General features: G+C 71.6%; 49 protein-coding genes, 3 tRNA genes and 2 pseudogenes (2 of these 54 cut by a window edge). 31 read left to right on the top strand and 23 right to left on the bottom strand.

Annotated features, from left to right (window positions below; genetic code table 11):
* A protein-coding gene (locus V5O49_RS03005) for a SpoIIE family protein phosphatase (protein WP_332900927.1) crosses the window boundary here: on the top strand, positions 1-2,169 show its 3' portion. 45 nt of this gene lie to the left of the window's left edge; 2,169 of the gene's 2,214 nt are visible here — the last part of the coding sequence; the start codon falls outside the window, past its left edge; its stop codon occupies positions 2,167-2,169.
* On the opposite strand, the gene V5O49_RS03000 is transcribed toward V5O49_RS03005, so the two are convergent.
* The gene (locus V5O49_RS03000) at positions 2,139-3,566 is read right to left on the bottom strand and encodes a CCA tRNA nucleotidyltransferase (protein ID WP_332900988.1); all 1,428 of its coding nucleotides are present in this window, start codon (positions 3,564-3,566) and stop codon (positions 2,139-2,141) included. The genes V5O49_RS03005 and V5O49_RS03000 overlap by 31 nt on opposite strands.
* A gap of 194 nt (positions 3,567-3,760) precedes the next feature.
* Between V5O49_RS03000 and V5O49_RS02995 the strand changes: the two genes are divergently transcribed.
* From V5O49_RS02995 to V5O49_RS02960, 8 genes are all read left to right on the top strand, one after another.
* Positions 3,761-4,363: an NUDIX hydrolase gene (locus tag V5O49_RS02995; protein ID WP_278235887.1), complete on the top strand. Its 603-nt coding sequence runs from the start codon at positions 3,761-3,763 to the stop codon at positions 4,361-4,363.
* Positions 4,364-4,373: 10 nt separating this feature from the next.
* Positions 4,374-6,494: a DUF6049 family protein gene (locus tag V5O49_RS02990; protein ID WP_332900926.1), complete on the top strand. Its 2,121-nt coding sequence runs from the start codon at positions 4,374-4,376 to the stop codon at positions 6,492-6,494.
* Positions 6,491-8,227 carry a murein biosynthesis integral membrane protein MurJ gene (murJ, locus tag V5O49_RS02985; protein WP_332900925.1) on the top strand — a complete coding sequence of 579 codons (1,737 nt, stop codon included), beginning with the start codon at positions 6,491-6,493 and terminating at the stop codon, positions 8,225-8,227. Before V5O49_RS02990 ends, murJ begins: the two co-directional genes overlap by 4 nt.
* Positions 8,228-8,285: 58 nt before the next feature.
* The gene (locus V5O49_RS02980) at positions 8,286-10,160 is read left to right on the top strand and encodes a protein kinase family protein (RefSeq protein ID WP_332900924.1); all 1,875 of its coding nucleotides are present in this window, start codon (positions 8,286-8,288) and stop codon (positions 10,158-10,160) included.
* A gap of 82 nt (positions 10,161-10,242) precedes the next feature.
* The gene (gene trxB / locus V5O49_RS02975; RefSeq protein WP_332900923.1) at positions 10,243-11,256 is read left to right on the top strand and encodes a thioredoxin-disulfide reductase; all 1,014 of its coding nucleotides are present in this window, start codon (positions 10,243-10,245) and stop codon (positions 11,254-11,256) included.
* Positions 11,257-11,278: 22 nt separating this feature from the next.
* Complete coding sequence (trxA, locus tag V5O49_RS02970) at positions 11,279-11,605, top strand: thioredoxin (protein ID WP_278235892.1); 327 nt, start codon at positions 11,279-11,281, stop codon at positions 11,603-11,605.
* A 238-nt stretch (positions 11,606-11,843) separates the two neighbouring features.
* Entirely contained in the window at positions 11,844-13,079 is a 1,236-nt protein-coding gene (locus V5O49_RS02965) for an aminotransferase-like domain-containing protein (RefSeq protein ID WP_332900987.1), read from the top strand.
* 29 nt (positions 13,080-13,108) lie between these two features.
* Complete coding sequence (locus V5O49_RS02960; protein WP_332900922.1) at positions 13,109-14,101, top strand: D-alanine--D-alanine ligase family protein; 993 nt, start codon at positions 13,109-13,111, stop codon at positions 14,099-14,101.
* Between the two features lie 851 nt (positions 14,102-14,952).
* Here the strand turns inward: V5O49_RS02960 and V5O49_RS02955 are convergent.
* The 8 genes from V5O49_RS02955 to rpmH form a co-directional block, all read right to left on the bottom strand.
* Positions 14,953-16,245: a ParB/RepB/Spo0J family partition protein gene (locus tag V5O49_RS02955; RefSeq protein ID WP_332900921.1), complete on the bottom strand. Its 1,293-nt coding sequence runs from the start codon at positions 16,243-16,245 to the stop codon at positions 14,953-14,955.
* Positions 16,246-16,356: 111 nt separating this feature from the next.
* Entirely contained in the window at positions 16,357-17,274 is a 918-nt protein-coding gene (locus V5O49_RS02950; RefSeq protein ID WP_332900986.1) for a ParA family protein, read from the bottom strand.
* Between the two features lie 343 nt (positions 17,275-17,617).
* Positions 17,618-18,265, bottom strand: coding sequence for a 16S rRNA (guanine(527)-N(7))-methyltransferase RsmG (gene rsmG, locus V5O49_RS02945; RefSeq protein ID WP_332900920.1), 648 nt, complete (start codon positions 18,263-18,265; stop codon positions 17,618-17,620).
* Between the two features lie 159 nt (positions 18,266-18,424).
* Positions 18,425-18,949 (bottom strand): Jag family protein, encoded by a 525-nt coding sequence (locus tag V5O49_RS02940; RefSeq protein WP_332900919.1) that lies wholly within the window; start codon positions 18,947-18,949, stop codon positions 18,425-18,427.
* A gap of 10 nt (positions 18,950-18,959) precedes the next feature.
* Complete coding sequence (gene yidC / locus V5O49_RS02935) at positions 18,960-19,907, bottom strand: membrane protein insertase YidC (RefSeq protein WP_278235897.1); 948 nt, start codon at positions 19,905-19,907, stop codon at positions 18,960-18,962.
* 49 nt (positions 19,908-19,956) lie between these two features.
* Positions 19,957-20,250 carry a membrane protein insertion efficiency factor YidD gene (yidD, locus tag V5O49_RS02930; protein ID WP_278235898.1) on the bottom strand — a complete coding sequence of 98 codons (294 nt, stop codon included), beginning with the start codon at positions 20,248-20,250 and terminating at the stop codon, positions 19,957-19,959.
* On the bottom strand, positions 20,247-20,606 hold the full coding sequence (gene rnpA / locus V5O49_RS02925; protein WP_278235899.1) for a ribonuclease P protein component: 360 nt from the start codon (positions 20,604-20,606) through the stop codon (positions 20,247-20,249). The genes yidD and rnpA overlap by 4 nt, the downstream gene beginning before the upstream one ends.
* 3 nt (positions 20,607-20,609) lie before the next feature.
* On the bottom strand, positions 20,610-20,747 hold the full coding sequence (gene rpmH / locus V5O49_RS02920; protein ID WP_278235900.1) for a 50S ribosomal protein L34: 138 nt from the start codon (positions 20,745-20,747) through the stop codon (positions 20,610-20,612).
* A 314-nt stretch (positions 20,748-21,061) separates the two neighbouring features.
* On the opposite strand from rpmH, the gene dnaA reads away from it, so the two are divergent.
* The 11 genes from dnaA to V5O49_RS02865 all read left to right on the top strand — a co-directional run bounded on the left by dnaA (position 21,062) and on the right by V5O49_RS02865 (position 33,683).
* The gene (gene dnaA, locus V5O49_RS02915) at positions 21,062-22,492 is read left to right on the top strand and encodes a chromosomal replication initiator protein DnaA (protein ID WP_332900918.1); all 1,431 of its coding nucleotides are present in this window, start codon (positions 21,062-21,064) and stop codon (positions 22,490-22,492) included.
* 548 nt (positions 22,493-23,040) lie between these two features.
* On the top strand, positions 23,041-24,174 hold the full coding sequence (gene dnaN, locus V5O49_RS02910; RefSeq protein ID WP_278235902.1) for a DNA polymerase III subunit beta: 1,134 nt from the start codon (positions 23,041-23,043) through the stop codon (positions 24,172-24,174).
* 114 nt (positions 24,175-24,288) lie between these two features.
* Positions 24,289-25,185: a phosphogluconate dehydrogenase (NAD(+)-dependent, decarboxylating) gene (gene gnd / locus V5O49_RS02905; protein WP_332900917.1), complete on the top strand. Its 897-nt coding sequence runs from the start codon at positions 24,289-24,291 to the stop codon at positions 25,183-25,185.
* Positions 25,186-25,203: 18 nt separating this feature from the next.
* Positions 25,204-26,469 (top strand): DNA replication/repair protein RecF, encoded by a 1,266-nt coding sequence (gene recF, locus V5O49_RS02900; protein WP_332900916.1) that lies wholly within the window; start codon positions 25,204-25,206, stop codon positions 26,467-26,469.
* Positions 26,470-26,569: 100 nt separating this feature from the next.
* Positions 26,570-27,067 carry a DciA family protein gene (locus V5O49_RS02895; protein WP_405001132.1) on the top strand — a complete coding sequence of 166 codons (498 nt, stop codon included), beginning with the start codon at positions 26,570-26,572 and terminating at the stop codon, positions 27,065-27,067.
* A 336-nt stretch (positions 27,068-27,403) separates the two neighbouring features.
* Positions 27,404-29,497, top strand: a complete 2,094-nt coding sequence (gene gyrB, locus V5O49_RS02890; protein WP_332900914.1) for a DNA topoisomerase (ATP-hydrolyzing) subunit B — start codon at positions 27,404-27,406, stop codon at positions 29,495-29,497.
* A 124-nt stretch (positions 29,498-29,621) separates the two neighbouring features.
* Complete coding sequence (gene gyrA / locus V5O49_RS02885) at positions 29,622-32,228, top strand: DNA gyrase subunit A (RefSeq protein ID WP_332900985.1); 2,607 nt, start codon at positions 29,622-29,624, stop codon at positions 32,226-32,228.
* Positions 32,228-33,262 (top strand): DUF3566 domain-containing protein, encoded by a 1,035-nt coding sequence (locus V5O49_RS02880; RefSeq protein ID WP_332900913.1) that lies wholly within the window; start codon positions 32,228-32,230, stop codon positions 33,260-33,262. Before gyrA ends, V5O49_RS02880 begins: the two co-directional genes overlap by 1 nt.
* A 119-nt stretch (positions 33,263-33,381) precedes the next feature.
* Positions 33,382-33,455, top strand: a tRNA-Ile gene (locus V5O49_RS02875).
* Between the two features lie 23 nt (positions 33,456-33,478).
* The gene (locus V5O49_RS02870) at positions 33,479-33,601 is read left to right on the top strand and encodes a DLW-39 family protein (RefSeq protein WP_405001130.1); all 123 of its coding nucleotides are present in this window, start codon (positions 33,479-33,481) and stop codon (positions 33,599-33,601) included.
* Between the two features lie 9 nt (positions 33,602-33,610).
* Positions 33,611-33,683, top strand: a tRNA-Ala gene (locus tag V5O49_RS02865).
* Positions 33,684-33,838: 155 nt separating this feature from the next.
* Here V5O49_RS02865 and V5O49_RS02860 read toward each other — a convergent pair.
* Complete coding sequence (locus V5O49_RS02860) at positions 33,839-34,672, bottom strand: hypothetical protein (protein ID WP_332900912.1); 834 nt, start codon at positions 34,670-34,672, stop codon at positions 33,839-33,841.
* A gap of 88 nt (positions 34,673-34,760) precedes the next feature.
* On the opposite strand from V5O49_RS02860, the gene V5O49_RS02855 reads away from it, so the two are divergent.
* Positions 34,761-35,300 carry a peptidylprolyl isomerase gene (locus V5O49_RS02855; protein ID WP_332900911.1) on the top strand — a complete coding sequence of 180 codons (540 nt, stop codon included), beginning with the start codon at positions 34,761-34,763 and terminating at the stop codon, positions 35,298-35,300.
* Positions 35,301-35,391: 91 nt separating this feature from the next.
* Here the strand turns inward: V5O49_RS02855 and V5O49_RS02850 are convergent, their stop codons facing one another.
* A complete protein-coding gene (locus tag V5O49_RS02850) occupies positions 35,392-35,556 on the bottom strand; it encodes a hypothetical protein (protein WP_332900910.1) in 165 nt (54 codons plus the stop codon).
* Between the two features lie 25 nt (positions 35,557-35,581).
* Here V5O49_RS02850 and V5O49_RS02845 point away from each other — a divergent pair, with 25 nt between their 5' ends.
* Positions 35,582-36,202 (top strand): rhomboid family intramembrane serine protease, encoded by a 621-nt coding sequence (locus V5O49_RS02845; RefSeq protein ID WP_332900909.1) that lies wholly within the window; start codon positions 35,582-35,584, stop codon positions 36,200-36,202.
* A gap of 85 nt (positions 36,203-36,287) precedes the next feature.
* Here the strand turns inward: V5O49_RS02845 and V5O49_RS02840 are convergent, their stop codons facing one another.
* Positions 36,288-36,545 carry a cell division protein CrgA gene (locus V5O49_RS02840; RefSeq protein ID WP_278235912.1) on the bottom strand — a complete coding sequence of 86 codons (258 nt, stop codon included), beginning with the start codon at positions 36,543-36,545 and terminating at the stop codon, positions 36,288-36,290.
* Positions 36,546-36,675: 130 nt separating this feature from the next.
* Between V5O49_RS02840 and V5O49_RS02835 the strand changes: the two genes are divergently transcribed.
* Genes V5O49_RS02835 through V5O49_RS02820 form a run of 4 tightly spaced genes read left to right on the top strand, consistent with a single transcriptional unit; the run spans position 36,676 to position 39,036 of the window.
* Entirely contained in the window at positions 36,676-37,407 is a 732-nt protein-coding gene (locus V5O49_RS02835; protein WP_332900908.1) for a DUF881 domain-containing protein, read from the top strand.
* The gene (locus tag V5O49_RS02830; RefSeq protein WP_332900907.1) at positions 37,404-38,219 is read left to right on the top strand and encodes a class E sortase; all 816 of its coding nucleotides are present in this window, start codon (positions 37,404-37,406) and stop codon (positions 38,217-38,219) included. The genes V5O49_RS02835 and V5O49_RS02830 overlap by 4 nt, the downstream gene beginning before the upstream one ends.
* The gene (locus V5O49_RS02825; protein ID WP_278237581.1) at positions 38,216-38,386 is read left to right on the top strand and encodes a hypothetical protein; all 171 of its coding nucleotides are present in this window, start codon (positions 38,216-38,218) and stop codon (positions 38,384-38,386) included. The genes V5O49_RS02830 and V5O49_RS02825 overlap by 4 nt, the downstream gene beginning before the upstream one ends.
* On the top strand, positions 38,383-39,036 hold the full coding sequence (locus V5O49_RS02820; protein ID WP_332900906.1) for an aminodeoxychorismate/anthranilate synthase component II: 654 nt from the start codon (positions 38,383-38,385) through the stop codon (positions 39,034-39,036). Before V5O49_RS02825 ends, V5O49_RS02820 begins: the two co-directional genes overlap by 4 nt.
* 92 nt (positions 39,037-39,128) lie before the next feature.
* Here the strand turns inward: V5O49_RS02820 and pknB are convergent, their stop codons facing one another.
* From pknB to V5O49_RS02785, 7 genes are read right to left on the bottom strand one after another with little or no spacing between them, the layout of a single operon-like run.
* The gene (gene pknB, locus V5O49_RS02815) at positions 39,129-41,207 is read right to left on the bottom strand and encodes a Stk1 family PASTA domain-containing Ser/Thr kinase (RefSeq protein WP_405001129.1); all 2,079 of its coding nucleotides are present in this window, start codon (positions 41,205-41,207) and stop codon (positions 39,129-39,131) included.
* Positions 41,208-42,623, bottom strand: a complete 1,416-nt coding sequence (locus tag V5O49_RS02810) for a serine/threonine-protein kinase (protein WP_332900904.1) — start codon at positions 42,621-42,623, stop codon at positions 41,208-41,210.
* Positions 42,620-44,077, bottom strand: coding sequence for a peptidoglycan D,D-transpeptidase FtsI family protein (locus V5O49_RS02805; protein ID WP_332900903.1), 1,458 nt, complete (start codon positions 44,075-44,077; stop codon positions 42,620-42,622). Before V5O49_RS02805 ends, V5O49_RS02810 begins: the two co-directional genes overlap by 4 nt.
* Positions 44,074-45,696, bottom strand: coding sequence for an FtsW/RodA/SpoVE family cell cycle protein (locus tag V5O49_RS02800; protein ID WP_332900902.1), 1,623 nt, complete (start codon positions 45,694-45,696; stop codon positions 44,074-44,076). The genes V5O49_RS02805 and V5O49_RS02800 overlap by 4 nt, the downstream gene beginning before the upstream one ends.
* Positions 45,693-47,042 carry a PP2C family protein-serine/threonine phosphatase gene (locus tag V5O49_RS02795; protein WP_332900901.1) on the bottom strand — a complete coding sequence of 450 codons (1,350 nt, stop codon included), beginning with the start codon at positions 47,040-47,042 and terminating at the stop codon, positions 45,693-45,695. Before V5O49_RS02795 ends, V5O49_RS02800 begins: the two co-directional genes overlap by 4 nt.
* Positions 47,043-47,049: 7 nt before the next feature.
* Positions 47,050-47,529 (bottom strand): FHA domain-containing protein FhaB/FipA, encoded by a 480-nt coding sequence (locus tag V5O49_RS02790; RefSeq protein ID WP_332900900.1) that lies wholly within the window; start codon positions 47,527-47,529, stop codon positions 47,050-47,052.
* Positions 47,530-47,539: 10 nt separating this feature from the next.
* Positions 47,540-48,259: an FhaA domain-containing protein gene (locus V5O49_RS02785; RefSeq protein ID WP_278235922.1), complete on the bottom strand. Its 720-nt coding sequence runs from the start codon at positions 48,257-48,259 to the stop codon at positions 47,540-47,542.
* 380 nt (positions 48,260-48,639) lie between these two features.
* On the opposite strand from V5O49_RS02785, the gene V5O49_RS02780 reads away from it, so the two are divergent.
* Both V5O49_RS02780 and V5O49_RS02775 read left to right on the top strand, forming a co-directional pair.
* Positions 48,640-48,723 (top strand) — tRNA-Leu (locus V5O49_RS02780).
* 679 nt (positions 48,724-49,402) lie between these two features.
* Entirely contained in the window at positions 49,403-50,653 is a 1,251-nt protein-coding gene (locus V5O49_RS02775; RefSeq protein ID WP_332900899.1) for an ATP-binding protein, read from the top strand.
* Positions 50,654-50,978: 325 nt separating this feature from the next.
* On the opposite strand, the pseudogene V5O49_RS02770 reads toward V5O49_RS02775, so the two are convergent.
* Positions 50,979-51,287: pseudogene (locus tag V5O49_RS02770) on the bottom strand (integrase core domain-containing protein); the annotation flags it as partial.
* A 94-nt stretch (positions 51,288-51,381) separates the two neighbouring features.
* On the opposite strand from V5O49_RS02770, the gene V5O49_RS02765 reads away from it, so the two are divergent.
* Complete coding sequence (locus V5O49_RS02765) at positions 51,382-52,731, top strand: IS30 family transposase (RefSeq protein ID WP_332900984.1); 1,350 nt, start codon at positions 51,382-51,384, stop codon at positions 52,729-52,731.
* A 7-nt stretch (positions 52,732-52,738) separates the two neighbouring features.
* Here V5O49_RS02765 and V5O49_RS02760 read toward each other — a convergent pair.
* A pseudogene (locus V5O49_RS02760) lies at positions 52,739-53,691 on the bottom strand (IS3 family transposase); the annotation flags it as partial.
* Between the two features lie 136 nt (positions 53,692-53,827).
* Between V5O49_RS02760 and V5O49_RS02755 the strand changes: the two are divergent.
* On the top strand, positions 53,828-54,412 hold the full coding sequence (locus V5O49_RS02755) for a DUF4143 domain-containing protein (RefSeq protein ID WP_332900898.1): 585 nt from the start codon (positions 53,828-53,830) through the stop codon (positions 54,410-54,412).
* 109 nt (positions 54,413-54,521) lie between these two features.
* On the opposite strand, the gene V5O49_RS02750 is transcribed toward V5O49_RS02755, so the two are convergent.
* Complete coding sequence (locus V5O49_RS02750) at positions 54,522-55,820, bottom strand: carboxypeptidase-like regulatory domain-containing protein (protein ID WP_332900897.1); 1,299 nt, start codon at positions 55,818-55,820, stop codon at positions 54,522-54,524.
* Positions 55,821-56,360: 540 nt separating this feature from the next.
* Between V5O49_RS02750 and V5O49_RS02745 the strand changes: the two genes are divergently transcribed.
* A complete protein-coding gene (locus V5O49_RS02745) occupies positions 56,361-57,143 on the top strand; it encodes an IclR family transcriptional regulator (protein WP_332900896.1) in 783 nt (260 codons plus the stop codon).
* A 42-nt stretch (positions 57,144-57,185) separates the two neighbouring features.
* Here the strand turns inward: V5O49_RS02745 and V5O49_RS02740 are convergent, their stop codons facing one another.
* Positions 57,186-57,218, bottom strand: partial view of an Ig-like domain repeat protein gene (locus V5O49_RS02740; RefSeq protein WP_332900895.1) — the 3' portion only. Its footprint extends 2,490 nt past the window's final position; 33 of the gene's 2,523 nt are visible here — the last part of the coding sequence; the start codon falls outside the window, past its right edge — the gene reads right to left on this strand; it ends in the stop codon at positions 57,186-57,188.

The following is a 57,218-nucleotide window of genomic DNA, read 5'->3' as shown; positions in this document are numbered from 1 at the left end:
CGCGACCTGCTTCCCGCGGTCCACGACCCCGAGAAGGTCGTGACCGGCGGTGCCGTGCTCCTGGTCGACACCAGGACCCACGACATCGTCGACACCAACCCCGTCGGGGCCCGCATGGTCGGCGGCCTGGAGCTGCCGACCTCGTTGAGCGCCTGGTGCGCAGCGGCGGGCCTGTCGGTGCAGGGCGGGGAGACCACGGCCAGCGAGGCCCTCGCCGGCGCCGTCGACGGCAGCTCCGGCGTCGCGGTCCTCTCGGCGCGGCACAACACCCCGGACGACCTGTGGGCCGTCGGCGTCCCGCTCGCCGGTGCCCCCGGCACGCTGGCGAACCGGGCGATGCTGGTGCTGCTGCCCGGCACCGGCCTGACGGAGGCGGTCCCGGCCAGCGAGTTCGACGGTCTGCAGCGGCGCGCGGCCGTGGCCAGCCACCTCAGCTTCACCATCTCCGACCCGTCGCTGCCCGACGACCCGCTGATCTGGGTCAACCCGGCGTTCTGCCGCGTCACCGGCTACACGACCGACGACGTGCTGGGCCACAACTGCCGGTTCCTGCAGGGCGAGGGCACCGACCGCGACACGGTGGACCGGATCCGCGCCGCGCTGGAGGCGGGCGAGGCGGTCGGCGAGACCCTGCTGAACTACCGCAAGGACGGCACGCCGTTCTGGAACCAGGTGGTCGTCTCCCCCATCCACGACGACGAGGGCAACGTCACCCACCACGTGGGCATCCAGACCGACGTGACCGACCGGGTGCACTCCGACCGGCTCCAGGCCCTCGAGCTCGACGCCGCGAACCGGCAGACCGACCGCCTGCGGCTGCTCGCCTCGATCACCCAGGAGCTCGTCGACCTGTTCGACGAGGAGTCGGGCGCTGCCGTGCTGCCGGCGCTCGTGGCCCCGCACTTCGGGAGCTGGTGCGCCGTGCTCCTCGTCGACGAGTCCGGAGCGCCGCGGATCGTCCACGCCGCGGCCCGGGACCCGCAGCGGGCCGACGACATCAGCGCCCTCGAGCGGTCTCACCGCTGGATCGTGGAGTCACCGACGGTCCTGAAGGTGCTGCAGACCGGGACCGACGAGATCTCCGAGCCGTTCCCCGTCGACGTCGACTCGCTCCCGGCGCGCACGGACCCCGCGGAGCTCGCCGCGCTGCGCCGGCTCGGCCTCGGGTCGGCGATGGTCGTCCCGCTGCGCGGCCGCGCCGGCGACATCGGCGTGCTCATCGTGGTCAGCGACAACACCGACGTCGCCACCGCCTTCCCGCCCGCCGACGCCCGCGACATCGTGGCCCTGGGCGCCCGGTCGGGCCTGGCGCTGGACAACGCCCGGCTGTACCGCCGCGAGCAGCAGACCGCACTCACCCTGCAGCACAGCATGCTCCCCGAGATCGTCGAGGCCCCCGGACTGGACTGCGCCGCGCTGTACGAACCGGCCTCCGTCGGTGCCGACGTCGGCGGCGACTGGTACGACGTCGTGCCGCTGCCGGACGGGCGGGTCGCGATGTCCGTCGGCGACGTCGTCGGGCACGACATCCGGGCCGCCGCGTCGATGGGTCAGCTGCGGTCCGTCCTGCGCTCCGAGGCCTGGTCAGGACTGTCGGCCCACGAGGTCGTCGGCGGGATCGACGACCTCGTGCGCGGCCTGCAGATGGCCGACATGGCCACGTGCGTCTTCGCGATCCTCGATCCGCCGGACGACGCCGGGAACCGCCGGATCACCTACACCCGTGCCGGGCACCACGCCCCGCTGCTGCTGCACTCGCGCGGCGAGGTCGAGAAGCTCGAGGGGGCGCTCACCACCCCCGTCGGGGCACCGCTGCTGACCGAGACGGTGCCGGAGGCCTCGACGGTGCTGCACCCGGGCGACTCCCTGGTGCTGTTCACCGACGGGCTGATCGAACGACGCGACCGGTCCCTGCGCACCCAGCTCGCCGAGCTCCTGTGGTGCGCGGGCGAGGTCGACCCGGACCTGGACGCGGCCGGGATCCGCGACGCGATCGTCGAGGCCTGCGCCGACGGCACCCAGGAGGACGACACGTGCATCCTCGTGGTGCGCAACATCCCGACGCGGTCGTCGGGCGAGGCCGACGTGGAGCTCGTCGACCCGGGCGAGGACCGCACCGGCTCCCGCCGGGCGCCTGGTCAGTCCTGCCGGCCGGCCCACCAGGACTGAAGCTCCGCGGTGGCGCGCTCCGCGCCCAGCGGCCCGTGCTCCATGCGCAGGCCCAGCAGGTGGCGGTAGGCCTGACCGACGACCGGTCCCGGTCCGACCCCCAGGATCTCCATGATCTGCGTGCCGTCGAGGTCGGGCCGGATCGAGTCGATCTCCTCCTGCTCGCGCAGCCGGGCGATCCGCTCCTCGAGGTCGGTGTAGGCGTCCGCGAGCCGCTTGGCCTTGCGCCGGTTCCGGGTGGTGCAGTCGGCCCGGGTGAGCCGGTGCAGCCGTTCCAGCAGCGGGCCGGCGTCGGTGACGTAGCGGCGGACGGCGGAGTCGGTCCACGCACCGTCGCCGTACCCGTGGAACCGCAGGTGCAGCTCGACGAGCCGGGAGACGTCCTTGACGACCTGCTTCTCGTACTTCAGGGCACGCAGCCGCTTGGCCGTCATCTTCGCGCCGACGACCTCGTGGTGGTGGAAGCTGACGCCGCCGCCCGGCTCGAACCGGCGCGTGGCGGGCTTGCCGATGTCGTGCAGCAGCGCCGCGAGCCGCAGCACCAGGTCGGGGCCGGGCACGGCGCCGTCCGGGCCGGTCTCCTGGGCGATCGCCTGGTCGAGCACGATGAGGGAGTGCTCGTAGACGTCCTTGTGCCGGTGGTGCTCGTCGATCTCCAGACGCAGGGCCGGCAGCTCGGGCAGGACGTGGTCGGCCATGCCGGTGTCGACCAGCACCTGGAGCCCGGCGCGCGGGCGGTCGGCGCAGAGCAGCTTGGACAGCTCGGCCTGGACCCGCTCGGCGGACACGATCTCGAGCCGGCCCGCCATCGCGTCGATGGCGGCGCGCGTGGCGGGCTCGACGGTGAAGCCGAGCTGGGCGGCGAAGCGCGCGGCGCGCAGCATGCGCAGCGGGTCGTCGTCGAACGAGCGCTCGGGCTCGATCGGTGTGCGCAGCACCTGCTCGGCGAGGTCGGTCAGCCCGCCGAACGGGTCGACGAACGTCAGGTCCGGCAGCCGCACCGCCATCGCGTTGACGGTGAAGTCCCGTCGGGACAGGTCACCGTCGAGCGTGTCGCCGAAGGCGACGACCGGCTTGCGCGAGTCGGGGTCGTAGGAGTCCGAGCGGTAGGTGGTCACCTCGACCACGACGTCGCCGGCGGGCTCGCCGTCGCCGTCACCGGCCCCCCGGGCGAACCGGCGGGCGCCGATGGTGCCGAACTCCTTGCCGATGTCCCAGTGCGCGTCGCCCCAGCGGGCCAGCAGGCGCTGGGTCTCGTCGGGCGTCGCGGACGTCGCGAAGTCCAGGTCGGCGCTGGTCCGGCCGAGGAAGGCGTCACGGACGGGGCCGCCGACCAGGGACAGCTCGTGACCGGCGGCGGAGAAGATCTCGCCGAGCTCGACGGCGGCCGGCGCCATCTGCGCGAGCACGCCGAGGGCCCGGCGCAGCAGCGCCGCGGGAGCGGGAGAGGCAGGGTTCGACACGACGGTCCATCATCCCAGATCCCGCCGCCGGGCGCGTACCCGTCCCGGGCCGACGCCGTCCGCCGCCGCGCGGGCGGGCCCCGACCGGCGGCGTCGGGACCGGCGGGTGAACTCGGTAGGGTAGGCCCATGTCATCTGCGGTACCGGCACCCGGCGCTCCCGAGGAGCGCCGATCCGTGCCGGTGCCGGTCCCTCCGGGCGGGCATCCGCTCAAGGTCGACCCGGCCCGCCTGCGTCGTCGGACGGCGCCGAGCACCGTGGGGAGCACCGGCCACCTGCCCGTGGTCGACGAGACCTCGGCCGGGGGCCTCGTGGTCGAGCGGCACGTCTCGGGCCACCGGGCGGCGGTGATCCTGCGGCGCAACCGTGCCGGTCGCCTCGAGATGTGCCTGCCCAAGGGGCACCTGGAAGGAGCCGAGACGCCGGAGGAAGCCGCGGTGCGCGAGATCCGCGAGGAGACGGGGATCCAGGGGACGGTCCGCCGCACCCTCGGCGTCATCGACTACTGGTTCAGCGGCGAGGACCGCCGCGTCCACAAGGTCGTGCACCACTTCCTGCTGCGGGCCGACGGCGGGCTCATCACGGCCGCCGGGGACCCCGACGGCGAGGCGGAGGACGCCCGCTGGATCCCGCTGACGGAGCTGCCCGACCGGCTGGCCTACCCGAACGAGCAGCGCCTGGCGACGACCGCCCTGCAGGTCCTGACCCGCACCCCGGACCTGGTCGAGTGAGGGCCAGCGCGTGACCGACACCCGCACGACGGGCGCCCGCAGCCGCGTCCTGCTCCTGCTGCTGTCCGCCCTGCTGCTGGCGGCGCCCCTGGTGCTCGTCTCGCCCGTGCCGGCGTCCGCGCACGAGGACGTCCACGCCGAGATCGTCCGGATCGCCCCCGTCGTGGTCGGACCCGACGACACCCAGCAGGTCGCCCTCCGCGTCACGAACGACACGGACGCCGAGCTCACGGGGCTGACGGCGGAGCTGGGGGTGGGGTGGCGCCCCGTGACGACCCGTGCGGGCGTGGCCTCGTGGGCCGCCGGGGAGTCCGGGCTGGCCGCCACGCAGCTGCGCGAGCCGCTGGACCCCGTACCACCGGGTGAGTCGGTGCAGACCACGCTCTCGCTCGACGTCCGGGCCCTCCGCCTCGGCGAGGCCGCACCCTGGGGGCCGCGGCAGATGTCCGTGCGGGTCGCGGACGGCTCGACCACCCTCGAGCTGCTGCACTCGTTCCTCCTCTACGACCCGGGCACCGGCGCGGCGTCGTCGGACCAGGCACCGCCGCCGCCGGTCTCCCTGACGGTGGCCGCACCCGTGACCGGCCCCGTCTTCGACCCGGCGGCGCCCGAGGACTACGCGGACACCGTGGTCGACCGGTCCGCGCCCGGCGCCCGGTACGACCGGCTCCTCGCGGCGGCCACGTCCCCCGTCGGGGCGCTCTCGCTCGCGGTGGACCCCGCCGTCGTCGCCGCCGCGGAGCAGTCGTCCGACGACGACGCGACCGCGTGGGCGGACCGGCTGCGGCGGACCGGGGGGCCCGGCGTCGTGACGCTGCCCGTCGGCGACCCCGATCTCGCCGCGCTGGCGCACGCCGGCACCGGCGCCTCCACCGTCGCCGAGATCGCCGAGGGCGGCGGCGCGCTGCCCGCGTCGTGGTCACCGGCGGACGACTGGGGGCCACGTGTCGCCTGGCCCGCCGGCGCGGTGGACGCACCGACGCTCGCGACGGCCGCGCGGGCCGGTGCCGGCGCGGTCGTGGCCGCCGAGGGGGCGACGCTCCCGGACGACGCCGTCGGCGGGGTCGGTGCGGCGACGGCTGCCGGAGGGCAGGTACCCCTCGCGGCGGCGGACCCCGTCCTCGGCGCGGTGCTCGGGTCCGCGACCGGCAGCGGGCGGTCGGTCGACGAGCCGGCCGCCACGGTGCAGCAGCTGCTCGCCGACACCGCCGTGCTCGCCGCGGACGCGGCCGCGACCGGGGACGCGACAGCCGTCGTGGCCGCCCTCCCCCGCGGCTGGTCCCCGGACGTGGCGACCTTCGACGCCGTGCTCGGCCCCCTCGCCGAGCAGAGCTGGGTGGAGGTCGTCGACCTCACCGCCGCCCTGGCCGATCCCGCGGCCGAGGACGTGCCGGCCGAGGTCGCCGACGAGGCGGTCGCCGAGTCCGAGCTCGCCCCCGGCGTGGTCCGCGACCTCGTCGCGGCCTCCGACGACGTCGCTGCCTTCGCCACGGTCGCGGCCGACCCGGACGCGCTGACCGCGGGGGTGGACCGTGACCTGTTCGCCCCGATGTCGGTGGCCTACCGCGACGACGTCGAGGCCCGGACGGTCGCCGTCGGTCTCGCCGAGGACCGGGCCCGGCAGGTGCAGTCCGGCATCAGCGTGCTGGACCGTGCGGACGTGCTGCTCATCAGCGACGCCGGCGACCTCCCCGTGCGGGTGCGGAACGAGCTGCCGGTGGACGCCCGGGTCACCGTCCGGCTGCGGCCCGACGACCCGCGGCTCGTCGTCGAGACGGTCCCGGAGATCGTCGTCCCCGCCGGCGAGTCGCGCGACGCGCAGGTGCGGGTGCGGGCCATCGGCTCCGGTGACGTCACCCTCGACGTGGAGGTCACCGCGCCCAGCGGCGTGGAGGTCACCGCACCGACCGAGTTCGCGCTGAGCGTGCGGGCCGGGTGGGAGACCGTCGGGACGGCGGTGATCGCGGCGGGGGTCGGCCTGCTGTTCCTCACCGGCATCTGGCGCACGGTGCGCCGCGGACGCTCCGACCGGCGCACCACCGGCGAGCAGGTGGCGGAGTCCGCCGTGCCGACCGACCGGCCCCGCACCGTGCCATCCCAGGACGCTTCTCCGGAGGACACCGAGTCATGACCACCGATCCCCCCGAGCCGGGGACCCCCGGGGCCGGTCCGGCCGGGCCGGACGAGACCGCGTCCGGGTCGACGGCGGACCCGCAGGGTGTGCGCAAGGCCAGCCTGGGCAGGGGGTCGCTCGCGATGTCGCTGGGCACCGCGGCCTCGCGGGCCTCCGGTCTGGTGCGCACGATGCTGCTGGTCGGTGCCGTGGGCGCCGTCGGCACCGTGGCCAACGCGTTCGACATCGCGAACAAGCTGCCCAACATGCTGTTCGCGCTGATCTCGGCGGGCTTCCTGCAGTCGGTGCTGGTGCCCCAGATCATGAAGGCGATGTCGGCGCGCAACGCGCGCGAACGGCTCGACAAGCTGCTCACGATCTCCGGGCTGGGACTGCTGTCCGGGACGATCGTCCTGGTGGCCGCCGCGCCGCTGGTCGTGCACCTGATGACGCTGAGCGACGCGTGGACCCCGGAGGCCCGTCAGCTCGCCGTGGTGTTCGCCTACTGGTGCCTGCCGCAGCTGTTCTTCTACGGCCTGTACACGCTGCTGGGCCAGGTGCTCAGCGCGCACGGCCGGTTCGCGGCCTACGGCTGGGCGCCGGTGGCCAACAACGTCGTGTCGATCCTGGGGTTCGGGGCGTTCATCCTGCTGTTCGGGCAGGCACCCGCCGCCGGCCTGGGCGACGTCGAGGCGTGGACGACCCAGCAGACGCTCCTGCTGGCGGGCACCGCGACCCTCGGCATCGCCGCGCAGTCGGCGATCCTCGTGCCGGCCCTGCGCAAGGCGGGGTTCCGGTGGGGGTTCCGGCTCGGCCTGCGCGGCATCGGGCTGCGGTCCGCCGGCAAGGTCGTCGGGTGGACGATCGGCGCCGTCGTGCTCGAGCAGCTCGGCGTCATCTACCTCACCAACGTCACGGGCGCGGCCAGCCAGCTCGCCGAGGACCTCGGCGAGGTCGCCGGCGGTCCGGCGGCCTACACCCAGGCGATGTCGATCTACCTGCTGCCGCACTCGCTCGTCGTCGTCTCCATCGTCACCGTGCTGTTCCCCCGGATGAGCGCCGCGGTCAACGCCGGCGACCTGGCGGCCGTGCGCCGGGACATGTCGCTGGGCCTGCGCTCGGCCGGCATCTTCTCCGTGTTCTCCGCCACGGCGCTCGTCGTGCTCGCGTTCCCGTTGACGAAGGCGCTGCTGCCGTCGGCCTCCGAGATCGAGGTCGAGGCGATCGCGCCGATCCTGCGGGCGATGGCCGTCGGCACGATCGCTCTCGGCGGCACGGTGCTCGTGCGCCGCATGTACTTCGCCTTCGAGGACGGGCGCAGCATCTTCGTCATCCAGGTGATCGCCACCGTCGCGCTCGTGGCCGGGCTGTTCGTCGCGACCCAGACGCTGCCGTTCTCGGCCTGGGCCATCGCGGCGGGCGGCTCCTTCGCGCTGGCGACGTGGATCTCGCTGCTGCTGCGGATCCGCGGCATGAACCGCAAGCTGCACGGCATGGACGGCCCGCGGGTGCTCCGGCTCTACGTCCGGGCGTCGCTCGCCGCTCTCGTGGCCGGCGGCCTGGGATGGCTGACGATCCACCTGATGGGCGCCTCGGCCTCCTCCTCCTGGCCGTTCGCGCTGCTCGCGACGGCGGTCGCGGGACTGGTCATGGGCGTCGTCTACCTCGGGCTGCTGAAGCTGATGCGGGTGCGCGAGCTCGACGACGCCCTGGCGCCGATCACCCGCCGACTCCGCCGAGGCGCCGCATGACGGGCCGCTCCCTCTACCATGGTCCGCAGGAACCCCACACCCCCACGGAGGCCGACAGGTGACCACCGCCCAGCCCGGGACCGTCATGGTCGACCGTTACCGGCTGAACCAGCCCGCCGCCACCGACCTGGCGGCGGCGGAGGCCTGGGACGCCCACGACCAGATCCTGGACCGTCCGGTCCGCGTCACGTTCGTCGGGGGGCCGCAGGCACCGGCCGCGCTGGACGCCGCCCGGCGCGCCGCCCTGGTGGCCGACCCGCGGCTGTGCCGCGTGCTCGACGTCGGCACCACCGACCTCGGGACCGGTGAGCAGTCCTACGTCATCACCGAGCCGTACGCCGGTGAGTCCCTGACGCACATCGTCTCGCGCGGGCTGGTCGACGCCCAGCAGGCACGCGCCCTGATGGGCGAGGCCGCCACCGCCCTCGAGGCCGCTCGGCAGCGGGGAGTGCACCACCTCGCCCTGCGCCCGGAGGCCGTGCGGGTGGACGGCCACCGCGTCGTGGTCACCGGCCTCGGGATCGACGCCGGTCTGGCCGGGGTCGAGGCCACGGAGAGCGACGCCGCCGCCCGGGACGCGCGCGGGGTCGTTGCCCTGGGCTACTATGCGCTGACGGCGCGGTGGCCCGGCGAACCCCTCGACGTGGACTGGATCGCCCCGGACGCCGTCCGCCCTCTGCCCGCCCAGACCGGGCCCGACGGCGTGCTGGCCGTGTCCGAGCTCGTGCCGCACGTCGACGAACAGATCGACGACCTCGTGCGCCGCACCTTCGGGACCGGTGGCGGGGCGCCGGAGGGGCCCGGCGACGTCGTCGCCGCCCTCGAGCCGTGGGGCCAGGTCTCCGTGCTGGGATCGCTGCCGCAGTTCGTCCAGCCGACGCCGGAACGCCCGGTCCGGTCCTCCGTGCTCGGCGCGGGCAGCCCGGCCGGTGCCGAGAGCCTGCCCGGCACACCGCCGCCGGCGCCTCCGGTCCGTCGGCCGTCCACCGGGCGCATCGCCCGGGGCGCCGCCGTCGGGACGGCCGGCGCCGCAGCCGGCGCCGCCTACGCCGCCAACGGCGGCTACCCGAGCGCGCCCGCGCCCGGGTACGGGCAGCAGGCCCCCTACGGTCAGCAGGCTGCCTACGGACAGCAGGCCCCCCCGGCCGCACCGGGACAGGCTCCCGGTCAGGTGCCTCCGCCGCCTCCGGGCCCCGGGTACGCACCGGCCGCCGCGACCGGGGCGCCGCCGTCCGGTGCGAGCCCGGCCACGGGTTCGTTCGGCTCGACGGCGGCACCGAAGCGACGCGGCGTGAACCCCACCCCGATCGTGCTGGCACTCATCCTCGTCGGCGTGGTGATCGCCGCCGTGTGGGCCGTCGGCCAGGCGCTCAGCCCGTTCGACACGAGCCCGCCGCCGGCCGCCGAGGCCTCGCAGACCCCGACCGCTGACCCGAGCGAGGGCAGCGGCGAGCAGTCCGGCGAGGAGTCCGGCGAGCCGGAGCCGACCGAGGAGGAGAGCCCCGAGGTCCGCCCGATCATCGAGGCGGGCAGCGAGATCGACCCGCTCGGCAACGGCGAGAAGCCCGAGAAGGTCGAGTTCGCCTACGACTCCGACCCCTCGACGTTCTGGCACACGTACACGTACCAGAACGACCCGGTCTTCGGCGGCTTCAAGGAGGGCCTCGGCTACGAGGTCGAGCTGCGCGAGCCCGCCCCCGTCACCGAGGTCGAGCTGAACACGAACAGCGAGGGCGGGTCCTGGGAGCTGCGTCGCGTCACCGCCGACGACCCCGAGGGCGGTGAGGTGCTCGCCTCGGGCTCCTACTCGCCCGACACCGTCATCGAGCTCGACGAGCCCGTCGTCATGGACGGCTTCGTGCTGTGGACGACGGAGCTGCCGACGTCGGCGGGCGAGTTCCGTCTCGAGCTCAACGAGATCACCGTGTCCTGACCCCTCGGAATGCCGGGGCCGGTCCACGACGTTGCCACCAGGTGCCGGCCTCCGACCGGTTCCCAGACTTCCAGGAGAGATTGTGACCGACCAGTCGAACAGCCAGGACGCCCCGGTGCGCGACATCGTCATCGTCGGGTCCGGCCCCGCCGGGTACACCGCAGCGATCTACGCCGCCCGCGCCGGCCTCGCGCCCGTCGTGGTCGCCGGCTCCGTGACCGCCGGTGGTGCGCTGATGAACACCACCGAGGTGGAGAACTACCCGGGCTTCCCGCCCGGCATCCAGGGGCCCGACCTCATGGACGCGATGCGCGAGCAGGCCGAGCGTTTCGGTGCCGAGGTGCTGTGGGACGACGCCGAGACGCTCGAGCTCGACGGCGACGTGAAGACCGTGGTCACCGGCGGCGGCAAGACCTTCCGGGCCCGCGCCGTCGTCCTCGCCACGGGCTCGGCCTACCGCGAGCTCGGCCTGCCGGAGGAGAAGCAGCTGTCCGGCCGCGGGGTCTCCTGGTGCGCCACCTGCGACGGCTTCTTCTTCCGCGACCAGCACATCGCCGTCGTCGGCGGGGGCGACTCCGCCATGGAGGAGGCGACCTTCCTCACCCGGTTCGCCGCCAAGGTGACGGTCGTGCACCGCCGCGACGCCCTGCGCGCCTCCAAGATCATGGCCGACCGCGCCATGGCCGACCCGAAGATCGAGTTCGCCTGGAACAGCGAGGTCGCCGGCATCGAGGGCGGGGACAAGGTCTCCGGCGTCCGGCTCCGGGACACCGTCACCGGCGAGGAGCGCGACCTCGACGTCACCGGTCTGTTCGTCGCGATCGGGCACGACCCGCGCAGCGAGCTGCTGGCCGGACAGGTCGACCTGGACGAGGACGGCTACGTCCTCGCCGAGGGGCGCTCCACCCGCACCAACCTGCCGGGCGTCTTCGCCTGCGGCGACCTCGTCGACCACACCTACCGCCAGGCCATCACCGCCGCCGGGTCCGGTTGCGCCGCGGCGCTCGACGCCCAGGCGTACCTCGCCGAGCTCGCCGACATGTCCGAGACGGACCCGGAGGACCTCCCGGCCGCGCTCGACGCCGTCGCCGGCTGACCCACCCCACCGAAGGAGACACATGCCTACCGTCGCCGTCACCGACGACACCTTCCAGACCGAGGTCCTCGAGTCCGACGTCCCCGTGCTGGTCGACTTCTGGGCCACCTGGTGCGGCCCGTGCCGCATGGTCGCGCCGATCCTCGAGGAGCTGTCCGACGAGTACGCCGGCAAGGTGAAGATCGCCAAGCTGGACACGGACGCGAACCAGGCCACCGCCATGGCGTACGGGATCACGTCGATCCCCACGCTGAACGTCTACGCCGGCGGCGAGGTCGTGAAGTCGATCATCGGCGCCCGCCCGAAGCGCGCGCTCACCGACGAGATCGAGAGCGTGCTCGCTTCCTGACTCACCGTGTCGCACGCCGTCCCGGCGTCGTCGTGCACAGCGGCCGCCCCCGTGGTCCACGGGGGCGGCCGTCGTCGTTCCACCCGCGCGACCACGACCGCACCGTGACCTGCTCACGAGACCTTCACGGGTGGCGTGGGACACTGGCGGGGTGACTGAGCAGAATCGCCTCACCGAGCAGACCTCCGGCACGCGCCTCGACCCCTGGTTCGGCGCGTACGCAGAGCGCACGCGCGGGATGCGAGCGTCGGAGATCCGCGCACTGTTCTCGGTCGCCAACCGCCCGGAGGTCGTCTCGCTGGCCGGCGGGATGCCCTTCATCGAGGGGCTCCCCCTCGACGTCATCGGCGAGGCGATGGACCGGCTGGTCCGGACAAAGGGCACCCGGGCGCTGCAGTACGGCTCGGGCCAGGGCGAGGAGTCCCTGCGCGAGCGCATCACCGAGGTCGTGGCCCTGGAGGGTGTCGAGGCGCACCCCGACGACATCACCGTGACCACCGGGTCCCAGCAGGGTCTGGACCTGGTCACCCGCATCTTCATCGACCCCGGTGACGTGGTCGTCGCCGAGGCCCCCTCCTACGTCGGTGCGCTCGGCGTGTTCCGGTCGTACCAGGCCGACGTCGTCCACGTGGAGCTCGACGCCGACGGCCTCGTGCCCGCCGCTCTCGAGTCGACGCTGACGGAGCTGGAGGCCGCGGGCCGCCGGGTCAAGATGCTCTACACGATCCCCAACTTCCACAACCCGGCCGGCGTGACGATGTCGGTGGAGCGTCGCCCCCAGATCCTCGAGATCTGCCGACGCCACGGGGTCCTCGTCGTCGAGGACAACCCCTACGGCCTGCTCGGTTTCGAGGCCGACCCCTACCCCGCGCTGCGGTCGTACGACGACGACGGCGTGATCTACCTCGGCTCGTTCTCCAAGACGTTCGCCCCCGGGTACCGCGTGGGCTTCGTCATCGCCCCGCACGCGGTCCGCGAGAAGCTCGTGCTCGCCTCGGAGTCGGCGATCCTGTCGCCGTCGAACGCGTCGCAGCTCGCCGTCGAGACCTACCTCGACACCTGCGACTGGCGCGCCCAGATCAAGGACTACCGGGAGATGTACCGCGAGCGACGCGACGCTCTCGTCGGCGCGCTGGCCGAGCACATCCCGTCGGCCAGCTGGAACGTGCCGGTCGGCGGCTTTTTCGTCTGGGTCAAGCTTCCCGAGGGACTGGACGCGAAGTCGATGCTGCCCCGTGCCGTCACCGAACGCGTCGCCTACGTGCCGGGCACCGCCTTCTACTTCGACGGCCAGGGCGCGGACCACATGCGCCTGTCGTTCTGCTTCCCGACGCCGGACCGCATCCGGGAGGGTGTGCGCCGACTGGCCACCGTCGTCAACGCCGAGGCCGAGCTGGTCCAGCTCTTCGGCACGACGGCGCAGCCCGACGACGACCCGACGGACGTCGAGAACCCCTCGCCCAACCTCGCGTGACCCTTCCAGCCTCTGAGGTGACCACTCGCATGACTGCCCCCGCGTCCGACGCCTCCCCCGTGACGCCCTCGTCCGGAACTGTCGGACCTGTCGTGATTCTTGCCGGCGGACTGTCTCACGAACGCGACGTCTCCGTCCGGTCGGGACGTCGCGTCGCCGAGGCTCTGCGCGAGGCCGGCGTCGAGGTCCTGGTGCACGACGTGGACGCGGACCTCCTCCGCTTCCTCCGAGACACCGACCCGGCCCTCGTGTGGCCCGTGCTGCACGGGGCCAGCGGCGAGGACGGTTCCCTGCAGGACGTCCTCGCCCTCGCCGGCGTCCCCACCGTCGGGACCGGTCCGCGCCAGAGTCGGCAGGCCTGGAGCAAGCCCGTCGCCAAGGCGGAGCTGCTGCAGGGCGGGCTCAGCACGCCCGACTACGTGACGCTCCCCCAGGCACTCTTCCGGGACCTCGGTGCGCAGACCGTGCTCGACATGATCGTCGAGCGCCTGGGCCTCCCCCTCGTGGTCAAGCCCGTGCAGGGTGGTTCCGCGCTCGGAGTGACCCGCGTGGACGACGCCGGCCGCTTCCCTCGCGCGATGGTCGACTGCTTCTCCTACGGAGACACGGCCCTCATCGAGCGCGCCGTCGACGGGATCGAGGTGGCCGTGTCGGTCGTGGACGGGCCCGACGGGCTCGAGGCGCTTCCGGCTGTCGAGATCGTCACCAGCGGCTCCTACGACTATGACGCGCGCTACAACCCCGGTCCGGTCGAGTACTTCACGCCGGCGCGCCTCGACGCCGAGGCCGGACGAAAGGTCGCCGAGGTCGCGCGGCGAGCGCACGAGATCCTCGGGCTCAAGCACCTCTCGCGGACCGACATCATCCTCGACGCCGACGGCACGCCGCACGTGCTCGAGGTCAACGTCTCCCCCGGTCTCACCGAGACCTCCCTGCTCCCCCAGGCCGCCGAGGCCGCCGGGTACCCGTTGTCCGTGCTCTACCGCCGGATCGTGGAGCACGCGCTCGTCGCCGCCCGCTGACCCCGCGGACAGCGCGTCTCCGTCACCGCGCCACACCGCCCGCTGTTTCACGTGAAACGACGGGCGGTACTGCGTGCGGAGAGAGATCGCCCGGCGCCGCGCGGTTTCACGTGGAACGCGTGGTCCAGTGGTCGCCCGATCGTCTCGGTGCCGTGCGCCCTTCACCTGCCCACCGACCGCGCAGCAACCTCCGGACGGATCCGGGTAACCGCGGGATCGATGGCTCGCCTCCGCCCATGGTCGGGATGCGTCACCGGGCTCCGGGCTCCGCGTCGAGTCCGGGTCCCGACGGATCCACGAGAGAGACGAGCCGCCTGCTCCGGCCGTGAACGGCGTCGACGGGATCGCGGCCACCCTCGTCCGTTCTCCACAGGCCCGGCGGTCGGCGCCGGCTGACGTCGTCCCTCAGCCCACGAGGCGTGGGTAGGCATCGCGCCGGCGGGCGTCGGAACCTCGTCGGCTCCCCGCACGCTGCCGGCACGGACATCTCGCCGCGCCGCACGATCTGCGCACCGGACTTTCAGGAGTGCTGGACCACGGCTCCGGCCGTCACCGCCGGGACGGACCTGCCGCCGGTCGAGCACGACCCCGGTGCCTCACGGCTCGGCGCGCGGAGAGGTGGCGACGTGTGCGGGCACGCGACACGACTCCCTCCGCGGGACCACCTACTGATCCGCTCCGGTGGAGGGACCCCACTCAGCTCAGGACGACGGGCGTCGACTGCTCACCCATCCCCCACGGCGCGAGGCCACGCTGCTCGTCGTCGCGCAGCGACGGCCCGCACACCGACCGGAACGACACGGGCCGCTGTTTCACGTGAAACAGCGGCCCGTGCGGTGAGGCAGTCTCCTCTACTCCGAGGTCTTGAGGACCCCCGGGTCCTCCGGCGCCATCACCTCGAGGATGCGGTTGAGGTCCTCGACCGAGGCGAACTCGACCGTCATCCGTCCCTTCGTCTTTCCGAGGTTGACCTTCACCCGCGTCTCGAAGCGGTCCGACAGCCGCGACGACAGCTCGTCCATCGCCTCGACCCGCTGTCCCGCCCGCGGCTTCTTCCGACGCGGGGCCTCCTCGTCCGCGGCCTGCATGAGGGTGACGATCTCCTCCGTCGCCCGGACGGACAGACCTTCCGACACGATGCGCTGCGCGAGCCGTTCGATCTCCGCGCCATCGGTGAGTCCGAGCAACGCGCGAGCGTGCCCGGCCGACAGCACGCCGGACGCCACACGTCGCTGCACGAGCGGAGGCAGACGCAGCAGGCGCAACGTGTTCGAGATCTGCGGACGAGAGCGAGCGATCTTCGCAGCGAGCTCGTCGTGCGTGCATCCGAAATCGTCCAGCAGCTGGCGGTACGCCGCAGCCTCCTCGAGCGGGTTGAGCGCCGCACGGTGCAGGTTCTCGAGCAGAGCGTCTCGCAGCATCTGCTGGTTGTCGGTCCGTCGCACGATCGCCGGGATCGTCTCCAAGCCGGCCTGCTCGGCAGCACGCCACCGACGCTCACCCATGATGAGCTCGAAGCCGCCGTCGGTGTCCGGATCGGGGCGCACGACGATCGGCTGGAGGATCCCGATCTCCGTGATCGAGTCGACCAGCTCGTCGAGCTCTCCCTCGTCGAAGACCGTCCGCGGCTGCCGTGCGTTCGGTCGGATCGCCCGCAGCGGCACCTCGGCGAACTGTGCGCCGGGCACCGGCACCAGCCCGTCGTCCAGACCGGGTGCGTCGACCGCCCCGCTGTCGCCGGCGCTGGATGCCGCACGATCCTCCGACCGGTCCGACTCCCCCGCGTCGAAGGCCGAGGCGGGGTCCTCGGGCGCATCGTGCTCGGACACCTCGTACCGGGGGACCGTCCGGTCCGCCTCGGCGGGGAGCTCCTCACCCGTCGTTCCTCCGGGGCGCGTCGGGGTCGAGCTGATCGACAGCCGTCCGCCGGCGATGGCCGAGTCCCATGACGCCGAACGACGACCAGTGCGTCCCGCGCCGGACTCCTCGGAGTCCGCCGCGCTCCCGGCCGAGGCAGTCAGCACGTCGCTCGTGCGGCCGTCCTCCCCACCCGAGAAGAAGACGTCGGTCGGGTTCTCCTGGGCCGGCCCCTGGGGGATCAGCGCACCCAGCCCCCGGCCCAGCCCGCGCTTCTTCTGGCTCATGCTCCACCAGCCTCCTGGTCTCGAACGGGATGAGGATTCGTGTCCGTGCCGCGGCGACGCGGCGTCGGCCGCACGCTGTCCATCACCCTGGTGTCCCCGATCCTACGCGCGTCACCGCAGGTCAGCGCGTTGAACGGCATGCTCCGCCATCTCCCGAGCGGCCTCGAGGTAGGCCAACGCACCGGTCGAACCCGGGTCGTACGTCATCACGGTCTGCCCGTGCGACGGTGCCTCAGAGATGCGGACGGACCGCGGCACCGTGGTGCGCAGCGTCTGATCCGGGAAGTGCGTCCGCACCTCGGCGGCGACCTGCTGCGCCAAGTTCGTCCGACCGTCGTACATCGTCAGCAGGATCGTCGACACGATCAGATCCCGGTTGAGGTGGGACTTGATGAGCTCGATCGTCTTCAGCAGCTGGCTCAGACCCTCGAGCGCGTAGTACTCGCACTGGATCGGAATCAGCACTTCGCGACCTGTGACGAAGGCGTTCACCGTGAGCAGTCCGAGGCTCGGCGGGCAGTCGACGAAGACGTAGTCGATCGGGTCCTCGCCCCGGGACGCGCGCTCGTCGAGATACGTGTCGAGAGCCTTGCGCAGCCGGGTCTCGCGGGAGACGAGCGAGACCAGCTCGATCTCGGCACCCGACAGGTCGATCGTGGCCGGCACTCCCCAGAGGCCCTCGACGTCGGGGCACGCCTGCACCGCACCGGACAGCGGAGCCTCCTCGACGAGCACCTCGTAGATCGACGGCGTCCCCGCCCGGTGCTCCAGTCCCAGCGCGGTGGACGCGTTGCCCTGGGGGTCGTTGTCGATGACGAGGACCTTCAGTCCGGCTCGTGCCAGACCGGCGGCGAGGTTCACCGTCGTCGTCGTCTTGCCGACGCCGCCCTTCTGGTTCGCGACCGTGAGGATGCGGGTCCGCTCCGGTCGAGGGAACCGACGCCCGTCCAGCTCGATGCGTCGCCGTGCGTCGAGAGCCAGCTGTGCAGCGAGCGGCGTGCTGTCGTCCATCTCGGGCACGGAGTCCATCAGCGCCTCGCGGTGGGACTCCGGCGACGGGGCCGGGATGTCGTCGATCGCCCACGCCCCGTCCCCTGTTTCACGTGAAACGAAGGCCTGCCCGTCACCGGACGCGGATCCTTCTCGACCGTCGTCGGACGCGTAGGGCGGCCGATCGGAGCTCATGTTCACGGGGTCGATCCTCCAGGTCGCATCAGGCGTTGACCAGTGCCGCGAACACTCTACGGCCTCGGTCGACGCCACGCGGCGCTGACACCCCCCGTCGGCCCGACGAGATCCGACAGATCTGACGACGTCGCCAGCAGCGCATGCGCGTCACCGTCGGCCGGTTCCACGTGAAACGAGGTCGCCGTCAGCGGCGACGGATCCGCACCACCGTGGTCGACTCCGCGCCCTCGACCGTCCGTCCCTCGAGGATCTCCGGCTCGGCCGCCTTGTACTTGCGCAGCACCTTCCGCGCCGGCTCGATCTCGCGCTCCACGCTGCGCCCCTTGAGGACCACCATCTCGCCGCCGGGGCGCACCAGGGGCAGAGACATCCGCGCCAGCTTCGACAGCGCGGCCACCGCACGGGAGGTCACGGCCTGCACCTCGAAGGCTCCGTCGTACTCCTCGGCCCGCCCGTGCTTGACGACGACGTTGGTCAGCCCGAGGTCCTCGGCGATCTCCGACAACCACGTGGTCCGCCGCTCCATCGGTTCGACGAGGAACACCTCGGCGTCGGGACGCATGATCGCCACGACGATGCCCGGCAGGCCCGCGCCCGAGCCGATGTCCGCCACCGACGAGGCGGACGACAGGAAGGGCACCACGGCGGCCGAGTTGAGGATGTGTCGCTCCCACAACCGGTCGACCTCGCGCGGGCCGATCAGTCCGCGCAGCTCGCCCTCCTCCAGCAGCCGCCGGTGGTAGCCGGCCACAAGGTCGTACCGGTCACCGAAGAAGTCACGCACCGCCGTGCTGGTCCCCAGCACCTCGTCCGCATCCGTCATGTCGCCCATCCTGGCACCTTCCGATCCGTTCGCCATCGTCGTCCCACTCGCCGCACGCGGCGCACTCCCCCGCACCGGCGCCGCACCGCCGTGCTGCACATGATCCGCCGTGCTCGCACACGACGAGGGCCCGCCGTTTCACGTGAAACGGCGGGCCCTCGTCCCAGGTCAGTCCTTGTCCGCAGCCCGGGGCGGGTGCACCACCACGTGCCGGTGCGGCTCGACGCCGGCCGAGTCGCTGACCAGACCCGCCGCCGCGACCGCGTCGTGCACGACCTTGCGCTCGAAGGCGTTCATCGGCTCCAGCGAGAGCGGCTCGCCCGAGCTGCGCACCTGGTCGATCGCCTCGACGGCCCGCTGCTGCAGGGCGTCACGACGCTTCGCCCGGAAGCCGGCGATGTCGAGCATGAGGCGACTACGGTCCCCCGTCCGGGCCTGCACCGCGAGGCGCGTGAGGTCCTGCAGGGCGTCCAGCACCTCGCCGTCCCGGCCGACCAGCACGTCCAGCGCCTCGGGGCCGTCCTCGGAGACGACCTCGACGACCGCGCGGTCGTGCTTGATGTCCAGGTCGATGTCGCCGTCCAGGTCGACGATGTCGAGGAACTCCTCGAGGTAGTCGGCCGCGATCTCGCCCTCCTCCTCGAGGCGCGGGACGAGATCGGAGGTGCCCTCCGGCGTCGTGTCCGTGGTCATCGCGCGGACCTCATTTCTTCTTCTTCTGGCGGTTCTTCCGCACGGGCTGCTGCCGCTGGCCCTGCGGCTTCGGGGGCTCGGGAGCCTTCTCCTCCTCGACGACGATGCCCTTCTTCGCCGCCTTGGCCGCGCGCTTCTCCTTGAGCAGACGCTCCGCCTCGGAACCCGGGGCCGGCATGCGCTTGATCGTGTAGAACTGCTGACCCATCGACCAGAGGTTGGTCGTGGTCCAGTAGATCAGCACACCGACCGGGAAGTTCACGCCCGAGATCAGGAAGATCAGCGGCAGGACGTACAGCAGCATCTTCTGAGTGTTCGCCATCGGGCCCTCGAGCGCGGCCTTCGGCATGTTCTTCATCGTCAGCTGACGCTGGGTGAAGAACGTCGTGGCGCTCATGGCCACGATGAGGAACAGGATGACGATCCGGACGCTCCAGTCGTCCGTCTGCAGGAAGACGTCGGAGAGCTGAGCACCGAACAGGTCGGAATTCTCGATGTCCGCAGCGACCGGCTGGTCGATGGGACCGATCGGGTCCTGCGTGCCGGACGCGATGTTGCCCAGGTTGTAGAGCAGGCGGAACAGGGCGAAGAAGATCGGCGACTGCAGCAGGATCGGCAGGCAGGACGCCATCGGGTTGGTGCCGTGCTTGCGGTACAGCTCCATCGTCTCCCGGCCCATGGCCTCACGGGACGACGGGTCGGTCTTGCCCTTGTACTTCTTCTGGATCGCCTGCAGCTCCGGCTGCATCATCTGCATCCCGCGGGACGCCTTGATCTGCTTGAAGAACAGCGGGATGAGCAGGATCCGGATGACGATCACGAGCGCGACGATGGACAGGACCCAGGCGAAACCCGGACCGTCCTGGAATCCCAGCGCCATGAACAGCTGGTGCGACCCGTACATGATCCAGGCCACGACCCACTGGATGGGGTACAGGATGGTGTCGAAAAACCCCATGTGTCTCCTCTGTCGTAAAAGCGTGTCCGGGTGGCGCGTTCCCGGGAGGTCAGTGCGTGTGGGCGCCGCGGTGCTCGTGCCGAGCGGGCGGCACGTCGTCGACGCCGCCCAGGCTCCAGGGGTTGCACCGCAGGATCCGCCACAGGGCCATCCCGGTTCCGCGCAGCGGACCGTGACGCCGGATCGCGATCACCGCGTACTGCGAGCAGGAGGGGAAGTACTTGCACGTCGGCCCCGTCCACGGGGACACGACCGCCTGGTAGACGCGGATCGCCCCGACGAGCACGGCCACCGGCAGCGCACGGGCGATCTCGCGGCCGCGGGAGAGCACGGCGCTACTCATCGGACACGCTCGTCGGCGCGCCGCAGCACCGTGGCGGTCGCCCGCTCCACGTCCCGCGAGAGGTGGGCGTAGTCAGCCGTCGCGGCGCGCGGCAGAGCCCGCAGGACGACGAGGGCGTCCTGCGGGAGATGCTCGAGCTGCCCGGACGCTGCGCTGCGCAGCCGGCGCTTGACGAGGTTTCGACGAACGGCATTGCCCACGGCCTTGGACACGACAAGACCGACCAGCGGCCCTCCGTCCTCCCCGGGGACCCGGGTGAGGTGGACGACCACGGTCGATCGGCCCGCGCGCGCGCCGCGGCGCACCGCCCGTTCGAAATCGACGGAACGGCGCATGCGGTGCGCCGCGGGAAGCATGGCTCAGGCAGAGAGCTGCGCGCGGCCCTTGCGGCGGCGGTTGCCCAGGATGCTGCGGCCGGCGCGGGTGCGCATGCGCAGACGGAAGCCGTGGGTCTTCGCACGACGGCGGGTGTTCGGCTGGAAGGTCCGCTTGCTCACGAGGTACTCCAAGAAACGTCGGGGAGGCACACCGTCAGTTCCTCGACGATGTCGGTCAGGTTGCAGGGCGACCACTGCCGGGGCAATGTGTCGACCGGGCCGACCCGGGGTCCGCGCCGGACGAGGGCGCGCGAAAGTACCTGGAACGGCTGTCCGACGTTACGCCGTCGGACAGCGTCAGGTCAACTGGGGCCGACGTGACGACGACGACACGAGGGCCCTCCGGTCCGCCGTCGTCCACACCGATGTCCACAGGCTCCACAGGGTGTGGAAAACTATGTGGACACCGCACACGTACCAGTCCGGAGGAAGCCGTGCCCCAGCCTGACGAGAACATCACCGACGTCTGGAACCAGACGTTGGCGACCCTCGAGGCGCGGCCCGACATGACCGCACGCCAGCTCGCCTTCATCAAGCTGGCCAAGCCGATGGCCATCCTCGACGACACCGTGTTCATCGCGGTGCCCCACGAGCAGACCCGCGCGTACCTCGAGACGAGCGTGCGCGACCAGCTCATGTCCGCCATGTCGGCGACGCTCGGCCGCGACACCCGGTTCGGCATCACCGTCGACCCGGAGCTGAGCCACGAGGCCCTCACCGGACCCGCCCAGGACTACACGCCGCCGCCCAGCGCCCACGAGCCCGAGCCGACGCCGCCCGGCCCTCCCCCGGGTCGGCTGCCCGACGAGCGTCCCGCCGACAGCGAGCCGACGCGCCTGAACCCGAAGTACATCTTCGAGTCGTTCGTCATCGGCTCCTCCAACCGGTTCGCCCACGCGGCCGCGGTGGCCGTCGCCGAGGCCCCGGCCAAGGCCTACAACCCCCTGTTCATCTACGGCGACTCCGGTCTCGGCAAGACCCACCTGCTGCACGCCATCGGCCACTACGCCAACAACCTCTACCCGCACGTGCGGGTGCGGTACGTGAACTCCGAGGAGTTCACCAACGACTTCATCAACTCCATCGGTGAGGGCCGCACGGGAGCGTTCCAGCGCCGCTACCGGGACGTGGACGTCCTGCTGATCGACGACATCCAGTTCCTGCAGGGCAAGGAACAGACGATGGAGGAGTTCTTCCACACCTTCAACGCGCTGCACAACGCGGACAAGCAGGTGGTCATCACCTCCGACGTGCCGCCCAAGCAGCTCGACGGGTTCGAGGACCGCCTCCGCTCGCGGTTCGAGTGGGGACTCATCACCGACGTCCAGCCGCCCGACCTCGAGACGCGGATCGCGATCCTGCGCAAGAAGGCCGCCAGCGAACGCCTGGACGTGCCGGCCGACGTCCTCAGCTACATCGGCTCGCGCATCTCGACCAACATCCGCGAGCTCGAGGGCGCCCTGATCCGGGTCACCGCCTTCGCGAACCTCAACAAGCAGCACGTCGACCTCGCCCTGGCCGAGATCGTCCTCAAGGACCTCATCACCGACGACGACCAGGCCACCGAGATCACCCCGGCCGTCGTCATCGCCCAGACGGCGGCGTACTTCGGCCTGACGATCGACGACCTGTGCGGTTCGTCCCGGTCCCGGGTGCTGGTGACGGCCCGGCAGATCGCCATGTACCTGTGCCGCGAGCTGACCGACCTGTCGCTGCCGAAGATCGGGCAGCAGTTCGGCGGTCGTGACCACACCACGGTCATGCACGCGAACAAGAAGATCGCCGGCCAGATGGCCGAACGACGCTCGACCTACAACCAGGTCACCGAGCTCACCAGCCGGATCAAGCAGCAGCACCGCGGCTGAATCCACATGTCCACAAGCCTGTGGACACCTGTGGACAACTCCGGTGCACAGGCTTTCCCACAGGTTCGTGCCCGGTATGGCGCCGTATCGCCCGCTCCGTCCCCATCCTGTGGACCCCTGCGGTGGACAACTGCGCCTGCGCGTCCCGGTGGCCGACACACACGTGTGGACGAACCTGTGGACGCCTGTGGAACACGCCGTGCGGCTGGTGGATGAACGAGCGGCGAACGGTGGACGCCTGTGGGGACGCAGATCGCCGTCCCCAGGACGCCGGAGTTGCCCACAGGTTCGCCCCCAACCGCCTCCACACCCATCTGAGCGCTCTGACCTGCGAAGACGTCGTCCGTCAACAGAATCCACAACCCCGATGACGACGATGAACGTGTTCTTCCCTCCAGATGACCCACCCGCCTTCATGGCCTGCGAGGCCGTTCCGGGACCAGCGGCCCGACAGGCCGGGGCACGGTAGTGTTCGGTCACGGACGGTTCGGCCCGTACCAGCCGAGACACCCCCGTCCGCGCACCGCACGAGAGCTCCGAGGAGTGGGATGAAGTTCCGCGTCGAGCGCGACGTCCTGGCCGAGGCCGTGACCTGGACGGCCCGCACCCTGCCCACGCGCCCGCCCGCCCCGGTCCTGGCCGGTGTGCGCATCGAGGCCGACGCGTCCGGCTCCATCGTGCTCGCGAGCTTCGACTACGAGGTCTCGGCACGGTCCGAGATCGCCGCCGAGGTCTCCGAGGCCGGCACGGTGCTCGTCTCGGGTCGCCTGCTCGCCGAGATCTCCCGCGCCCTGCCCAACAAGCCGGTCGACGTGACCGTCGAGGGCAACAAGGTCGTGCTGACCTGCGGAGCGTCCCGCTTCACGCTGCTGACCATGCCGGTCGAGGACTACCCCGCGCTGCCCGCCATGCCGGAGCTGTCCGGTACGGTGGCCGGGGACGCCCTGACCCACGCGGTCGCGCAGGTCAGCGTCGCCGCCAGCCGCGACGACACGCTGCCCCTGCTGACCGGCGTCCGCATGGAGATCGAGGGCGAGCGCATCACGCTGCTGGCCACGGACCGCTACCGGCTCGCTCTGCGCGAGCTGACCTGGACGCCCGCCACGCCGGGGTTCAGCTCGGTGGCGCTGGTCCGTGCCCGGACCCTCAACGACGTCGCGAAATCGCTCGGCTCGGGCGGCGGCCTGGTGAACATCGGGTTGTCCACCGGGGAGGGCGTTGACCTCATCGGGTTCGAGGCCGGCGGCCGACACACGACCTCCCAGCTCGTCGACGGGGACTACCCGGCGGTCCGGCGTCTGTTCCCGGACGCCACGCCGATCCACGCCGTCGTGCCGACCCAGGCGCTCATCGACGCGGCCAAGCGCGTCTCCCTGGTCGCCGAGCGCAACACCCCGATCCGGCTGGCGTTCTCCGAGGGCCAGGTCGTCCTCGACGCGGGCCAGGGCGACGACGCGCAGGCGTCCGAGGCCCTCGAGGCCGTGCTGGTCGGCGAGGACATCCAGGTGGCGTTCAACCCGCAGTTCCTGCTCGACGGGCTCGGTGCCCTGGGGACGGACTTCGTGCGGATGTCGTTCACGCACCCGAACAAGCCGGTGGAGTTCACCGGGCAGGAGTCGCTGGACGGCGAGGACTCCTCGGAGTACCGCTACCTGCTGGTGCCGATCCGCTTCTCCTCCTGACCTGCTGACGGGACCGCCCCCGGTCGCCCGCGGCAGGGCCCGGGGCGACTCCTCGCGCGCCGCGGGCACCCAGCCCGTACGCTCGCACCGACCGCACTTCCGGAGGTTATCCACATGGTCACCCACATGGGTCTCGTCGGTCTGGGCAAGATGGGCGACAACATGCGCGAGCGCCTGCGCCGCGCCGGGATCGGGGTGACGGGGTACGACCCGCGCCCGGAGGTCTCCGACGTCGGCTCGCTGGCCGAGCTCGTCGAGGCCCTGCCCGGGCCGCGTCGCGTCGTGTGGGTCATGGTGCCCGCCGGGGAGCCGACGCGGGAGGTCGTCAGCGCGCTCGCGGGTCTCCTCGACGAGGGCGACGTCGTCATCGAGGGCGGCAACTCCCACTACCCCGACGACCAGGAGCGGGCCGCCGAGCTCGCCGAGCGTGGCGTCGGGTACGTCGACGTCGGGGTCTCCGGCGGCGTGTGGGGCCTGGAGAACGGCTACGGCCTGATGTGCGGCGGTTCCGACGCCGACGTCGCGTTCCTCATGCCCGTCTTCGACGCGCTGCGCCCCGAGGGCCCGCGCGAGGAGGGCTTCGTGCACGCCGGCCCCGTGGGCGCCGGCCACTTCGCCAAGATGGTCCACAACGGCATCGAGTACGGCCTCATGCAGGCCTATGCCGAGGGCTACGAGATGCTCGCCGCCAAGGACATCGTCACCGACGTGCACGGCACGATGCGGGCCTGGCAGCGCGGCACCGTCGTGCGGTCCTGGCTGCTCGAGCTCATGGTCCGCGCCCTCGAGGACGACCCGCGCTTCGACGCGATCGACGACTGGGTCGCGGACTCCGGCGAGGGCCGCTGGACCGTGGACGAGGCGATCGACAACGCCGTGCCGCTGCCGGTCATCTCCGCCGCCCTGTTCGCCCGGTTCTCCTCGCGGCAGGAGGAGTCGCCGGCGATGAAGGCCGTGGCGGCGCTGCGCCAGCAGTTCGGCGGTCACGCCACCAAGCCGTCCGCCGAGTAGGCCCGCCACACTGGAGTCATGTACGTCTCGCACCTGTCCCTGCTCGACTTCCGGTCCTACGAGTCCGTCGACGTCGAGCTCGAGCCCGGACCGAACGCGTTCGTGGGTCGCAACGGGCGGGGCAAGACGAACCTCGTCGAGGCCGTCGGCTACGTGGCGACCCTCGGGAGCCACCGGGTCGCGAACGACACCCCGCTGATCCGTGCGGGGGCCCAGCGGGCCGTCGTGCGCACGCGGGTCGTCCGGGGGGACCGTGCCTCGACCGTGGAGCTCGAGATCACCGCCGGCAAGGCGAACCGGGCCCGCATCAACCGTGGTCAGCTGGGCCGCGCGCGCGACGTCCTGGGGATCCTGCGCACGGTGCTGTTCGCCCCGGAGGACCTGGCCCTGGTCAAGGGCGACCCCGACGGCCGGCGCCGCTTCCTGGACCAGCTCGTGGTGCAGCTCCTCCCCCGCGCCGCCGGCGTGCTGGCCGACTACGAGCGGGTCCTGCGGCAGCGGTCGGCCCTGCTGAAGTCGCTGCGCGGTCACCGTGCGGCGGGCCGCGACGTGGACACCTCCACCCTGGAGGTGTGGGACGGGCGTCTGGCGCAGCTCGGCGGGCAGGTCCTCGCCTGGCGTACCGCACTCGTGCGCGCGCTGCAGCCCGTCGTCGCCACCGCGTACGAGCAGGTCAGCGACGCCGACAGCGCCGCCGAGCTCGTCTACCGCTCCACGGTGGTGCCCGACGGCGGCACGGCGGTGGCGCCGTCGGCCCCCGACGGCGAGGCCTCGCCCGCTGAGCCCGCTGAGCCGGCTGAGCCCGACGGGCCCGCCGGCGGACCGCCCACGGCGGCGGAGGACCTGGAGAAGCTGATGCTGGCGGTGATCGAGGAACGGCGCCCGGCCGAGATCGAGCGCGGCCAGAGCCTCGTGGGTCCGCACCGGGACGACCTGGAGCTCGTGCTCGGCGGGCTCCCGGCGAAGGGGTACGCGAGCCACGGCGAGTCGTGGTCGTTCGCGCTGGCGCTGCGGCTGGCGGCCTTCCGTCTGCTCGGCGGCGGGGCCGAGCCGTCCGCGCCGGACGACGTGTTCTGGGACCCCGACCACGGCTCGGACGCGGACCCGGTGCTGGTCCTCGACGACGTCTTCGCCGAGCTGGACGTGCGGCGTCGGGAGCGCCTGGCCGAGCTGGTGGCCGAGGCCCGGCAGGTGCTCGTCACGGCGGCGGTCCCGCAGGACGTGCCGGACCGACTGCTGGGCGCCCGGTTCGAGGTCGGCGACGGGCGGGTCGTCCGTGTCTGAGCACGGGCCCGACGACCCGGGTGCACCCGGCGGCGAGGGTCCGGACGAGGCCGACGGGCCGCGCCGCCGCGACCCCCGTCCGGTCGTCGACCGCACGGAGCTGACGCCGCCGTCCGAGGTCGCCCGCGAGGCCCTGAACCGTGCCAAGGCGGCCGCGCGGGCGAAGGGCCTGCGTCCGGGCTCCCCGTCGCGCCGCTCACCGTTGGCGGAGCCGCGCAAGGACCCGGGCCGGGGACCCAACGCCCGGGACCCGCGGCTGATGTCCGACGTCGTGGCCAGGCTGCTGCGGGACAAGGGCTGGACGGCCGAGGTCTCGGTGGGCGGCGTCGTCGGACGCTGGCGCGAGATCGTCGGCGACCAGGTGGCGGACCACTGCACGCCGGAGACCTTCGAGGACAAGGTGCTCGTGGTCCGCACGGACTCGACCGCATGGGCCACCCAGGTGCGCCTGCTGGTCCCCACGCTCCTGCGCCGGCTGGCCGAGGAGGTCGGCGAGGGCGTCGTGGAGCAGGTCACGGTGCTCGGGCCGTCGGGTCCGAGCTTCCGTCGCGGACGCCGGACGGTGCGCGGGCCGGGTCCCGGCGACACCTTCGGCTGACGGCGAGACGCGACAGATCGCCCGGGCAACCACCGATGTGGACAGGGCCTGTGGACAACGTGGGAGAACCCACACGCTCCGGTGGGCAGAACCCGCGATTTCTTGCGCTTTCACGGTAGACTGACCAGATGTTCCCGGGCCGCCTCCCGGGCTCGTGTCAACGGCGTGCGACCGGCCCTCGGGCCGGTCGTCGGCTGCTCGGGTCGTGAGGTGTCCCGGGATGGACGAGCACCGACCCGCAGCCGGCGCCCCCGCGCGTCACTCCTGTGTGCTGCAGCCCGGGCACCACCCGGGTCGACCTGTCGCGTGCATGGACGACGAGGAGTGCTCCAGCCTGTGGCTCAGCGATCCGACGGCGGTTACGACGCCGGGAACATCACCGTCCTCGAGGGACTCGAGGCCGTCCGCAAGCGACCCGGCATGTACATCGGGTCGACGGGTGAACGCGGTCTGCACCACCTGGTCTACGAGGTCGTGGACAACTCGGTGGACGAGGCCCTGGCCGGGCACGCCGACCGGATCGACGTGACCCTGCTGGCCGACGGCGGTGTGCGGGTGACGGACAACGGCCGCGGCATCCCGGTGGCCATGCACCCCACCGAGGGTCGTCCCACCGTCGAGGTCGTCATGACGATCCTGCACGCCGGCGGCAAGTTCGGCGGTGGCGGCTACGCCGTCTCCGGTGGCCTGCACGGGGTGGGCATCTCGGTGGTGAACGCGCTGTCCAGCCGCGTGATCACCGAGGTCGAGCGCGACGGCTTCGCGTGGCGCCAGGAGTTCGCCGACGGCGGCGCCCCGGTGGGCGAGCTGCAGCGCCTCGGCGAGACCGACCGCACCGGCACCACGCAGACGTTCTGGGCCGACCCGGCGATCTTCGAGACCACGGACTACGACTTCGAGACGCTCCGCGCCCGGTTCCAGCAGATGGCGTTCCTCAACAAGGGCCTGCGCATCACGCTGACCGACGAGCGCACCGAGCACGTGTCGGGCCCCGACGAGGTGACCGGCGCGCTCAACTCGCGGGCCGTCGTCGCCGCCCTGGAGAGCGCCGACGCCACGGACGGCCAGGACGCCGCCGCCTCGCCGGACGACGAGGTGCACGACTCCGAGTCCGCCTCGGGCGCGGTGCGCACCGTGACGTACAAGTACGACGGCGGGCTGCGGGACTACGTCGCGCACATCAACACGGCCAAGAAGGCCGAGATCATCCACCCCGAGATCATCGACCTGGAGGCCGAGGACACCGACCTCAAGGTCTCGGTCGAGATCGCGATGCAGTGGACGACGGCGTTCAGCGAGTCCGTCCACACGTTCGCCAACACGATCTCCACCACCGAGGGCGGCACCCACGAGGAGGGCTTCCGCGCGGCGCTGACGAGCCTCGTGAACTCCTACGCCCGGGACAAGGCGATCCTCAAGGACAAGGACGAGAACCTCACGGGCGACGACATCCGCGAGGGTCTCACCGCGGTGCTCAGCGTGAAGCTGTCCGAGCCGCAGTTCGAGGGCCAGACGAAGACGAAGCTCGGCAACACCGAGGCCAAGACCTTCGTGCAGCGCATCGTGCGCGAGCGGCTGACGGACTGGTTCGACGCGCACCCCAACGAGGGTCGCGACATCATCCGCAAGGCGATCTCGGCGTCGCAGGCGCGTATCGCCGCCCGCAAGGCGCGCGAGGCGACCCGGCGCAAGGGGATCCTCAGCTCGGGCGGCATGCCCGGCAAGCTCAAGGACTGCCAGTCGAACCGCCCGGACGAGTGCGAGATCTACATCGTCGAGGGCGACTCCGCCGGCGGTTCGGCCGTGCGCGGCCGCGACCCGCACCACCAGGCGATCCTGCCGATCCGCGGCAAGATCCTCAACGTCGAGCGGGCGCGGCTGGACAAGGCGCTGTCCAACAACGAGGTCCAGGCGCTCATCACGGCCTTCGGCACCGGCATCGGTGAGGACTTCGACATCACCAAGCTGCGGTACCACAAGATCGTGCTCATGGCCGACGCCGACGTCGACGGTCAGCACATCTGCACCCTGCTGCTGACGCTGCTGTTCCGGTACATGCGCCCGCTCATCGAGCACGGGCATGTCTACCTGGCCCAGCCCCCGCTGTACCGGCTGAAGTGGTCCAACGCCCCGCACGACTACGTGTACTCCGACCGGGAGCGCGACGCCTTCCTCGAGCAGGGCATCGCGGCCGGCAAGCGGATCCCGAAGGACAACGGGATCCAGCGCTACAAGGGTCTGGGCGAGATGGACTACTCCGAGCTCTGGGACACCACCATGGACCCGGAGCACCGGACGTTGCTGCAGGTCACCATGGACGACGCGGCCGCAGCGGACGAGATCTTCTCGGTACTCATGGGTGAGGACGTCGAGTCCCGCCGCAGCTTCATCCAGCGCAACGCCAAGGACGTCCGGTTCCTCGACATCTGAGCCGGAGACGGCGCGTACAGAACGAATCTGGGTTCTGTACATCGGATGATCGAGGCAGGACCAGCGCCCCGGCGGCGCAGGAAGGAACGGATTCACGGTGACGGACGAGACCCCCGGCCCGGACATGACCGACGGTATCGACGGCGGCAGCCCGGAGGCCCTGGCGGCGGTCGCGCACGGACGCATCGAGCAGGTCGACCTGCAGCTCGAGATGCAGCGCAGCTACCTCGACTACGCGATGAGCGTCATCGTCGGTCGCGCGCTGCCCGACGTGCGCGACGGGCTCAAGCCGGTGCACCGGCGCGTGCTCTACGCGATGTACGACGGCGGCTACCGGCCGGACCGGTCGTTCTCCAAGTGCTCCCGCGTCGTCGGCGACGTCATGGGCAAGTACCACCCGCACGGTGACACGGCGATCTACGACGCCCTGGTCCGCCTCGTGCAGGACTGGTCGATGCGCTATCCGTTGGTGGCCGGCCAGGGGAACTTCGGCTCGCCAGGCAACGACCCGGCGGCCGCCCCGCGGTACACCGAGTGCAAGATGGACCCGCTCGCGATGGAGATGGTGCGGGACATCGAGAAGGACACCGTCGACTTCCAGGACAACTACGACGGGCGCACGCAGGAGCCCACGGTCCTGCCGTCGCGGATCCCGAACCTCCTGGTCAACGGTTCGGCCGGCATCGCCGTCGGCATGGCGACCAACATCCCGCCGCACAACCTGCGCGAGGTCGCGGCGGGTGTGCAGTGGCACCTCGAGCACCCGGACGCCTCCAAGGAGGAGCTGCTCGCCGCGCTGATGCAGCGCATCAAGGGCCCCGACTTCCCCACCGGTGCCCAGATCCTCGGCACGTCCGGCATCGAGGAGGCCTACCGCACGGGGCGCGGCTCGATCACGATGCGCGCCGTGGTGAACGTCGAGGAGATCCAGAACCGGATCTGCCTGGTCATCACCGAGCTGCCCTACCAGGTCAACCCCGACAACCTGGCCACGAAGATCGCCGACCTGGTCAACGACGGCCGGATCTCCGGCATCGCCGACATCCGGGACGAGACCTCGGGCCGCACGGGGCAGCGCCTCGTCATCGTGCTCAAGCGCGACGCCGTCGCGAAGGTCGTGCTGAACAACCTGTACAAGCACACCTCGCTGCAGGAGAACTTCAGCGCCAACATGCTGGCGCTCGTCGACGACGTCCCCCGCACGCTCAGCCTCGACGCCTTCGTGCGGCACTGGACCACGCACCAGATCGAGGTCGTGCGGCGCCGCACCGAGTACCTGCTGCGCGAGGCGCAGGACAAGATCCACATCTACGAGGGCTACCTGAAGGCGCTGGACGCCCTCGACGAGGTCATCGCCCTCATCCGTCGCTCGCCCGACGCCGACCAGGCGCGCACCGGCCTGATGGACCTGCTCGACATCGACGAGCAGCAGGCCAGCGCGATCCTGGCTCTCCAGCTCCGCCGGCTCGCGGCCCTGGAGCGGCAGCAGATCCTCGAGGAGCACGCGAAGCTCCAGGCGCAGATCACCGACTACCAGGACATCCTGGCCCGGCCCGAGCGGCAGCGGTCGATCGTCGGCGAGGAGCTGGACGCCGTCGTCGAGCGCTGGGGCGACGAGCGCCGGACCCACATCCTGCCCTTCGACGGCGACATGTCGGTCGAGGACCTCATCCCCGAGGAGGACGTGGTCGTCACGATCACCCGCGGCGGCTACGCCAAGCGCACGCGGACGGACTCCTACCGGGCCCAGCGTCGCGGCGGCAAGGGGATCCGGGGCGCGCAGCTGCGCGAGGACGACATCGTCGACCACTTCTTCGTCACGACGACGCACCACTGGCTGCTGTTCTTCACCGACGCCGGCCGCGTCTACCGCGCCAAGGGGTACGAGATCCCCGAGGGTGCGCGCGACGCCAAGGGTCAGCACGTCGCCAACCTGCTGGCGTTCCAGCCGGGCGAGCAGATCGCGCAGGTCCTGGCCCTGCGGGACTACGACGACGCGGAGTACCTGGTGCTCGCCACCCGCCGCGGCCTGGTGAAGAAGACCCGCCTGGGCGACTACGACTCCCCGCGCAGCGGCGGGCTCATCGCCATCAACCTGCGCACGGACGACGACGGCACCCCGGACGAGCTCGTGTCCGCCCGGCTGGTCGACGCCGACGACGAGCTGATCCTCGTCTCGCGCAAGGGGCAGTCCATCCGGTTCGCGGCCGACGACGACACGCTGCGCCCGATGGGACGCGCCACCTCGGGCGTGACGGGCATGAAGTTCCGCGCGGACGACGAGCTGCTCGTGGCCGACGTCGTCGAGCCGGAGACCGACCTGTTCGTCGTCACCGAGGGCGGGTTCGCCAAGCGCACCCGCATCGACGAGTACCGCCTCCAGGGCCGCAACGGTTACGGCATCAAGGTCGCGAACCTCGTCGAGGCGCGCGGCGACCTCGTCGGTGCGCTCGTCACCGAGCCCGACACCGAGGTGCTGGTGATCATGTCCAAGGGCAAGATCGTCCGCTCCCGCGTCGACGAGGTGAACCTGACCGGACGCACGACCCAGGGCGTGACCTTCGCAAAGCCGGACAAGGGCGACCGGATCATCGCCGTCGCGCGGAACGTCGAGCGTCGCGCAGAGGCCGAGTCGGTTAGCGTGGAACAACCGGCCGACGACGTCGAGCCGGCCGAGGAGGCGACGGCGAGCACGCCGGAGCAGGACGAGACCGGGGACGGGAACATCTGATGGCGAGCCAGAAGACGACGTCGCAGGCGGGCACTCCCCTGTCCGCGCCTGCTGACAGCACCCAGCCCATCACGCCGGTGTCCGAGACGACGGACCGGTCCACCGGGTCCGAGCGGCCCGCTCCGGCGCAGCCTGCACCGGAGCAGCCCGCACCCGCCGAGCCCGAGCCTCGGGACGAGGGCGCGGCCGAGGCGCCCACGAACGGTGCGGCCCGGTCCTCCTCCGCCGAGGCCTCCTCCGACAGGGCTTCGTCCGACGGGGCTTGGTCCGACGGGGCTTGGTCCGATCGGGCTGCGCCCGACGGTGACGCAGCGGCGTCCTCGGACGCCGAGTCGCCGAAGCACGGGACCGAGACCTCCGGCGCGGCCAAGAACGGTGCCGTGAAGGCGGCCGCGGCCGCGCTGGCCGCCGCACGCAGCGCCGCGAAGAAGGTGCAGTCCGCCGGGTCGGCCGCTTCCGGTGCCACCCCGGGCGGCGCGCAGCCGACCGGCTCGACGGCCGGCACGGGCTCGTCGGCGCCGCCCCCGCCCCCGGACGCCACGTCGTCCGGTCCGCGCCCGGAGATGCACTACTCGGCCGGTGGCGTGCACGGCAGCGCCCAGCAGGTGCCGCTCTCCGCCGAGGGCTCGCCCCAGACCGGCGCGCAGCCGGCCGTCGCGCCGGACGGTCTCGGCAGCCCGCGCCGCGTGCGGCTCTCGGTGTCGCGCATCGACCCGTGGTCGATCATGAAGCTGGCGTTCCTGCTCTCGGTGGCGATCGGGATCATGACCGTGGTCGCGACGGCCGTCGTCTGGTACTCGCTGAACTCCGTCGGCACCTTCGCGACCGTGCAGGACTTCCTCATCAGCACGCTCGGCCCGCAGGCCGTCGACATCACCCAGATCGTGGAGCTCGAGCGCACCGTGTCCCTGGCGACGCTGATCGCCCTGGTCAACGTCGTGCTGTTCACGGCCATCGCGACCATCATGGCGATGCTCTACAACATCACCGCCGCGCTCGTCGGGGGTGTGCACCTGACCCTGACGGACGAGTGACGACCGGGCCGCACCGGGCGACGGACGTCACACCCACCGGGCCCGGTTCCGGTTTGGGGCCGGTGGGGCCCGTACGGTAATGTTCCGTGCTGCACGCCCTCTCCGAGAGCGTGCCGCGAGGGGCTATAGCTCAGACGGTTAGAGCGCTTCCCTGATAAGGAAGAGGTCGGAGGTTCAAGTCCTCCTAGCCCCACTCCACGGTCGACGAGGAGGTCCATGTTGAAGAAGATCATCGTCGCCGTGCTGGCTGCGGTCGCCGGCTACCTGGTCTGGCGCCGGCTCTCCGAGGACGCCGCGGACCGTGACCTGTGGACCGAGGTCACCGACTCACTCGACTGATGACCCCCAGGGGCCATGGCGCAATTGGTAGCGCACCTGCTTTGCAAGCAGGGGGTTAGGGGTTCGAGTCCCCTTGGCTCCACCCCGTCCCACCACCTCGTGCCCCCGCCGTCACGGCGGGGGCACGACGCGTTTCCGGCGCCGACCGTTGCCGCACCGACCACGGCCCCGGACGCACGGGAGCCCCCGTCCACCGCGGACGGGGGCTCTCGTGCGTCGGACGACGTGCGGGTCCGACTACTCCTTCTTGTCGTCGGCCGGGGAGGCCTGGCCGACGGAGTTCTTCGCCTCGTCGGCGGCATCGGCAGCCGCCTCGCCTGCCTTCTCGGCGGCGTCGCCGGTCTCCTCGGCCGCCTCGCTTGCCTTCTGGCGCGACTTCGCGGTCCGCGAGGACGCCTTCTCGCGTGCCTCGGAGACGGCCTCCTTGCCCTTGGCGACGGCGGAGCCGGCGGCCTCGCCGACCGCCTCGGCCGCGTCACCCACGGCGTGCCGTGCGTCGCGCGCGACGCCGTCGAAGTCCGGAGTCGAGGACTGCTCCCACGGCTCGGCCCAGGGGTCGTTCTGCGGCTGGGCCCGGCGGTAGAAGGCGTAACCGACGGCGGCCAGGCCACCGACGACCACGGTCCAGCCGAACGCCTTGCGGCGGCTGGACCGGCGCTGGGCCTTGCGCGCCGACTTCTCGGCGGACTTCGCCGCCTGCTTCGCGGCCTTGCTGGCCTCGTCGGCGGTGGCCGCGGCCTTGGCGGCGGCCGCGTTGAAGGCGGTGACGAGCTGCGGGAGATAGTCGTCGACGAGCTTGTCGTGGGCGGTGTCGATGAGGGGTCCGGCCTTGCCGGCTGCGTCCTCCACGCGGGGTGCCGCAGCCTGGACGCTGTCGTTCCACGCCTTCTCGACGCGCGGCCGGAGCCACTCGAGGAAGGCGTCGGCACGAGGTCCGGCCCAGTCCTTGGCCTGACCGGCGGCGTCCTTGGCGCTGTCCGCGGCGCGGGCGCCCGCGCCGACGAGCGCGGCCGCGACCTCCGCGGTGGAGTCCTTCACCTTGGCGGGGTCGATCTTGGGAGTCTGCACCATGGCCCCACTCTGCCACCCCTGGTAGTCGCGCGCAGCGTCACACGCCAGGTGATGTCCCAGTTGGCGCGGTGGTGACATGATGGGTGCCATGTTCGCAACCCTCCACACCTCCGCCGGTGACATCCGCCTCGAACTGCTGCCGAACCACGCGCCGAAGACCGTCGCGAACTTCGTCGGTCTCGCCCGGGGCACGACGACGTGGACCGACCCGCGGACGGGCGCCGAGCGCAACGACCCGCTCTACGACGGCGTCATCTTCCACCGTGTCATCGAGAACTTCATGATCCAGGGCGGCGACCCCCTGGGTACCGGCACCGGCGGCCCCGGCTACACCTTCGACGACGAGATCCACCCGGAGCTGTCGTTCGACCGCAAGTACCTGCTCGCCATGGCCAACGCCGGCAAGCGCCGCAACCCCGTGACCGGAGCGGCCGAGGGCACCAACGGCTCCCAGTTCTTCATCACCACCGCCGAGACGCCGTGGCTCAACGGCAAGCACACCATCTTCGGCGAGGTGGCCGACGACGAGTCCCGCGCGGTGGTCGACGCCGTCAACTCCACCGCGACGCGTCCCGGCGACCGTCCCGTCGAGGACGTCGTCATCCAGAGCGTGACGATCGAGGACTGAGGGGCCCGACCATCAGCACGCCGCCGCACCCGCCGTCGGGTCCCCCGACGGACGCGCCCCCGGTCTGTCCGCGGCACCCCGACCGGGTGTCCTACGTGCGCTGCCAGCGCTGCGGCCGCCCGGCCTGCCCGGAGTGCCAGCGCCCGGCCGCCGTCGGCGTCCAGTGCGTCGACTGCGTGGCCAGCGCGCAGCGCAGCACGCGCAGCGCCCGGACGGTCTTCGGGGCCACGGTGCGGGGCGGCCGGCCGGTCGTCACGCTGACGATCATCGGGTTGTGCGCGGTGAGCTGGATCCTGCAGCTCGCCACCGGCGGCGCCTGGACCCAGGAGTGGGCGTTCTCCCCCGCCACCGGCCAGGTCGAGCCGTGGCGGTTCCTCACCGCGGCGTTCCTGCACTCCACGACCCCGCTGCACATCCTGTTCAACATGTACGCGCTGTGGCTCGTGGGACCGTTCCTCGAGCAGGCGTTCGGTCGCGGACGCTTCATCGCCCTCTACCTGCTGGCCGCGGTCGGCGGGCAGGTGGGCGTGCTGCTGCTCGCCGACCCCACGCAGGACAGCTGGTTCATCGGGGTGGTCGGTGCCTCCGGGGCCGTCTTCGGCCTCTTCGGCGCGATCATCCCGGTCCTGCGACGGCTCGGGAAGAACGCCGGGCAGATCGTCGTGCTCATCGCCATCAACATGGCCCTGCCGCTGTTCGTGCCGAACATCGCGTGGCAGGCGCACCTCGGCGGCCTCGCCGTCGGGCTGGTCATCGGCGCCGGGTACGCGCTGGCCCCGCGCGAGCGGCAGCGCCTCGTCGGGTGGGCGCTGCCGACCGCCGTCGGCGTGGTGCTGGTCGCCGCGGCGACGTGGAAGTACTCCACGGTGCCGACGGTCGCCGGGCTGCTGGGGCTGTTCTGAGCGTCGGTCGGAGGAGCCGTCGTACCGTCATCCCCAGGGATATGCACAGGTGTGGAATCACACCCGTGTCACCTGTACAGCGACGTCACTTCCAGCGCGTGGTCAGCGAGAACCCGGCGATGATGAGCACGAAGCCGACGAGCAGGTTCCAGTTGCCCAGCGCCGGCACCGGCAGGCCGAGGTTCTGGCTCGTCAGGTAGTAGGTGACGATCCAGGCGAGGCCCGCGAGCATGAGGGTCAGCATCGTCGGCACGAGCCAGCGCGGGTTGGCCGAGGACTTCTGCGGCAGCGCCGGCTCCGAGGCGGCGGACTTCTTCTGGGGCTTCTCGGACTTCTCGGACACGGGTCGGCTCCTGTCGGGACGAGGGTGCGACGCCCGAGAGCGAGATCTCGGCACGCCGACGACGGTTCGTCGTCTAGCGTAGTGCTCAGCAGCACTGCTCCGGGCACGATCATGACGAAGGGAGGCCGCTGTGTCATCTCGCATCCGATCCGGGATCACCGTCGCGGTCGTCCTCGCGCTGTCCGGGGTGCTCTTCACCGTCAGCGCGCAGCTCAGCAGCGGCGACGAGAGCCGCCACGCGGAGGACCTGTCCGCGGTCGTCGCCGAGGAGGCCGACCGCGTCGACGCGCTCACCGAGCAGGTGGCCGCCCTCGACGCCGAGATCCAGGCGCTGAGCGAGGCGGTCCCGGGAGACGTGCCGCGCCGCTCCGCCGAGCTGCGGTCGGAGGAGGGCGTCGTCTCCGGCGCCTGGCCGGTCGAGGGACCGGGCATGCGGGTCGCGCTCGAGGACGCGCCGTCGTCGTCCCTGGCCATCGAGAACGTCACGGCGGACGACCTCGTCGTCCACCAGCAGGACGTGCAGCACGTCATCAACGCCCTGTGGGCGGGCGGCGCCGAGGCGATGACGCTCCAGGGCGAGCGCGTGACACCGACCAGCGCCTTCCGCTGCTCGGGGAACATCATGCTGCTGCACGGCAAGGTGTTCTCCCCGCCGTACGTCGTCGAGGCCGTGGGCGACCCGGACCGCCTGCAGTCCGCCCTCGACTCCTCGCCCGGTGTGGCCATCTACCAGGACTACGTGGACTGGATCGACCTCGGGTACGCGGCCGAGCCGCTCGACCGCATCGAGATCCCTGCGGCGTCCGGCGGTCAGGACGTGCAGTTCGCCGACGTGCCCGACGGCACGGACGTGTTCTCGTGAGGCACGCCCCCGCCGACGCCGGCCGTCGCGGCGGCGGCGCGGTCAGCGCGACGATCGGCGTCGTCGGCGAGCTGCTCATCACCGCCGGCGTCGTGCTCGGTCTGTTCGTCGTGTGGCAGCTGTGGTGGACGGACGTCCAGGCCGAGCGCATCCACAGCCAGGTGCTCGCCGAGCTGGACTGGCCCGAGCCCCCCGTCGAGGTGCCGTCCGGCAGCTCCGTCGAGGGGCCCGCCGTCGCCGAGGAGCACCGGGACGACCCGCCCATCATGGGCGAGCCCGCGTTCGGCGAGGTCTTCGCCCAGTACTACGTCCCCCGGTTCGGTGCCGACTACGTCGAGCCGGTCGCCCAGGGGATCGACAAGGCCGAGGTGCTGGACCGGCTCGGCATCGGGCACTATCCCGACACCGCGCTGCCCGGCGACCTCGGCAACTTCTCGGTCGCCGGGCACCGCACCACCTACGGCCGGCCGTTCCACCAGATCGCCGAGCTCCAGGAGGGCGACCCGATCGTGGTGCGGACCGCGAACACCTGGTACGTCTACCGGATGACCTCCTCGCAGATCGTCTGGCCGAACCAGGTCGAGGTCGTCTCCCCGGTCCCCGGTGTCCGGCCGGGCGAGCCCCTGCCCGAGCTGACGCAGCGCTTCCTGACGATGACGGCCTGCCACCCGATGTACTCGGCAGCCCAGCGCTACATCGTGCACGCCGAGCTCGACTACTGGGCCCCGGTGGACGAGGGGATCCCGGCCGAGCTGCTCGACGCCGGTGTCGAGATCCAGGCACTGGCCGACGACGACGCGGGGGTGCGATGATGTACGGCCTGCTGTGGCGCGCCCTGCCCGGTCCGGCCTGGTTCCGGGCGCTCCTGCTCCTGGCACTGTTCGTGGCGGCCGTCTGGGTCTGCTTCGAGTGGGTCTTCCCCTGGTTCTCCGAGTACGTCCCCATCAACGACAACACCGTCGAGGCGCACGCACCATGACCTCCATCCTCGTCGTGGACAACTACGACTCCTTCGTCTACACGATCGTCGGCTACCTGGACCAGCTCGGCGCGAGCACCACCGTCGTGCGCAACGACGCCGTGCCGGAGCCCGACGACCAGGGCCGGTTCCTCGGTGAGGACGGCACGGTCTACGACGGGGTCCTCGTCTCGCCCGGACCCGGGACGCCGAAGGAGGCCGGGGCGTCGGAGGACGTCATCCGGGCCTGCGCGCGGTCCGCGACCCCGATGCTCGGCGTCTGCCTCGGGCACCAGGCGCTCGCCGAGGTCTACGGCGCGACGGTCTCCCACGCTCCCGAGCTGATGCACGGCAAGACCAGCGAGGTCGAGCACGAGGGCACCGGCGTGCTGGCGGGCCTCGGGTCGCCGTTCACCGCGACGAGGTACCACTCCCTCGCCGTCGAGCCGCGCACGGTGCCGGCCGAGCTCGAGGTCACCGGGACCACCGCCGGCGGGGTCGTCATGGGTCTGCAGCACCGCGACCTGCCGCTGCACGGCGTGCAGTTCCACCCCGAGTCGGTGCTGACCGTGGGCGGCCACCGGCTGCTCGCCAACTGGCTGGCCGTGTGCGGCGACGCCGACGCCGTCGAGCGCTCCGCCGGCATGGCGCCCCTGGTGCACACGGCCTGACGCTCCCGCCGCCACCACGGTCCCGTGCGGGCCGGGACCGACCCGCACGGGACCGCGGCTACGGCACCGTGTGCCGCACCGTGGCGCGGTGCTCAGTCGACGGGGTCGGGCTCCACCGGCAGCCAGGCGCCGTCGTCGGACCCGTCGTCCTGGCCCGGCGGCGCGGGTGCGGGCTCCGGCGTGGGCCCGCCGGTGCAGTTCTGGCCCGACTCGCCCGTCGAGACCGTGATCGTGACCTCGGAGCCCTCGTCCACCTCGGTCCCCGCCGCCGGGTCCTGCGCCGAGACGAAGCCCGGGCAGTAGTCCGCCGAGGACGCCGTGGTCTGCACGGCGTTGAGGTTGGCCTGGCTCCCGAGCGCCTGCTGCGCCTCGTCGGCCGACATCCCCACGACGTCGGGCACCTGGACGGTCTCGACCTCGCGCGCCTCGCCGATCGTCAGCGTGACGCGGGTGTCCTGGGCGACCGCGCCCTCGGAGGGCGACTGGTCGACCACGAGCCCGACGTCGTTCGGGTCGTCGACCTCCTGGGTCTCGATGGTCGAGTCCAGGCCCAGGTCGTCGAGCGTCTGCTCTGCGGCGTCGCGCTCCTGGCCGATGAGGTTCGGCAGATCGACCTGGCCGTTGGAGACCGTGAGGTTGACCGAGTCGCCGGGTTCGACCGCCTCGCGCGGGGCCGGGTCGGTCGAGACGACCTCGTCCTCCGCGAAGTCGGCGTTCGCCTCGCGCGTCACGTCCCCGACGACGAGACCGGCCTCCTCGATCTGGTCCTCCGCCTCGCTCAGGGTGGACCCGGTGAGGTCGGGCATCGCGAAGGTCTCGGGACCGCCGGAGAAGAAGACCTGGACGGTCGAGCCCTCCTCGACCTCGGCACCCGCCTCCGGGTCGGTCCGGGTCAGGGTGTTCTCGGGCTCGTCGGAGTCCTCGTCGATCCGTTGGGAGAACACGAGCCCGACGGCCTCCAGGGCCCGTTCCGCCTCGGTCGGACTCATGTCGGAGGTCAGCTCGGGCACCGTGACCGTCTCCGGCGCGGTGTCGCCGCCCCGCAGCAGGAAGAACAGGATCGCCGCGATCGCGAGCACGCCGATGACGATGAGGGTCCACATCAGGCCCTTGCGGCTCGGCTTCTCCTCCTCGGGCGGCACCGCCGCACCGGTCGCGGTCTGGTCCGCGGGCAGACCGGTCGGGCCCCACGGGGACTGCTGGGCCGGGTCCATGACCTGGGTGGAGCCGGGGTCGCCGAGGACCTGGGTCGCGGCGTAGCCGGCGCCGGCCCCCGCGGCGAGCGCGCCGATGGCGGGAGCGCCGATGGCGCCGCCGCGCATCGCGGACTCCAGGTCGGAGCGGAACTCGGCGGCCGAGGAGTACCGCTGGTCGCGGTCCTTCGTCAGGGCCGTGAGCACGATGCGGTCGAGCACCTCGGGCACGTCGTTGGCGAACTCGCTCGGGCGCTGCGCGGCCTGGCCCACGTGCTGGTAGGCGAGCGCGACCGGCGAGTCGCCGATGAACGGCGGACGTCCGGTCAGCAGCTCGAACAGCACGCAGCCGGTGGAGTACAGGTCGCTGCGGGCGTCCACCTGCTCGCCGCGGGCCTGCTCCGGCGAGAGGTACTGCGCGGTGCCGATGACGCCCTGGCCCTGCGTCATGGTCGCGGCGGAGTCGGCGACGGCACGCGCGATGCCGAAGTCCATCACCTTCACGGCACCCGTGGGCGTGATCATGACGTTCGCCGGCTTGATGTCGCGGTGCACGATGCCCGCGTGGTGGGAGTACTCCAGCGCGCTGAGGACGCCGACCGTGATCTCCACGGCCTCCTCGATCGGCACGGCCGCGCCGTCGGCGAGGATGTCGCGAACCGTGTGGCCCTCGACGTACTCCATGACGATGAAGGGGATGTGGACCGACTGGCCGGTGGCGTCGGTGGAGGTGTCCTCCCCGGTGTCGTAGACCGCGACGATCGCCGGGTGGTTGAGCGCGGCGGCGGACTGCGCCTCGCGCCGGAAGCGGGCTAGGAAGGACGGGTCGCGCGCCAGGTCGGAACGCAGCACCTTGATCGCGACCGTGCGGCCGAGGCGTGCGTCGTGGCCGATGTGGACCTCGGCCATGCCGCCACGGCCGATGAGCTCACCGACCTCGTAGCGGCCGGCGAGTACTCGGGGCGTGTTCTCCACCACTCAGTCGTCCTTCTCGGTCGTGGCCGCACCGGCTGGGCGCGGCGGGTCTGGGAGCATCATCCCAGAGTCGGTCACGGTCATCGCCCGCAGGGTCGCGGGCTGTGTCGTGCTGGCGGCCGCCTCGCCGTCGTCCCCACCGGTCAGGCCGCTGATGAGCGTCGCCGCCAGCAGCACCCCGAGCAGCCCGAGCAGGGCCAGCAGGGGCCAGGACATCCGGCCGAGCGCTCCGAGCCGGCGCCCCGTCGTCGTGGACGTGCGCGAGGCCCCCGAGCGGGTGCCTGCCCGCGTCGCGCCGCTGTTCCGTTCGCCCTGCGCGGGGGTGGTGCGTCCCGCGCCGTGCACGTCACGTCGCGCGGGATAGGTCCGCGGCACCGGCGGGCGGCCGTGGTCGCGGCGGGTCCGGGTCGGCATCTCCGGCTGGTCGGGCGTCGAGGTGCCGGCGGACTCCGGTTCCGGGCGCGGCGGCGTCGGGCGACGCTCGGTCGGCCGCGGGGTGCGCTCCGGCTCCTCGGTGCGGGCGTGCCGCACCGGTGCCGGGCGGCCGTTGCGTGCCGCCCGTCGTGCCGACCGGGACCGGGCACCGAGGGGATCCTCGGCGATCTCGCCCGCCAGGGCGTCGAGCTCGTCGGCCAGCTCGGCCCCCGAGGCGGGTCGCTTGCCCGGGTCCTTGGCGAGCATCCGCATGATGACGTCCACCAGTCCCGGGTGCACGGCCTGCGGCAGCGGCGGCACGGCGTTGTTGACGTGCGCGACAGCGATGTCGACCGGCGTCGAGCCCGTGAAGGGACGCTTGCCCGCCGTCGCCTCGTAGGCCACGATGCCCAGCGCGTACAGGTCGGACGCCGGGGTGGCGGCCTGCCCGACGGCCTGCTCCGGCGAGAGGTACTGGGCCGTGCCCATCACCATGCCGGTGGCGGTCATCGTCACCTGGTTGGCCGCCAGCGAGACGCCGAAGTCGGTGATCTTCACCCCGCCGTCGTGCTCGAGGAGGATGTTGCCGGGCTTGACGTCGCGGTGGACCACCTGGGCCTTGTGCGCGTGGTGCAGGCCGCGGGCGGTGGCCGACAGGATCGGCAGCAGCTTGCGCGGCGCCACCACGGGCTCCCGCTCGAGCAGGTCCGCCAGCGGCTCGCCCAGCACCAGCTCCATGACGAGGAAGCCGGCGCCGTCCTGCTCGCCGTAGTCGTACATCTGGGCGATGTTGCGGTGGGACAGCGAGGCGCTGTTGCGGGCCTCCGTGCGCAGGCGGCGCAGGAAGTCCTCGTTGCCGGTGTACTCCTCGCGGAGCACCTTCACGGCCACGTCCCGGCCGAGATACTTGTCGTCGGCGACCCATACCTCGCCCATGCCCCCGACGGCGATGCGCCGGGTCAGGAGGTAGCGGTCCCCGAGGGACAGTCCGGTGGTCGGCCTCATCCGTTCAGCACCGCCTCCATGACGACCCGGGCGATCGGTGCGGACACCTGGCCGCCCGTGGCCTCGGAGGTGCCGATCGAGCCGCCGTTCTCCACGAAGACGGCGACCGCCACCTGCGGGTCGTCGGCCGGGGCGAACCCGGTGAACCAGGTGTGCGGCGGTGCGTCGCTCGTCGTCTGGGCGGTCCCCGTCTTGCCGGCGACGGACACCCCGGAGATCTGCGCCGCCGTGCCGGACCCGCCCTCGACGACGCCGACCATCATGTCGGTGAGCTGGTCGGCGGTGTCGGTCGAGACCGCCCGGCCCAGGCTGTTGGACCGCGTCTCGGAGACGACGTCGAGGTTCTGGTCGCGCACCCGGTCCACCGAGTAGGGCTCCATCACCTCGCCGTCGTTGGCGATCGCGGCCGAGACCATCGCGATCTGCAGCGGGGTGGCGGCCACGTCCCACTGCCCGATGGCGGACTGCGCCACGAACGCGGGGTCGATCGGGGGTGCGGGGAACACGCTGGCGGCGGTGCCGAAGGGCACGGTCATGCCGGACCCGAACCCGAAGGCCTCGGCCTGTTCCTGGAGGGCCTCGTCGCCGAGGGTGACGCCGAGCTCGGCGAACGCGGTGTTGCAGGAGATGCGCAGCGCGTCGGCCAGGCTCTGCTCCCCGGAGGACGAGCAGGAGGTGCCGCCGTAGTTGTTGATCGAGCGGTCCGTCCCGGGCGGGGTGTAGGTGTCGGGGGCGTCGACGACCGTGTCGGCGGTGTACTCCCCGCTCTCGAGGGCCGCGGCGGCGGTGACCAGCTTGAACGTCGACCCCGGGGGGTAGATCTCCGCGGTCGCGCGGCTGTTCAGCGGCTTGTCCTCGGCGTTGGACAGCTCGAGGTAGGCGTCGTTCGCGTCCTTGGTCGAGTGGGTCGCCAGGTCGTTCGGGTCGAACGTCGGCTTGGAGACCAGTGCCAGGATCCGGCCGGTCGACGGCTCGAGCGCGACGACGGCGCCCCGCTGGTCGCCGAGGGCGTCCCAGGCGGCCTGCTGGGCCGCCGGGTCCACGGTGAGCTCGACGGCGGAACCCTGCGGGTCCGTGCCGGTCAGCAGGTTGCGCAGCCGGTCCACCCACAGGGCGTCGGCGGAGCCGGCGAGGAAGTCGTTCTCGGCGCGCTCGATGCCGGAGGTGCCGCTGACCAGCGAGTAGTAGCCCGTCAGCGGGGCGTACAACCGGCCCTGGGTGTACTCGCGCTGGTAGTTCCACTCGTCGTCGACCGGGACGGAGTCCGCCACGGCCTCGCCGCCGACGACGATGGGGCCGCGGTCGGTGCCGAACTGCTCGTACAGCGTGCGCGCGTTGCGGGGGTCGCTGTTCAACGAGTCCGCGGCGAAGAACTGGATCCACGTGGTGGAGACCAGCAGCGCGAGGAACATGACCATGACGATGGAGGCCAGCCGACGTGCGGTCGTGTTCACGGGCGGTCACCTCCTCGCGGGGACTCGGGGTCGGTCGGGTCGAGATGTTCGGTGGGGTCCGACGAACCGGTGGTGCCGGTGGGGCCTCCCCCGTCGCGTTCGGAGACGCTGCGGCGCGGCAGCGCGGTGCCGGCCGCCGGGGTGCCGTCGTCGGGCACCCGCGAGGGGCCGCCGACGGCGGGGGTGCCCGCCACCGGGGTGCCGTCGTCGGGCCCGGCGCCGGCGCCCACGAGCACGGGCTCGCGCTCGTGCGAGACCTGGCCGCGCACCGGCAGGTCGGACGGGCGGCGTGCGCTGTCGGAGATGCGCAGCAGCAGGGCGATGACGATCCAGTTGGCCAGCAGCGACGAACCGCCCTGGGCCATGAACGGCAGGGTCAGACCGGTCAGCGGGATGATGCGCGTGATGCCGCCGACCACGACGAAGATCTGCAGCGCCATGACGAACGCGAGGCCGGCGGCCAGCAGCTTGCCGAAGCCGTCCCGCACCGTCAGGGCTGACTTGAAGCCGCGCTGGACGATGAGCAGGTAGGTCAGCAGGATGGCGGCCAGGCCCGTCAGCCCGAGCTCCTCGCCGAGGGCGGCGAAGATGAAGTCCGAGTAGGCGTACGGGATCTGGAAGGGGCGGCCCTCGCCCCAGCCGGTGCCGAACAGGCCGCCGTTGGCCATCGAGAACATGCCCTGGACGAGCTGGAACGACCCACCGACCTCCCGGTCGTACTGCTCGGCGTCCAGGGGGTGCAGCCACACGTCGATACGTGCTCCGACGTGCGGGAACAGCCGGGCCGCGGAGATCGCTCCCACCGCGAACAGGGTCATGCCGAGCACGATCCAGCTCGAGCGGGCGGTGGCCTGGTACAGCATGGCGACGAAGAGGCCGAAGAACAGCAGCGACGTACCCAGGTCGCGCTGGAAGACCAGGATCACCAGGGAGACGCCCCAGACGAGCATGATCGGGCCGAGGTCGCTGAGCCGCGGCAGGTGCAGGCCCAGGACCTTCGGCCCGGCCAGCGCGAGCGTGTCCCGGTTGACCACGAGGTAGCCCGCGAAGAACACGGCCAGCGCGATCTTGGCGAACTCGGCGGGCTGCAGCGAGAAGCCGCCGACGGAGATCCAGATGCGGGCGCCGTTGATCTGCTCGCCGAGGCCGGGGATCAGCGGCAGGGACACCAGCAGCAGACCGACGAGCATGAAGATGTAGGTGTACCGGCGCAGCCAGCGGTGGTCGCGCAGCAGCCACAGGAGCGTGAACGCGACGACGGCGCCCAGCAGCGACGCGGTCATGTTGCCGGCGGCGTCGGCCGGGGCCATGCCGGCGGCGCCGGAGATCTCCAGCCGCCAGATCATCGACAGCCCGATGCCGTTGAGCAGCACGACGGCGGGCAGGATCACCTGGTCCGACCACGGCGCGCGGAACCGCAGGACGAGGTGGGCGACGAGCGCGGTCGCGGCGAGGAGGGCGCTGCGCCACCAGAAGCTGTCGGGCAGCTCGTCGCGGATCGACAGCCCGACCATCGCGTAGCCGCCCATCCCGCCGGCGAGCGCGAGCAGGAGCAGGAAGACCTCGGCCAGGCGCAGGGGGCGACGTTGGCGAGGCGCCACCGTGGAGTCCGCGCTCACGCGTCACCCTCCCCCGCGGCCTGCGCCGGCTCCTGGCTCGGCGAGGAGCCGGGACGCGGGCTGGGCCCGTCGGAGGGACTCGGGGACGGGGAGCTGCTGGGGGAAGGGGCCGGGACGGGCGTGGGGGCGGCCTCCTCGGCGAGGCGGTCGGCCCGCTCCAGGGCCTCGTCCAGGGACTCGGCGCGGATCGAGCCGTCGAGCCGCTCGATCCAGTAGGCCGGCAGGTCGTCGACGGACGTGCTCGTCACCTCGACGGCCCGCGACAGGGAGATCGGGCCCGCGTCCTGCGGGATGCCCTGGTAGACGGCGACCTGGCCGTCGGCCACGCCGAGGTAGTACTGGTCCTGCGTCCAGCCGTAGGCCCACCAGCCGCCGAACCCCAGGCCGGCCAGGACGAGCAGCGTGACGAGCACGCCGACCCACGGGCGACGACGGGGTCGGACGTCGTCGCTCGACTCGTCCTCGTCCTCCTCCTCGTCCTCGTCGTGGGGAGCGGGGGCGGCCGGTGCGGCCTCGGCGGCCGCGGGCTCCGGGCCGGTCTCGCGGGTGACGGGTGCGGCGACGTCCGTGGCGGCGGCCCCCACGACCTGGGTGGTGTCGGCCGGCGGCGGGACGACCTCGTCGTCGACGAGGTCCGCGACCACGACCGTGATGTTGTCGGTGCTGCCGGCCGTCATCGCCAGGGTGATGAGCAGGTCGGCCGCCTCGTCGGGCGACTCGCACTCGCCGAGGACCTCGGTGATCTGGTCGACGGGGACGAACCCGGACAGGCCGTCGGAGCAGAGCAGCCACCGGTCCCCCGCGCGCGCCTCGCGGATGGACATGTCGGGCGTCAGGTCGACGTCGAAGTCGCCGAGGACCCGCATCACGACGTTGCGCTGGGGGTGCGTCTCGGCCTCGTCCGGCGAGATCCGGCCGGTGTCCACGAGGTGCTGGACGAAGGTGTGGTCGACCGTGACCTGCGTGAGGGTGCCGTCGCGCAGCAGGTAGGCGCGCGAGTCGCCGAGGTGCGCCATCGCCAGCGTGTTGCCCGAGCGCAGCAGGGCGGTGACGGTGGTGCCCATGCCGGCCAGGTCGGGATCGATCTCCGAGGCGTGCACGAGGTCCTGCCGGGCGCGCTCGACAGTCTCCTCCAGGTCGTGCAGCGCCTGGTCGGGACCGTGCTCGGGGGTGTCCAGCGGGGCGAGGGCCGAGATCGCCAGGCTGGAGGCGATGTCGCCGCCGGCGTGCCCGCCCATCCCGTCGGCGACGACCAGGAGGTTCGGGCCGGCGTAGGCCGAGTCCTGGTTGTCGTGGCGCACCAGCCCGACGTCGGAGCGCGCGGCGTAGCGCAGGGCGAGGGTCACGGGGCCGTCACTCCTGCAGCTCGACGACGGACCGGCCGATCTGCACTCCGACGCCGGGACCCAGGCGGGTCGGCGCCGAGACGCGCTGGTCACCGAGGTAGGTGCCGTTCGTCGACCCCAGGTCCTCGACGTACCACTGGTCGCCCTGCGGGAAGATCCGCGCGTGCCGGGAGGAGGAGTAGTCGTCGTCCAGCACGAGCGTGCAGCTCGGGGCGCGGCCGATGAGGATCGACGAGCCGGACAGCGGCAGCGTGGTGCCGGTCAGCGGTCCCTGCGTCACGACCAGGCGGGTGGGACCCGACGGTGCGGCGCCGCGGGGGGAGGGCGTCGGCGCGGCCGCCGGGGCGCCGTCGTCGGACTTCTTGCGCGCACGGGGCGTGCCGCGCAGCGCGAGGTCGCGGCGGAGCACGGCCACCGCGGAGAGCACGAACACCCAGAGCAGCACCAGGTATCCCAGCCGCAGCAGGGTGAACGTCAGCTCGCTCATCCGGGGCGGATCACCACTCCTCGTTCGTGCGTCCGGCCGAGGTGCCGGTCCAGAACATGATCCGGGTCCGGCCGATGGTCAGGGTGTTGCCGTCCAGCAGGGTGGCTGCGGGGACCTGATGACCCTCGACGAAGAGCCCGTTGGTGGATCCGAGGTCGGTGGCGACGACGCCCTCGGGGGTCACGCGGATCTCCAGGTGGCGCCGGGAGACCCCCGGGTCGTCGACGACGATGTCGGCCTCGGCGTCGCGGCCGATGACCGTGACGGGGCCGGTGAGCAGGTAGCGCTGACCGTCGATGTCGATGAGGGGGTGGCGGGTGCTGGGTGCGGGGTTGGTCGCCGGCGCGACGTTGCCGCGGACCGTGGCCGAGCGCAGCTGGAACCGTCCGCGGGTGAGCTGCTCGTCGCGCTCGAAGGACACGCTGACGGGTCCGACGAACGCGTAGTGCTGGGACGACGCGTACTCGGTGAGGTTGGTGGCGAGCTCGTCCGCCAGGGTCTCCGCACCCCACGACTGCACGTGGTCGAAGTCCTCCGGCCCGAGCTCGATGGTGAACTCGTTCGGTGCGACGGTCCGGTCGTGGCCGACGACGGCGGCACGGTCGTCGATCTCGCGCCGCAGCCGGCTCGCCAGCTCGACCGCCTTGACCTCGCTGCCGCGTCCCACCTTCGCGAACGCGTTGTTCATGACCCGCTCGACGCTCTTCTCGAATCGGTCCAGCGCTCCCATGCCACCTCCTTCCGTCAGCCCGTCGTGTGCGGGCAGACTATCCAGATCGTAGGCAACGGTGCACCACCCGCGCCCACGAACCTGTGGATTTCGTGCGAATCCCTGGGGCAGAGGTGGTCCCCAGGTCACAGGGGGATCACGATGCGGGGCTTCTCCTTGCCGTCGGTCGGTCCGAGGGTGAGCGGACGGTCCTGTCCGGGTGGTTGCTGAGCGGTCGACGTCGCGTCCGGTCAGCCTTCGACCGCTGATGCCTGACCGGCTGACCCGTCGCGGCCCGAGGTCCCGCCGAACCTCGCGGTGCGGTGTGACGCACGTCGCCGCCGGAGGCCCTGGATCGGGTTGGGATCCGGGGGTCGGTGCGTGCTAATCTGCTCCGGCAAGCGCGAGTGGCGGAATAGGCAGACGCGCACGGTTCAGGTCCGTGTGCCCGAGAGGGCGTGGGGGTTCAACTCCCCCCTCGCGCACGTTGGACTGTTCTCGGTATCGAGGGCGGTTGAGCTGCGAAAAGTCCCGGCCGGGGTAACCCGGCCGGGACTTTTGTCGTTTCTGGGCGGTTCGCGCAGGGCTCTAGAGGTTGGCGCTGTGCTGGCGTGGGCCTGGTCGGCGGTCCGACGGCGGTTGTGGCTGTGTGTGGCGCTGTCTCGGGGTGCTCCGGCCCGGCGCGGGGCGTGCTGGTCCGTCCGGCGGGTGCCGGTAGGTGTCAGGTGGTCGGGTTGTGGCGGGTCGCGGCGGCCTTGCCGGGTGGTCCTCGGTGCGGGTTCGGCGCCGAGCGGGTGGTGTAGCCCATCGGTCGGTCGTCCGGTGGTTCGCCGAGCGTGGCTTACCAGGGCTCGGTTATGCCGGCGGCGACGTACCAGCGGTGCAGCTCGCAGGCGTTGTAGGCAGCCAGGACGAAGGCGAGCAGCAGGGCGGTCGGGTTCAGCCGGCGGACCCGGATGAAGCCGTGGTTGACGTCGGCGTCGTGGACGCGGATGCGGGAGTTGAGGCCCTCGATCCGGTTGCGGCGGTGGTAGGAGCGGGACGAGACGGTCAGGGCAGACCGGCACGCTCCGACGTTCTGTGTCGGCAGGATCCGAGTTTCGGGGGCGGCAGATTCCGACTCGGGGTAGCGGCAGATTCCGACCTGCGGCTACGTTGGGGTGCGTGACCAGCCTGATCGCACGCCGACTGACCCGAGTTGTCCGCGACCGCTCGGCGACCACTCCGGTGCTTCTTCTCGAAGGGCCCCGTGGTGTGGGCAAGTCGACGCTGCTGGATGGGCTGGCGGCCGAGTCGGATGCCGTCGTGATCGACCTGGATCGAGAGGACTACCTCCAGCTCGCACTGAACAGCCCGTCTGCAGTCGTCGGAGAGGACACGCCGGTGCTCATCGACGAGTACCAGAAGGCTCCGTCGTTGCTGGACGCGATCAAGGCTCGCCTCAACCACGAGACGCGGCCGGGCATGTTCGTGCTTGCCGGCTCGGCGAGCTACGACTCTTTGCCGCAAGGCACGCAAGCCCTGACAGGGCGCATCCAGCGCCTACCCGTCATGCCCTTGACGCAGGCCGAGCTCGATGCGACAGGCAACGATCTCATCGCGCGCGCTTTCGAGGGAGACGTCGAGCACCACGTCCGGACTGCCACCGCGTCGCGGGACGAGTATGTCGATCGCGTGATGCGAGGCGGGATGCCGCTTGCGCTTGCGCAACCTACCGAGGCCGACCGGTCCCGCTGGTTCGAGGCGCACGTGGGGCAGTCGATCCAACGAGACGCCGGCGAGCTGCGGCGCATCGGCAGAAAATCTGACCTCCGGGACGTGCTCACGCGCACCGCCGGGCAGACGGCCAGCGTCCTCAACGTCTCGAAGGTCGCCAGTGACGTTGCTCCGTCGTGGGACACGACCTCCGCCTACATCGAGCTCCTCGAGTCGCTGTTCCTCGTCCGTCGGCTCCCCGCATGGGGCATGACCGTCCTGCCAAGGAGCATCGAGTCTCCCAAGGTCCACGTCGTCGACTCCGGAATCGGCGCGCACCTGCTGCGGCTGAGCGCAGCGAAGATGAAGCGACTCGACCCGTCCTCGCTCACGGAGTTCGGCCACCTGCTCGAGTCCTTCGTCGTCCAGGATGCGATCCGGCAGACGACGTGGATGGACGCCCCTGTCTCGGCCGGGTACTGGCGCACCCGGGACAACGTCGAGGTCGACCTGGTTCTTGAGCGCCACGACGGTGCGGTCGTCGCCATCGAGGTGAAGGCGGGGGATCACGTCAAGCGGACACAGCTCTCGCCGCTGGTCGCCCTGCGCGATCGTCTGGGGTCGTCCTTCGCAGCCGGGATCACGTTCTACACGGGCGGGACCGGATACGAGGTGGACGACCGGATTCACGTGCTCCCGATCGAGCGACTGTGGACCTGACTCCTCGACGCCGGTCAAGGCGGCGCTACGCGAAGCGGGTGTGCCTGGGAGGGCCTCGGAGGTGTGCCTGGTTCGCTTGAGATCGCTGACTCCCTGCTGGTCAGCGACTTCCCGAGATCAGCCACGTTGGACTGTTCTCGTTTTCGAGAGCGGTTGAGCTGCGAAAAGTCCCGGCCGGGGTGACCCGGCCGGGATCTTTGTCGTTTCTGGATGGTTCGCGCGGGGCTCTGGAGGTTGGCGCTGTGCTGGCGTGGGCCTGGTCGGCGATATGAGTCAAGAGATGATCGGAGTCGCCCCGGCGTGTCCGGAGACTCGGTGGGTTGCGTCAGGCCGCGTCGGCTTGGCGCTTTCTGTGACTGTAGTAGAACGCTTCGGCCTCGAGGGGTGTGAGGTCGTCGATCGAGCCGTGGGTGCGCTCGGTGTTGAACCAGTGCACCCAGTCCAGTGTCTCGATCTCGACGTGGTCGCGGCCCTTCCAGGGGCCTTCGCGGTGGATGAGCTCGGTCTTGTAGAGCCCGATCTGGGACTCGGCAAGCGCGTTGTCGTACGCGTCGCCGACCGAGCCGACCGAGCCGACCGAGGCGTCGATGCCGTGTTCGACGAGCCGGTCGGTGAACGCGATGGAGGTGTACTGCCCGGGCTCAACCGGTGGTCGCAACACCCGAGGTCAGGAGGGTGTCGTGGGACGACCGTCGAGATGGGTGACGGAGGTGGCCAAGCGGGGGCCGATGCGGTCTCCGGGACATCCGGGCCATCAGCGCGCGGTGGAGCGCGCGTTCTGGGATGAGGTCGCGATGGGGAAGCTGCCGCGGGAGGCCGCCGAAGCCGTGGGCGTGGCGCAGGCCGTGGGGCAGCGGTGGTTCCGCCACGCTGGCGGGATGACGCCATACTCCTGGCCTGCCCCGTCGGGCCGGTACCTGTCGTTCGCAGAGCGAGAGGAGATCGCGATCCTCAACGCGCTCGGCAAGGGCGTTCGCGAGATCGCCGGCGCGCTCGGGCGGAGCCCGTCAACGATCTCGAGGGAGCTGCGCCGCAACGCGGCAACCCGCAGCGGCAAGGTCGAGTACCGGGCGTCGGTGGCGCAGTGGAAGGCGGAGCTGTACGCCCGCCGACCCAAGGCCGCAAAGCTCGCGACGAACCCCGAGCTACGGAAGTACGTCGAGGAACGCCTCGCCGGTCAGATCCGCCTGCCGAACGGTGAGATCGTGCCCGGTCCGACAGAGCGGGAGTGGAAGGGGCTGAACAAGCCGCACCGTCAGGATCGCCGGTGGGTCAACGCGTGGAGCCCCGAGCAGATCTCACACCGGCTCAAGATCGACCACCCCGATGATGAGTCCATGCGGATCAGCCACGAGGCGATCTACCAGGCCCTGTTCATCGAGGCCAGGGGCGCGCTCAAGCGCGAACTCATCCTCTGCCTGCGCACCGGTCGGGCGCTGCGCATGCCTCGCGCCCGCTCCAAGCGAGTGGCCTGGGCGCACGTCACCCCCGACGTCCTGATCAGCGAGAGGCCCGCAGAGGCAGACGACCGGGCCGTTCCAGGTCATCACGAGGGCGATCTGATCATCGGGATCAACAGGTCAGCGATCGGGACCGTCGTCGAGCGCACCACGGGCTTCACGACGCTCGTCCATCTACCGCGAGAGGTCGGGTGGCGCGAGCAGCCCCTCGTCAAGAACGGGGTCGCGCTCTCGGGCTACGGCGCCATCTCGATGAACAAGGCGCTGGCGGCGGCGCTGGCATCGATGCCTGAGGATCTGAAGCGGTCACTGACCTGGGACCGCGGCAAGGAGATGTCGGCCCACGCGCAGTTCACCATCGACACCGGCCTGAAGGTCTACTTCGCCGACCCCCGCAGCCCTTGGCAGCGCGGGACGAACGAGAACACCAACGGGCTGCTGCGCCAGTACTTCCCCAAGGGCACCGACCTCGCCCGGTGGAGACCGGATGACCTCCAGGCCGTCGCTCACGCTCTGAACACCCGCCCCCGCAAGAGACTCGGCTGGCGCACCCCCGCCGAAGCCTGGAACGAGCACCTACTATCCCTGGAACAGCAACGTGTTGCGACGACCAGTTGAATCCGCCCTGGGAGCCGGCGTCGGTGTGGTGGACCAGCCCGGACAGGTCGGTCACGCCCTGGGTGCGGCGGGTCCACATCGCCATCTCCAGGCAGTCCAGGACCAGATCGGTGCGCATCGAGGTGGCTGCACGCCAGCCCAGGATCCGACGGGAATGGACGTCGAAGACGAACGCGACGTAGACCATGCCCGACCAGGTGGGCACGTAGGTGAAGTCCGCGACCCACAGCTGGTCGGGAGCGAACGCCGCGAAGTGCCGGTCCACCAGGTCGGCGGGTCTGGCCGCCTTGGCATCGGCGACTGTGGTGACCGGGCGCCGGCCCCGCACCGCGCCGGTGATGCCCAGCTCGCGCATCAGGCGTTCCACGGTGCAGCGGGCGACCTCGTGCCCGTTCCTGCGAAGCCGGAGCCATAGCTTGCGGGCGCCCAGGATGCCGCGCTTGGACCACTCGGCCCAGATCGCGGACTTCAGCTCGGCGTCACGCACCGCCCGCTTGGACGGGCCACGATCGCGGGCCTCGTAGTACGTCGACGGGGCGATCTTGATGCCGTGCTCACCGAGCACGGCGCAGATCGGCTCGACTCCCCACCGCAGGCCACCCTCGCGGCTGTCCTTGTGGCTGCTGACGAACGCCACTATCTCGTCGAGGGCCGGTCGAGCTCGGCCGCGAAGAAAGCCGACGCCGCCTTGAGGATCTCGTTCGCCCGGCGCAGCTCGGCGTTCTCGCGCCGCAGCCGCTTGAGCTCTGCGGACTCCTCGGTGCTGACCCCGGGCCGCTGACCCGAGTCGACCTGGGCCTGGCGCACCCACTTGCGCACCGACTCCGTGCTAGTGACCCCGAGCCTGGTCGCGACCGCACGGATCGCTTCGTACTCCGAGCCGTAGTTCGGTCGCACCTCAGCGACCATCCGCACCGCTCGCTCACGCAGCTCCGGCGGGTACTTCGAGGGACGTGCCATAACCAGCATCCTTCCAAGGAATCTGGTCTCCGGACACGCCGGGGCGACTCAGTCGGGTTCAGCCGGCGGACCTGGATGAAGCCGTGGTTGACGTCGGCGTCGTGGACGCGGATGCGGGAGTTGAGGCCCTCGGGGCGTGACTGTCCTGCCCAGGAGTATCGAGTCTCCCAAGATCCACGTCGTCGACTCGGGGATCGGCGCTTACACCCTGCGCCTGAGCGCCGCGAATATGAAGCGCCTCGACCACTCCTCCCTCGCGGAGTTCGGTCATCTGCTCGAGTCCTTCGTCGTCCAGGATGCGATCCGGCAGACGACATGGGTGGATTGCCCGGTCTCAGCCGGGTACTGGCGCACCAGGGACAACGTCGAGGTCGATCTGGTCCTGGAGCGCCACGACGGTGCGGTCGTCGCCATCGACGTCGAGGCAGGGGATCACGTCAAGCGGACGCACCTCGCACCGCTGGTCGCCCTGCGCGATCGCCTGGGATCATCCTTCGTCGCCGGGGTCACGTTCTGCACGGTTGCGACGGGATGCGAGGTGGACGACCGGATACGAGGTGGACGACAGGGTTCACGTGCTCCCGATCGAGCGCCTCTGGACCTGACTCGTCCCCACAGATCCTGCGACGTCCCGTCGACGACGGTGGGCTGCCGTGCCCCTTCGTGTGGACCCACCGGCGCCGAGGGTGTGCTCATCGTGCCGGCGCCGCGAACTGGCTGAACACCCCGAGTGTCGGATGCTCTGGTGAGCGAGTTCCCGTGATCGGCCATATTGCACGATGGCCCCGGTTCTTGGGAACCGGGGCCATCGCCGTGGACACTCCGGGGCGCTACGTGATCCAGATAGTGCGGTGAACGTCGTGGGTCCCGGTACCGATCTTCCCGGTCTTGATGCGCCGGTCGAACCGGTCGTAGACGAAGAACTTCGTCTCGGGACGCTGCAGCTTCGACGTGGAGAACGTGCCGTCCGCACGCACCTTGATCGTGATCTGGTAGTAGCTCGATGCCGACTGGCTGGGAATGCGGATGAGGGCTGCCGGTGGCCGGTTGTCCGGGGTGTGGACCGTGCCGGAGAAGGTTCGCTTCGGGGTCGTCCTCCGGAGCCAGAAGTTCTTGCGCGCGGTGGATCCGCCGCTCGACAGCGTCACCTTGGCTCGACCCCCTGACACCCTGTCGACGCTGGAGATCTCGAGGCGGTACGTGCTCTTCACGGGGCCGCCGAAACGGTACGGGAACTTCCCGCCGCCGCACGTCTTCTGCGCTCCATAGCCCCACTTGTCGTAGTAGGAGACGCAGGCCGACTTGTGCCGGGGGACGCGGACGGTGCCGGAGACCGTCGAGAGGCGGTAGGAGAAGGTCGGGAAGGTGGTGGTCGTGCGAGCGTTCACCTGCACGACCCGCGACGTGTTCGTGCCGATGGCGATCACCCGGTAGCGGCCGGGTGTCACCCGCCGGAAGGTCACCGACTTCTTCTGGCCCTTGTGCTTGACGTCGACCTGGGTGCCGTCCATGGTCTCCAACGCGATGGCCATGGTGCCGTAGGGACCTGTCAGGTCACCCCTGAAGTTCAGCCTGCCCGTCACCGTGCCGGTAGCGGGCAGCCGGAGCTTGCCGAGGTTGACCTTCTCGCCCGCCACAACCGTGACCGTGCGCTTGATGCGGGCCAATCGCGGCTGTCCAGGGGCGCGCTGGTACACGTCGACGCAGACCCGGTAGGTCCCGGGGGGCGCTTGGACTGCCTGCGCTTCTCCGCGGAAGTATGCTCGACCGTCGGGATCCCAGGTTCCCCAGCAACGATCGATGCGGATGCGGACCTCGGATGGCGACACCAGCGAACCGTCGCGCCGCACGACCTTGGCCTGCACGACACCGGCAGCCTGGAGCGTGACGTTCGCCGTCGTGGTAGATCCTGCGTCCACGCGGACAGGCGCTCCCCCCTCCGCGGTGGTCTCGTAGCCGCCGATCAGCCAGCGAGGTTCTGCGATCACCTGGTACCACCCGGCGGGACGATCGAGGGAGTAGTACCCGAGATCGTCGGTGGCGGTCTCGACAGCTCGGGAGCCGGAGATCCTCCCGTCCCAGACCAGGACGGATGCTCCCGCGACGGGCTCGCCCCGCCAGTCGACCACGCGTCCCGAGACGACTCCGGGTGCTGCGGCCGCGGCGGGGACCTGCCAGGTCATCGGCGTCAGCGCGGTGACCAGTGCTGCGAACAGTGCAGTGAGGACGGTGAGTCGGTGGTGCCGTGCGATAGACATCAGGCTCCCGAGGTGTGCGACGGAGCGTCGGACCCCGCCGGGGCGTCGAGCGCTGCTTGCCGTCGACGCTAGAGGACGCCCTCGATGGCCGCCGTACCAGTGCGGGTGAAAGTGGGGGTGAAGGTGCTGGCACGCTGTGTCGGCGGGTGGGGGCGCCGGGACCTGCGCGAGCTGCTCGCCGAGAACACCGTCGGCGCAACCGTCCGGTCCGATCGTCGGCGCATAAGGTGCGATCTACAAGCCGGCCGACCCCGTCTGGTCCCGCATCCGTCGCCAGGATCGGGGTACGCGCGACGGCCTACGACGGCGCGGCGGGTCAGCGTTCCCCGGCGAACGCGGGGCGGATGTCGACCCCGGAGCGGCCGACGTGCTCCGGGCGGCCGCCTCACGTCGCAGCGATAACCTGGTGCGATGGCGGAGAGCTCGGGGGGTCGTGCGACCAAGGACGGTGCCGTCCAGTCCGTCGACCGGGCCGCCGCCATCCTGGAGCTGCTGGCTACCGCCGGCGAGCTCGGGGTCAGCGAGATCGCCCGCGAGCTGGGCGTGCACCGTTCCACCGCGTTCCGCCTGCTGGCGACGCTGGAGGCGCACGACCTGGTCGAGCAGGAGGAGCGCCGCGGCACCTACGACCTCGGCGTCGGGCTGCTCCGGCTGGCCGGACGGGTGACGCGCCGCATGGACATCGCGACGGACGCCCGGGCGGTGTGCGACGACGTCACGACCGAGGTCGACGAGACCAGCAACGTCGCGATCCTCGACGACGACGCGGCGGTGAACATCACACAGACCACGAGCTCGCAGCTCGTCGGGGTGGCCCGGCAGTACGTCGGCCAGCGCACCCCGCTGCACGCGACGTCGACCGGCAAGATGTTGCTCGCCCACGCCGGCGACGAGGTCCTGGCGACGGTGCTCGACGGCCCGCTCGAGGTGTGCACGGACCGCACGATCACGGACCCCGCGGCGCTGCGCGAGGAGCTCGCCACGATCCGGCGTCGTGGCTGGGCGGCCGCCGTCGCGGAGTGGGAGCAGGACACCAATGCGCTCGCGGTCCCGGTGCACGGGACCGGTGGTCGCGTGGTGGCGGCGCTGAGCGTGACGGCGCCGAGCTTCCGGATGGCTCCCGAGGCCTTCGAGGAGATCGCGGCGGTGCTGACCCGGCATGCCGCGGGGCTCAGCGCGCGGCTCGGCGCGTAACCGACGCCCCCCCGGGAGGGGGCAAGAGGCTCCTCGGTCCTCTCACGAAGCGCGAACCCTCTTCGTCCAGTAGCT

Origin of the sequence: Isoptericola haloaureus (assembly GCF_036689775.1) — a bacterium.
GTDB classification, from domain to species: domain Bacteria; phylum Actinomycetota; class Actinomycetes; order Actinomycetales; family Cellulomonadaceae; genus Isoptericola; species Isoptericola haloaureus.
The sequence above is the reverse complement of the archived record's forward strand: the minus strand, read 5'-3'. Positions and strand labels throughout refer to the sequence as shown.

Bases quoted from the DNA above. Each gene is read 5' to 3' on its own strand.
- V5O49_RS03000 (WP_332900988.1), bottom strand. From the start codon at position 3,566: ATGGCGCCGGCCGCCGTCGAGCTCGGCGAGATCTTCTCCGCCGCCGGT.
- V5O49_RS02995 (WP_278235887.1), top strand. From the start codon at position 3,761: ATGTCATCTGCGGTACCGGCACCCGGCGCTCCCGAGGAGCGCCGATCC.
- murJ (WP_332900925.1), top strand. From the start codon at position 6,491: ATGACCACCGATCCCCCCGAGCCGGGGACCCCCGGGGCCGGTCCGGCC.
- trxA (WP_278235892.1), top strand. From the start codon at position 11,279: ATGCCTACCGTCGCCGTCACCGACGACACCTTCCAGACCGAGGTCCTC.
- V5O49_RS02965 (WP_332900987.1), top strand. From the start codon at position 11,844: ATGCGAGCGTCGGAGATCCGCGCACTGTTCTCGGTCGCCAACCGCCCG.
- V5O49_RS02960 (WP_332900922.1), top strand. From the start codon at position 13,109: ATGACTGCCCCCGCGTCCGACGCCTCCCCCGTGACGCCCTCGTCCGGA.
- V5O49_RS02955 (WP_332900921.1), bottom strand. From the start codon at position 16,245: ATGAGCCAGAAGAAGCGCGGGCTGGGCCGGGGGCTGGGTGCGCTGATC.
- V5O49_RS02950 (WP_332900986.1), bottom strand. From the start codon at position 17,274: ATGGACTCCGTGCCCGAGATGGACGACAGCACGCCGCTCGCTGCACAG.
- rsmG (WP_332900920.1), bottom strand. From the start codon at position 18,265: ATGGGCGACATGACGGATGCGGACGAGGTGCTGGGGACCAGCACGGCG.
- V5O49_RS02940 (WP_332900919.1), bottom strand. From the start codon at position 18,949: ATGACCACGGACACGACGCCGGAGGGCACCTCCGATCTCGTCCCGCGC.
- yidC (WP_278235897.1), bottom strand. From the start codon at position 19,907: ATGGGGTTTTTCGACACCATCCTGTACCCCATCCAGTGGGTCGTGGCC.
- yidD (WP_278235898.1), bottom strand. From the start codon at position 20,250: ATGAGTAGCGCCGTGCTCTCCCGCGGCCGCGAGATCGCCCGTGCGCTG.
- rnpA (WP_278235899.1), bottom strand. From the start codon at position 20,606: ATGCTTCCCGCGGCGCACCGCATGCGCCGTTCCGTCGATTTCGAACGG.
- dnaN (WP_278235902.1), top strand. From the start codon at position 23,041: ATGAAGTTCCGCGTCGAGCGCGACGTCCTGGCCGAGGCCGTGACCTGG.
- gnd (WP_332900917.1), top strand. From the start codon at position 24,289: ATGGTCACCCACATGGGTCTCGTCGGTCTGGGCAAGATGGGCGACAAC.
- recF (WP_332900916.1), top strand. From the start codon at position 25,204: ATGTACGTCTCGCACCTGTCCCTGCTCGACTTCCGGTCCTACGAGTCC.
- gyrA (WP_332900985.1), top strand. From the start codon at position 29,622: ATGACCGACGGTATCGACGGCGGCAGCCCGGAGGCCCTGGCGGCGGTC.
- V5O49_RS02880 (WP_332900913.1), top strand. From the start codon at position 32,228: ATGGCGAGCCAGAAGACGACGTCGCAGGCGGGCACTCCCCTGTCCGCG.
- V5O49_RS02870 (WP_405001130.1), top strand. From the start codon at position 33,479: ATGTTGAAGAAGATCATCGTCGCCGTGCTGGCTGCGGTCGCCGGCTAC.
- V5O49_RS02860 (WP_332900912.1), bottom strand. From the start codon at position 34,672: ATGGTGCAGACTCCCAAGATCGACCCCGCCAAGGTGAAGGACTCCACC.
- V5O49_RS02855 (WP_332900911.1), top strand. From the start codon at position 34,761: ATGTTCGCAACCCTCCACACCTCCGCCGGTGACATCCGCCTCGAACTG.
- V5O49_RS02825 (WP_278237581.1), top strand. From the start codon at position 38,216: ATGATGTACGGCCTGCTGTGGCGCGCCCTGCCCGGTCCGGCCTGGTTC.
- V5O49_RS02820 (WP_332900906.1), top strand. From the start codon at position 38,383: ATGACCTCCATCCTCGTCGTGGACAACTACGACTCCTTCGTCTACACG.
- V5O49_RS02810 (WP_332900904.1), bottom strand. From the start codon at position 42,623: ATGAGGCCGACCACCGGACTGTCCCTCGGGGACCGCTACCTCCTGACC.
- V5O49_RS02790 (WP_332900900.1), bottom strand. From the start codon at position 47,529: ATGAGCGAGCTGACGTTCACCCTGCTGCGGCTGGGATACCTGGTGCTG.
- V5O49_RS02785 (WP_278235922.1), bottom strand. From the start codon at position 48,259: ATGGGAGCGCTGGACCGATTCGAGAAGAGCGTCGAGCGGGTCATGAAC.
- V5O49_RS02765 (WP_332900984.1), top strand. From the start codon at position 51,382: ATGCGGTCTCCGGGACATCCGGGCCATCAGCGCGCGGTGGAGCGCGCG.
- V5O49_RS02745 (WP_332900896.1), top strand. From the start codon at position 56,361: ATGGCGGAGAGCTCGGGGGGTCGTGCGACCAAGGACGGTGCCGTCCAG.